The 54,021-nt window shown below is 66.7% G+C and carries 61 protein-coding genes and 1 pseudogene (2 of these 62 cut by a window edge); 32 read left to right on the top strand and 30 right to left on the bottom strand.

The window, feature by feature from the left end; translation table 11 throughout:
* Window positions 1-208, top strand: the end of a protein-coding gene (locus NNX35_RS07860) for a hypothetical protein (protein ID WP_255867439.1). It extends 812 nt beyond the left edge of the window; the window shows 208 of its 1,020 coding nt (coding positions 813-1,020); its start codon lies off the left edge, out of view; it ends in the stop codon at window positions 206-208.
* Between the two features lie 137 nt (window positions 209-345).
* On the opposite strand, the gene NNX35_RS07855 is transcribed toward NNX35_RS07860, so the two are convergent.
* The gene (locus tag NNX35_RS07855; protein ID WP_255867438.1) at window positions 346-1,860 is read right to left on the bottom strand and encodes an HNH endonuclease signature motif containing protein; all 1,515 of its coding nucleotides are present in this window, start codon (window positions 1,858-1,860) and stop codon (window positions 346-348) included.
* 361 nt (window positions 1,861-2,221) lie between these two features.
* Here NNX35_RS07855 and NNX35_RS07850 point away from each other — a divergent pair, with 361 nt between their 5' ends.
* Together NNX35_RS07850 and NNX35_RS07845 are read left to right on the top strand one after the other, a co-directional pair.
* Complete coding sequence (locus tag NNX35_RS07850) at window positions 2,222-2,941, top strand: class I SAM-dependent methyltransferase (protein ID WP_255867437.1); 720 nt, start codon at window positions 2,222-2,224, stop codon at window positions 2,939-2,941.
* A 200-nt stretch (window positions 2,942-3,141) separates the two neighbouring features.
* Window positions 3,142-5,166: a M3 family metallopeptidase gene (locus tag NNX35_RS07845; RefSeq protein ID WP_255867436.1), complete on the top strand. Its 2,025-nt coding sequence runs from the start codon at window positions 3,142-3,144 to the stop codon at window positions 5,164-5,166.
* Between the two features lie 101 nt (window positions 5,167-5,267).
* On the opposite strand, the gene pgsA is transcribed toward NNX35_RS07845, so the two are convergent.
* From pgsA to NNX35_RS07820, 5 genes are all read right to left on the bottom strand, one after another.
* Entirely contained in the window at window positions 5,268-5,885 is a 618-nt protein-coding gene (gene pgsA / locus NNX35_RS07840) for a phosphatidylinositol phosphate synthase (RefSeq protein WP_255766356.1), read from the bottom strand.
* 3 nt (window positions 5,886-5,888) lie between these two features.
* Window positions 5,889-6,473, bottom strand: a complete 585-nt coding sequence (locus NNX35_RS07835; protein WP_227921255.1) for an HIT domain-containing protein — start codon at window positions 6,471-6,473, stop codon at window positions 5,889-5,891.
* 15 nt (window positions 6,474-6,488) lie between these two features.
* Complete coding sequence (gene thrS, locus NNX35_RS07830) at window positions 6,489-8,501, bottom strand: threonine--tRNA ligase (RefSeq protein WP_255766358.1); 2,013 nt, start codon at window positions 8,499-8,501, stop codon at window positions 6,489-6,491.
* A gap of 75 nt (window positions 8,502-8,576) precedes the next feature.
* A complete protein-coding gene (locus NNX35_RS07825) occupies window positions 8,577-12,002 on the bottom strand; it encodes a DNA polymerase III subunit alpha (protein ID WP_255867435.1) in 3,426 nt (1,141 codons plus the stop codon).
* Between the two features lie 20 nt (window positions 12,003-12,022).
* Complete coding sequence (locus tag NNX35_RS07820; RefSeq protein WP_255766361.1) at window positions 12,023-12,334, bottom strand: DUF6504 family protein; 312 nt, start codon at window positions 12,332-12,334, stop codon at window positions 12,023-12,025.
* Window positions 12,335-12,825: 491 nt separating this feature from the next.
* Between NNX35_RS07820 and NNX35_RS07815 the strand changes: the two genes are divergently transcribed.
* Window positions 12,826-13,095: a hypothetical protein gene (locus NNX35_RS07815; RefSeq protein ID WP_255862920.1), complete on the top strand. Its 270-nt coding sequence runs from the start codon at window positions 12,826-12,828 to the stop codon at window positions 13,093-13,095.
* A gap of 10 nt (window positions 13,096-13,105) precedes the next feature.
* Here NNX35_RS07815 and NNX35_RS07810 read toward each other — a convergent pair whose 3' ends face one another.
* From NNX35_RS07810 to NNX35_RS07800, 3 genes are read right to left on the bottom strand one after another with little or no spacing between them, the layout of a single operon-like run.
* Window positions 13,106-14,182 (bottom strand): MFS transporter, encoded by a 1,077-nt coding sequence (locus tag NNX35_RS07810; protein WP_255867434.1) that lies wholly within the window; start codon window positions 14,180-14,182, stop codon window positions 13,106-13,108.
* Window positions 14,148-14,711, bottom strand: coding sequence for an MFS transporter (locus tag NNX35_RS07805; protein WP_255867433.1), 564 nt, complete (start codon window positions 14,709-14,711; stop codon window positions 14,148-14,150). Before NNX35_RS07805 ends, NNX35_RS07810 begins: the two co-directional genes overlap by 35 nt.
* 30 nt (window positions 14,712-14,741) lie before the next feature.
* The gene (locus NNX35_RS07800) at window positions 14,742-16,424 is read right to left on the bottom strand and encodes an MDR family MFS transporter (RefSeq protein ID WP_255862918.1); all 1,683 of its coding nucleotides are present in this window, start codon (window positions 16,422-16,424) and stop codon (window positions 14,742-14,744) included.
* On the opposite strand from NNX35_RS07800, the gene NNX35_RS07795 reads away from it, so the two are divergent.
* Complete coding sequence (locus NNX35_RS07795) at window positions 16,320-17,738, top strand: DUF2776 family protein (RefSeq protein ID WP_370646993.1); 1,419 nt, start codon at window positions 16,320-16,322, stop codon at window positions 17,736-17,738. The genes NNX35_RS07800 and NNX35_RS07795 overlap by 105 nt on opposite strands.
* A 10-nt stretch (window positions 17,739-17,748) precedes the next feature.
* On the opposite strand, the gene NNX35_RS07790 is transcribed toward NNX35_RS07795, so the two are convergent.
* The 4 genes from NNX35_RS07790 to NNX35_RS07775 all read right to left on the bottom strand — a co-directional run bounded on the left by NNX35_RS07790 (window position 17,749) and on the right by NNX35_RS07775 (window position 20,361).
* Window positions 17,749-18,522 (bottom strand): tyrosine-protein phosphatase, encoded by a 774-nt coding sequence (locus NNX35_RS07790; protein WP_255867431.1) that lies wholly within the window; start codon window positions 18,520-18,522, stop codon window positions 17,749-17,751.
* Entirely contained in the window at window positions 18,515-19,087 is a 573-nt protein-coding gene (locus tag NNX35_RS07785) for a DUF2087 domain-containing protein (protein ID WP_255867430.1), read from the bottom strand. Before NNX35_RS07785 ends, NNX35_RS07790 begins: the two co-directional genes overlap by 8 nt.
* A gap of 9 nt (window positions 19,088-19,096) precedes the next feature.
* A complete protein-coding gene (locus tag NNX35_RS07780) occupies window positions 19,097-19,933 on the bottom strand; it encodes a hypothetical protein (RefSeq protein ID WP_255867429.1) in 837 nt (278 codons plus the stop codon).
* A gap of 89 nt (window positions 19,934-20,022) precedes the next feature.
* Window positions 20,023-20,361: a chorismate mutase gene (locus tag NNX35_RS07775; protein ID WP_227921230.1), complete on the bottom strand. Its 339-nt coding sequence runs from the start codon at window positions 20,359-20,361 to the stop codon at window positions 20,023-20,025.
* Window positions 20,362-20,457: 96 nt separating this feature from the next.
* On the opposite strand from NNX35_RS07775, the gene NNX35_RS07770 reads away from it, so the two are divergent.
* Window positions 20,458-20,895 carry a VOC family protein gene (locus NNX35_RS07770; RefSeq protein ID WP_255867428.1) on the top strand — a complete coding sequence of 146 codons (438 nt, stop codon included), beginning with the start codon at window positions 20,458-20,460 and terminating at the stop codon, window positions 20,893-20,895.
* 7 nt (window positions 20,896-20,902) lie between these two features.
* Here NNX35_RS07770 and NNX35_RS07765 read toward each other — a convergent pair whose 3' ends face one another.
* Window positions 20,903-21,691: an SOS response-associated peptidase gene (locus NNX35_RS07765; protein WP_255867427.1), complete on the bottom strand. Its 789-nt coding sequence runs from the start codon at window positions 21,689-21,691 to the stop codon at window positions 20,903-20,905.
* A 134-nt stretch (window positions 21,692-21,825) separates the two neighbouring features.
* Here NNX35_RS07765 and NNX35_RS07760 point away from each other — a divergent pair, with 134 nt between their 5' ends.
* On the top strand, window positions 21,826-22,050 hold the full coding sequence (locus tag NNX35_RS07760) for a mycoredoxin (protein WP_227933722.1): 225 nt from the start codon (window positions 21,826-21,828) through the stop codon (window positions 22,048-22,050).
* A gap of 118 nt (window positions 22,051-22,168) precedes the next feature.
* The gene (locus NNX35_RS07755) at window positions 22,169-22,678 is read left to right on the top strand and encodes a hypothetical protein (protein ID WP_255867426.1); all 510 of its coding nucleotides are present in this window, start codon (window positions 22,169-22,171) and stop codon (window positions 22,676-22,678) included.
* Window positions 22,679-22,709: 31 nt separating this feature from the next.
* Here NNX35_RS07755 and NNX35_RS07750 read toward each other — a convergent pair whose 3' ends face one another.
* Entirely contained in the window at window positions 22,710-23,726 is a 1,017-nt protein-coding gene (locus tag NNX35_RS07750) for a zinc-dependent alcohol dehydrogenase family protein (protein WP_255867425.1), read from the bottom strand.
* Between the two features lie 214 nt (window positions 23,727-23,940).
* On the opposite strand from NNX35_RS07750, the gene NNX35_RS07745 reads away from it, so the two are divergent.
* The 4 genes from NNX35_RS07745 (at window position 23,941) to NNX35_RS07730 (ending at window position 27,192) form a co-directional block, all read left to right on the top strand.
* The gene (locus NNX35_RS07745) at window positions 23,941-25,026 is read left to right on the top strand and encodes an S-(hydroxymethyl)mycothiol dehydrogenase (protein ID WP_255766373.1); all 1,086 of its coding nucleotides are present in this window, start codon (window positions 23,941-23,943) and stop codon (window positions 25,024-25,026) included.
* Window positions 25,026-25,667 (top strand): MBL fold metallo-hydrolase, encoded by a 642-nt coding sequence (locus NNX35_RS07740; RefSeq protein WP_255766374.1) that lies wholly within the window; start codon window positions 25,026-25,028, stop codon window positions 25,665-25,667. The genes NNX35_RS07745 and NNX35_RS07740 overlap by 1 nt, the downstream gene beginning before the upstream one ends.
* Window positions 25,668-25,728: 61 nt before the next feature.
* Window positions 25,729-26,274 carry a hypothetical protein gene (locus tag NNX35_RS07735; RefSeq protein ID WP_255867424.1) on the top strand — a complete coding sequence of 182 codons (546 nt, stop codon included), beginning with the start codon at window positions 25,729-25,731 and terminating at the stop codon, window positions 26,272-26,274.
* Between the two features lie 99 nt (window positions 26,275-26,373).
* Window positions 26,374-27,192, top strand: a complete 819-nt coding sequence (locus tag NNX35_RS07730) for a DUF427 domain-containing protein (protein ID WP_255867423.1) — start codon at window positions 26,374-26,376, stop codon at window positions 27,190-27,192.
* Between the two features lie 7 nt (window positions 27,193-27,199).
* On the opposite strand, the gene NNX35_RS07725 is transcribed toward NNX35_RS07730, so the two are convergent.
* Entirely contained in the window at window positions 27,200-27,523 is a 324-nt protein-coding gene (locus NNX35_RS07725) for a VOC family protein (RefSeq protein ID WP_370646991.1), read from the bottom strand.
* 244 nt (window positions 27,524-27,767) lie between these two features.
* Here NNX35_RS07725 and NNX35_RS07720 point away from each other — a divergent pair, with 244 nt between their 5' ends.
* The 3 genes from NNX35_RS07720 to NNX35_RS07710 are packed head-to-tail and all read left to right on the top strand — an operon-like array spanning window position 27,768 to window position 29,209.
* On the top strand, window positions 27,768-28,043 hold the full coding sequence (locus NNX35_RS07720; protein WP_255766378.1) for a hypothetical protein: 276 nt from the start codon (window positions 27,768-27,770) through the stop codon (window positions 28,041-28,043).
* Window positions 28,044-28,064: 21 nt separating this feature from the next.
* Window positions 28,065-28,484, top strand: a complete 420-nt coding sequence (locus NNX35_RS07715) for a hypothetical protein (protein WP_255867422.1) — start codon at window positions 28,065-28,067, stop codon at window positions 28,482-28,484.
* A 2-nt stretch (window positions 28,485-28,486) separates the two neighbouring features.
* Window positions 28,487-29,209: an SDR family oxidoreductase gene (locus NNX35_RS07710; protein WP_255867421.1), complete on the top strand. Its 723-nt coding sequence runs from the start codon at window positions 28,487-28,489 to the stop codon at window positions 29,207-29,209.
* Here the strand turns inward: NNX35_RS07710 and NNX35_RS07705 are convergent.
* Together NNX35_RS07705 and NNX35_RS07700 are read right to left on the bottom strand one after the other, a co-directional pair.
* Window positions 29,182-29,916 carry an NADPH-dependent F420 reductase gene (locus NNX35_RS07705; protein ID WP_255766381.1) on the bottom strand — a complete coding sequence of 245 codons (735 nt, stop codon included), beginning with the start codon at window positions 29,914-29,916 and terminating at the stop codon, window positions 29,182-29,184. The two genes, NNX35_RS07710 and NNX35_RS07705, sit on opposite strands and share 28 nt — an antisense overlap.
* A 4-nt stretch (window positions 29,917-29,920) precedes the next feature.
* Entirely contained in the window at window positions 29,921-30,793 is an 873-nt protein-coding gene (locus tag NNX35_RS07700; protein ID WP_255766382.1) for a helix-turn-helix domain-containing protein, read from the bottom strand.
* Between the two features lie 148 nt (window positions 30,794-30,941).
* Here NNX35_RS07700 and NNX35_RS07695 point away from each other — a divergent pair, with 148 nt between their 5' ends.
* Together NNX35_RS07695 and NNX35_RS07690 are read left to right on the top strand one after the other, a co-directional pair.
* Window positions 30,942-31,625 (top strand): SDR family NAD(P)-dependent oxidoreductase, encoded by a 684-nt coding sequence (locus NNX35_RS07695; RefSeq protein WP_255867420.1) that lies wholly within the window; start codon window positions 30,942-30,944, stop codon window positions 31,623-31,625.
* Between the two features lie 16 nt (window positions 31,626-31,641).
* A complete protein-coding gene (locus tag NNX35_RS07690; protein WP_255867419.1) occupies window positions 31,642-32,841 on the top strand; it encodes an MFS transporter in 1,200 nt (399 codons plus the stop codon).
* Between the two features lie 239 nt (window positions 32,842-33,080).
* Here NNX35_RS07690 and NNX35_RS07685 read toward each other — a convergent pair whose 3' ends face one another.
* Together NNX35_RS07685 and NNX35_RS07680 are read right to left on the bottom strand one after the other, a co-directional pair.
* Window positions 33,081-33,830 (bottom strand): phosphotransferase, encoded by a 750-nt coding sequence (locus NNX35_RS07685; protein WP_255766385.1) that lies wholly within the window; start codon window positions 33,828-33,830, stop codon window positions 33,081-33,083.
* Between the two features lie 127 nt (window positions 33,831-33,957).
* On the bottom strand, window positions 33,958-34,764 hold the full coding sequence (locus tag NNX35_RS07680; protein WP_255766386.1) for a PIG-L deacetylase family protein: 807 nt from the start codon (window positions 34,762-34,764) through the stop codon (window positions 33,958-33,960).
* Between the two features lie 118 nt (window positions 34,765-34,882).
* Between NNX35_RS07680 and NNX35_RS07675 the strand changes: the two genes are divergently transcribed.
* Together NNX35_RS07675 and NNX35_RS07670 are read left to right on the top strand one after the other, a co-directional pair.
* Window positions 34,883-35,425: a hypothetical protein gene (locus tag NNX35_RS07675; protein ID WP_255766387.1), complete on the top strand. Its 543-nt coding sequence runs from the start codon at window positions 34,883-34,885 to the stop codon at window positions 35,423-35,425.
* 55 nt (window positions 35,426-35,480) lie between these two features.
* Window positions 35,481-36,923: a lipase maturation factor family protein gene (locus NNX35_RS07670; protein ID WP_255766388.1), complete on the top strand. Its 1,443-nt coding sequence runs from the start codon at window positions 35,481-35,483 to the stop codon at window positions 36,921-36,923.
* Here NNX35_RS07670 and NNX35_RS07665 read toward each other — a convergent pair.
* The 3 genes from NNX35_RS07665 to NNX35_RS07655 all read right to left on the bottom strand — a co-directional run bounded on the left by NNX35_RS07665 (window position 36,920) and on the right by NNX35_RS07655 (window position 39,324).
* Entirely contained in the window at window positions 36,920-37,693 is a 774-nt protein-coding gene (locus NNX35_RS07665) for a winged helix-turn-helix domain-containing protein (RefSeq protein WP_255766389.1), read from the bottom strand. The two genes, NNX35_RS07670 and NNX35_RS07665, sit on opposite strands and share 4 nt — an antisense overlap.
* A gap of 101 nt (window positions 37,694-37,794) precedes the next feature.
* Entirely contained in the window at window positions 37,795-38,523 is a 729-nt protein-coding gene (locus NNX35_RS07660) for a lipoate--protein ligase family protein (protein ID WP_255766390.1), read from the bottom strand.
* 15 nt (window positions 38,524-38,538) lie between these two features.
* Window positions 38,539-39,324 carry a thioesterase family protein gene (locus tag NNX35_RS07655; protein WP_255766391.1) on the bottom strand — a complete coding sequence of 262 codons (786 nt, stop codon included), beginning with the start codon at window positions 39,322-39,324 and terminating at the stop codon, window positions 38,539-38,541.
* A 98-nt stretch (window positions 39,325-39,422) separates the two neighbouring features.
* Between NNX35_RS07655 and NNX35_RS07650 the strand changes: the two genes are divergently transcribed.
* Complete coding sequence (locus NNX35_RS07650) at window positions 39,423-40,397, top strand: aldo/keto reductase (protein ID WP_255867418.1); 975 nt, start codon at window positions 39,423-39,425, stop codon at window positions 40,395-40,397.
* A gap of 21 nt (window positions 40,398-40,418) precedes the next feature.
* Here NNX35_RS07650 and NNX35_RS07645 read toward each other — a convergent pair whose 3' ends face one another.
* Window positions 40,419-41,123, bottom strand: a complete 705-nt coding sequence (locus NNX35_RS07645; protein ID WP_255862909.1) for an SOS response-associated peptidase — start codon at window positions 41,121-41,123, stop codon at window positions 40,419-40,421.
* A 91-nt stretch (window positions 41,124-41,214) separates the two neighbouring features.
* On the opposite strand from NNX35_RS07645, the gene NNX35_RS07640 reads away from it, so the two are divergent.
* Window positions 41,215-41,544: a hypothetical protein gene (locus tag NNX35_RS07640; RefSeq protein WP_255766394.1), complete on the top strand. Its 330-nt coding sequence runs from the start codon at window positions 41,215-41,217 to the stop codon at window positions 41,542-41,544.
* 6 nt (window positions 41,545-41,550) lie between these two features.
* On the opposite strand, the gene NNX35_RS07635 is transcribed toward NNX35_RS07640, so the two are convergent.
* Complete coding sequence (locus tag NNX35_RS07635; protein ID WP_255867417.1) at window positions 41,551-41,892, bottom strand: hypothetical protein; 342 nt, start codon at window positions 41,890-41,892, stop codon at window positions 41,551-41,553.
* A gap of 26 nt (window positions 41,893-41,918) precedes the next feature.
* A complete protein-coding gene (locus NNX35_RS07630) occupies window positions 41,919-42,764 on the bottom strand; it encodes an aldo/keto reductase (RefSeq protein WP_255766396.1) in 846 nt (281 codons plus the stop codon).
* A 113-nt stretch (window positions 42,765-42,877) separates the two neighbouring features.
* On the opposite strand from NNX35_RS07630, the gene NNX35_RS07625 reads away from it, so the two are divergent.
* The 4 genes from NNX35_RS07625 (at window position 42,878) to NNX35_RS07610 (ending at window position 46,391) form a co-directional block, all read left to right on the top strand.
* Complete coding sequence (locus tag NNX35_RS07625) at window positions 42,878-43,885, top strand: NAD-dependent epimerase/dehydratase family protein (RefSeq protein WP_255766397.1); 1,008 nt, start codon at window positions 42,878-42,880, stop codon at window positions 43,883-43,885.
* A 162-nt stretch (window positions 43,886-44,047) separates the two neighbouring features.
* Window positions 44,048-44,599, top strand: coding sequence for a TM2 domain-containing protein (locus tag NNX35_RS07620; protein ID WP_255766398.1), 552 nt, complete (start codon window positions 44,048-44,050; stop codon window positions 44,597-44,599).
* Window positions 44,600-44,671: 72 nt separating this feature from the next.
* Complete coding sequence (locus NNX35_RS07615) at window positions 44,672-45,091, top strand: LexA family transcriptional regulator (RefSeq protein ID WP_227921169.1); 420 nt, start codon at window positions 44,672-44,674, stop codon at window positions 45,089-45,091.
* Window positions 45,084-46,391, top strand: coding sequence for a Y-family DNA polymerase (locus NNX35_RS07610; protein WP_255766399.1), 1,308 nt, complete (start codon window positions 45,084-45,086; stop codon window positions 46,389-46,391). Before NNX35_RS07615 ends, NNX35_RS07610 begins: the two co-directional genes overlap by 8 nt.
* A gap of 10 nt (window positions 46,392-46,401) precedes the next feature.
* On the opposite strand, the gene NNX35_RS07605 is transcribed toward NNX35_RS07610, so the two are convergent.
* Window positions 46,402-47,031, bottom strand: a complete 630-nt coding sequence (locus tag NNX35_RS07605; protein ID WP_255867416.1) for a D-alanyl-D-alanine carboxypeptidase family protein — start codon at window positions 47,029-47,031, stop codon at window positions 46,402-46,404.
* Between the two features lie 211 nt (window positions 47,032-47,242).
* Between NNX35_RS07605 and NNX35_RS07600 the strand changes: the two genes are divergently transcribed.
* Window positions 47,243-47,809: an MOSC domain-containing protein gene (locus NNX35_RS07600; protein ID WP_255867415.1), complete on the top strand. Its 567-nt coding sequence runs from the start codon at window positions 47,243-47,245 to the stop codon at window positions 47,807-47,809.
* A 19-nt stretch (window positions 47,810-47,828) separates the two neighbouring features.
* Here NNX35_RS07600 and NNX35_RS07595 read toward each other — a convergent pair whose 3' ends face one another.
* Window positions 47,829-49,220 (bottom strand): CoA transferase, encoded by a 1,392-nt coding sequence (locus NNX35_RS07595; RefSeq protein WP_255867414.1) that lies wholly within the window; start codon window positions 49,218-49,220, stop codon window positions 47,829-47,831.
* A 69-nt stretch (window positions 49,221-49,289) separates the two neighbouring features.
* Window positions 49,290-50,288, bottom strand: coding sequence for a YafY family protein (locus NNX35_RS07590; protein ID WP_255867413.1), 999 nt, complete (start codon window positions 50,286-50,288; stop codon window positions 49,290-49,292).
* A 100-nt stretch (window positions 50,289-50,388) separates the two neighbouring features.
* Here NNX35_RS07590 and NNX35_RS07585 point away from each other — a divergent pair, with 100 nt between their 5' ends.
* From NNX35_RS07585 to arfB, 6 genes are all read left to right on the top strand, one after another.
* Window positions 50,389-50,817, top strand: coding sequence for a VOC family protein (locus NNX35_RS07585; protein ID WP_255867412.1), 429 nt, complete (start codon window positions 50,389-50,391; stop codon window positions 50,815-50,817).
* A 105-nt stretch (window positions 50,818-50,922) separates the two neighbouring features.
* Entirely contained in the window at window positions 50,923-51,756 is an 834-nt protein-coding gene (locus tag NNX35_RS07580) for an SDR family oxidoreductase (RefSeq protein ID WP_255766405.1), read from the top strand.
* Between the two features lie 118 nt (window positions 51,757-51,874).
* Window positions 51,875-52,657: an alpha/beta fold hydrolase gene (locus NNX35_RS07575; RefSeq protein WP_255867411.1), complete on the top strand. Its 783-nt coding sequence runs from the start codon at window positions 51,875-51,877 to the stop codon at window positions 52,655-52,657.
* An 87-nt stretch (window positions 52,658-52,744) separates the two neighbouring features.
* Complete coding sequence (locus NNX35_RS07570; protein WP_255867410.1) at window positions 52,745-53,056, top strand: hypothetical protein; 312 nt, start codon at window positions 52,745-52,747, stop codon at window positions 53,054-53,056.
* 100 nt (window positions 53,057-53,156) lie between these two features.
* Window positions 53,157-53,444, top strand: coding sequence for a serine/threonine protein phosphatase (locus NNX35_RS07565; RefSeq protein WP_255867409.1), 288 nt, complete (start codon window positions 53,157-53,159; stop codon window positions 53,442-53,444).
* 33 nt (window positions 53,445-53,477) lie between these two features.
* Window positions 53,478-53,900, top strand: a complete 423-nt coding sequence (gene arfB / locus NNX35_RS07560) for an alternative ribosome rescue aminoacyl-tRNA hydrolase ArfB (protein ID WP_255867408.1) — start codon at window positions 53,478-53,480, stop codon at window positions 53,898-53,900.
* 58 nt (window positions 53,901-53,958) lie between these two features.
* On the opposite strand, the pseudogene NNX35_RS07555 reads toward arfB, so the two are convergent.
* Window positions 53,959-54,021: pseudogene (locus NNX35_RS07555) on the bottom strand (DivIVA domain-containing protein); its annotated part runs 114 nt beyond the window's last position; the annotation flags it as partial.

The following is a 54,021-nucleotide window of genomic DNA, read 5'->3' as shown; positions in this document are numbered from 1 at the left end:
ACTCGGTTATACCTCCGGCCCGCAGCGTCTGGAGCTGTTGCGTGCTGCCGCCGCTGACCCCACTACGCCTGCGCTGGAGCCAGTTCGAGCCGCACTCGGCGCCGGCGCCGACCGAATCGCGCAATATGCGGGTGTCGCTGTCCATATGACCGAGATGTTCCGTGCCCTCACGGGAGATGCCCTCGCAGCGCGATACCGACAGCGATAGGTGCTCAATACTGGGCCCGGATCGGAACCACCCGCCAGCTCGGCGTCCCGGTCAGGGATCGGCTACGGGGACATCCATAATCGACGGTGCAATCAAAGCGCTGCACGCACCTGCCGTTTAGCGTGCGGCTCAAATGATCAATCGTCCGGCAGCGGCGGCGCCGTGGATTGATAGGAGTATCCAGTCGGCGTGGTGATTTCGACCGTGTGCCGGCCCGAACTTCCAACACTCCTTGCCCTCCAGCCTGGTGCTTCCTTGGCCTGGTTGCAGGCTTCGCACAGGCCCTGCAGGTTTTCGGCGTTTGTACTCCCGCCGATGCGGTGCGGACGGATATGGTCGCGGTGCCGTATTGGGGCGTTGCACCACGGTGTCCGGCAGGTTTGATCCCTCGCGGAGATGAACCTGGCCAGGGAATCGGGGACGTACCGCGCCTTGGAATCCATGGCGATCAGCTCTCCGGAGGTCGGCGCCGTATAGAGGCGGCGGAGCCAGAGATCCGGTGACGCTGATTCTTCGTGTCGGCTCGCGGGGTCCTTACGTCCGGCTTTGGGTGTCGAGGCGCTGCCGCTTGCGGCCAGGCCACCACCAGCCCTGCCAGTTGCAGCTTTCCGCACCGCGTCCCGCGCCCACGTGGCCGGCACCGCGCCGTATCCGCTGAGATAGGCCGGTTCGTTCGAACCCGCCAGCAGCGTACGGTCGGTCATAACAAGCTGGACCTCCAACGGCACCCGGTCCGCCTGGGTAAGCCCTGTGATTCTTTCCACCATCGTGTCCGCCATGATCTGGCCGCGTCCGCGTGAATCGCCCCGTGCCCGGAGGGAATCTGCTTCACGGCTGAGGGCTGCAAAGACTGCGACTCCCTGTGCCACCGGCAGCAGGCCGGTCAGGTAGGTCATGGTGTCCGGTGCGGGTCGGCAGGAAACATAGCGGTCCGCCTGCGCCTTGGCTGCCCGGCGGACCAGCGCTTCCTGATCGATCCGGTAAGTCAGTTTCCGGATCCGGCCGATCAGGCGTCCGTCGCCCAAACCCTCCAGCCCTGCGGGGTCTCCAGCTACCTCGCGGTCCACCAAACGACGGTCGGATACTGAAAGGCACGCCGTCTCGCGGACCAGCAGCGTGGCCCGCCATTCGTTGAGTCTGCCCTCGGACAGCGCCCGGAGCGTGCACGGCATTTCATGCGCAAGTGCTTTGGAGAAGCCAAGAATCCGCCCGCCGCGGGCAGGCGATTCGCGCCGGGCGAGGGCAATTTGAGCAGCTACTCCTCTCCCCTGCTGCTCCAGGGGAACCCCGGAGCGGGCATGCGCCGCACGGACGGAAGCATCGAAAGCGGCGGCGACCCGGACCTGGGCTGCTGCAGCAGCGGCCTTGAGCTCTTCGAGTACGCGCAGCCGGCTTATCAGACAGGCATCTGTATCGGAGGCGATTTCCTCCAGGACCCGCCCGGAAGACAGCTCGGTGATCCACGTGGCGACCTGCGGGGATGACGGTTCGTTGCCGCAATACGCCTCGCTGAGGGTTGCCGGACCAGGGCGCTCACGGCTGGGTGGCGCGGACGCCGGACCGTTACTGCCACAGTGCTGCCCAGCGGGTGTACCGAAGCAGGGCTCAGCACCATGAACAGATGGTGGATAGTCCCGATTTGATTCGAACATGTGTTCGATGCTATGGACTTCCGATCAACGCTGCAATAGGAGTTTTCGTCCTTGTGGAAAACTACCCGCACCCTTGGGTACCCCCGCCCTGACTTGGGAAAACACGTGAAAGGGTCGGTCAGGATCCTGCCGCGCTCTGCCGGTTCGCGGTGCTAGTTGGAGGCGTGCCCTCGTCGGCGCGGAGGCTGGTCTGGATCCGCCGACGTCGGCCGGGCGGCCCGCCGCCGGCGAGTCCCGGGCCCGCCTGTCGCCGCCGCCGGCCCCGAACCGGGGTCCGGGACGCGTGCTACCGTTCAGGCGCGTACCCAGACCGAAGCTGCCCTGCTCCCCTAGTGAAAAGCCCCCGACTGAAACGAACCGCATGAGCACATCGAAGCCCGCTAACTACTATGCCGTCCCTGAACTTGCGGCCGCATATGATGCGGACAGCAAAGCCCGGCAGGACCTGCAGTTCTACCTGGCACTGGCCGCCGAGACGGGAGCCCGGCGCGTTGCGGACCTCGGAGCGGGAACCGGCCTGCTGTGCAGCCTGCTGGCCGGGCAGGGGTATGAGGTCACCGGAGTCGAGCCTGAACAAACCATGCTTTCGCTCGCGGCCGCCCAGCCGCATGCCGACGCCGTCACCTGGATTCGAGGAACCGCGGAAAACCTGCCGGAAGCCTGGGCAGATCTGGTGTTGATGACCGGACATGTCGCGCAGTACTTCCTTGATGACACCGCATGGGTGCAGGTGCTCACCCATGCCGGACGAGCGCTCAGGCCCGGAGGCAGGCTCGCGTTCGAAGTACGCAACCCGGATGTTGAAGCCTGGCGCCGGTGGGAGGGCACGCACAGCACCAGCCGGGGAACAGTCACCCAGACCGTCCGGCGGCAAGACGACCTGGTCACGCACACCGATACCTGGACCGACGGTTCCGGAACGCGGACGACGATCGAGACCCTCCGCTTCCCTTCCTGGGACACGGTTACCGCCGGTTTGGAAGCCGCAGGACTTACGGTCGACCAGTGCTGGGGCCACTGGGACCGAAGCCCGGTGCGACGGGATTCACCGGAGTGGATCTTTCTCACCGAAGCGGTTTAACCCGTCCGCACGCCACACGCCTACCCTCCCCCGCCGTCCTGCGTCACCAGCACCGCCGCAGGACGAATACCCAAGTTGCGTTTCATGAACTTCCCCACGCATCTCCCCAGGTCCGCGGGCTGCGGCAGCGGGGAATCGGACCGGTCCTACTGCAGTGCCAGGTTGGAGCGGGATGCCCCGCTGTGCCAGTCTTGGGCCTTATGGACAACCCTTTCCTTTACCCGAGTAGCCTGCCGTACCAGCTGCCCCCGTTCGAGCAGATCAACGAAGACGTTTTCCTGCCCGCCTTTGACTCCGGAATTTCCGGGCATGCCGCCGAGATTGACCGTATTGCCGCGAACCCGCAGGCACCGGACTTCGAAAACACGATCGAAGCCCTGGAATTATCGGGCCAGGAGCTGGGGCGCACCGCCGTCGTCTTCTTCACCCTCTGTGCCGCTCACGCCACGGACGGCGTGCAGCGGATCCAGCAGCAGATCGGCCCGCGGCTCGCCGCGCACGAGGACACGATTTACCTCAACCGGCAGCTCTTTGCCCGGGTCGAAGCCGTCGCGGAGAACCTCGCCGGCTTGGACGATGAACAGGCACGCCTCGTGTCCGAGTACCGCCGCCGCTTTATCCGCGCCGGAGCGCAGCTCGATGACGCCGGGCAGGCCCGCATGCGGGAGCTGAACGCCCGGCTTTCGGAACTGGGCACGGACTTTTCCCAGCGCCTGCTGAAGGACACCAACGATTCGGCCCTGGTGGTGGACGACGCCGCCGAACTGGACGGCCTGCCCGACGACGACATCGCCGCAGCAGCGACCGCTGCGGCGGAAGCGGGACACGACGGTAAGTTCCTGCTGTCCCTCGTGCTGCCCACCCCGCAGCCGGCCCTGGCGTCGCTGACCAACCGTGAGAGCCGCCGTCGGCTGCATGAGGCAGCCCGAAACCGCGGTTTCCGGAACAATGACGGGAACACGCTTGCAATCGCGGCGGAAATGGCCGCGCTTCGGGCGGAAAAGGCCGCACTGCTCGGGTTCGCCAACCATGCCGAGTACGGCACCGATGACCAGACCGCACCGTCCCTAGACGCGATCCACGCCATGCTGGACAAGCTCGCCCCTGCAGCCGTCCGCAACGCCAAGGCCGAGGCTGAAGAGCTGCGCGAAGCGGCCCGGCGGGACGGACACGAGCTGGCCGCCTGGGACTGGGCGTACTACTCCGAACAGGTCCGCCGGGAGAAGTTCAACGTCGACTCCTCCGCCCTGCGCCCGTACTTCGAACTGGAACGCGTCCTCACTGACGGCGTCTTCTACGCCGCGAACCGGCTCTACGGACTGACCTTCACCGAACGGACGGACCTCACTGGCTATCACCCGGATGTCCGCGTCTGGGAAGTGAAGGACGACGACGGCACCGGGTTGGGACTGTTCCTGGGCGACTATTACACCCGGGACACCAAGAACGGCGGCGCCTGGATGAATTCCCTGGTCCACCAGTCCCGGCTGCTGGAAGCCCCGCCCGTGGTCATTAACAACCTGAACATTTCCAAGCCCGCGGCCGGTGAGCCGACGCTGCTCACCTTCGGCGAAGTGGTTACGGCATTCCACGAGTTCGGCCATGCGCTGCACGGATTGTTCTCCGACGTCACGTATCCCCAGTTCTCCGGCACCGCCGTACCGCGCGACTTCGTTGAATACCCGTCACAGGTCAACGAGATGTGGATGCTGTGGCCGGAGGTGGTCAGCAACTTCGCCAAGCACCACGTCACCGGGGAGCCGCTGCCGCAGGAGGAAATCGACAAGGTGAATGCGGCGGCCGTCTGGGGCGAAGGGTTCTCCACCACCGAGTACCTGGGTGCCGCCCTGCTGGATCTGGCCTGGCACGAACTCGCACCAGGCGAAACGGTGCAGGATCCGGAAGCCTTCGAGGCCGCGGCCCTGGCGGCGGCCGGCGTCGACCTGGACCTGGTTCCCCCGCGATACCGCACCGGATACTTCAAGCACATCTTTGCCGGCGGCTACGCGGCCTCGTACTACGCGTATATCTGGAGCGAAGTGCTCGACGCCGACACGGTCGAGTGGTTCCGGGAAAACGGCGGCCTGACCCGGGAGAACGGGGAGCGTTTCCGGACGGAACTGCTGTCCCGCGGCAACAGCATCGACCCGCTGCAGGCGTTCCGGAACTTCCGTGGACGCGATGCGCAGATCCAGCCGCTGCTGGACCGGCGCGGTCTGGCCTAGGCCCCCGCTCCCGCAGCCGCAGCCGCAGCCGCAGGGACCATAAACAGAAGGCGGGAACCGGATAACCGGTTCCCGCCTTCTGTTGCGCCTAATAAGCCTGCCTAGGCAGGGTTGGCCATCCGCGCCTGCTTCCGCACGGTGTGCATCCGCTGCCCGATGGTCACGCAGCTGGCCAGGGTCAGCAGGATCAGGACCACCAGCAGCAGGACCTCGGGGACGCCCAGGCCCACCAGCCCGGTAGCGACCAGCAGGGAGACCAGCCGCTCGGCCCGCTCGGCAATGCCGACGTTGGCGGAGAAGCCCAGCGACTCGGCCTTGGCCCGGATGTAGGAAACCAGCATGCCGACTACCAGGCAGAGGATGGCCGCGATGCCGATCGCGTCGTTGCCGCCGCCGGTGAAGAACCAGATGGCGACGCCGGCAAACAGGGCGCCGTCGGCGAAGCGGTCGAGGGTGGAATCCAGGAACCCGCCCCAGCTGCCCTTGCGCTGCTGCTGCCGGGCCATGATCCCGTCCACCACGTCGGAGAAGATGAAAACGGTGATGAAGATGGTGCCCCAGAACAGCTCACCCAGCGGATAAAAGACCAGTCCGCCGATCATCACACCGAGCGTGCCGGCAATGGTGACCATGTCCGGGGTTACGCCGCGGCGGAGCAGCCAGGTGGCCAGCGGGGTGAAAACGGCAGTGAAGAATCCCCGTGCGTATTTGTTGAGCACGCGTCAGTCCTCGCTGTCCGGGCCGGAGCCCTCTTCGGGCCAGGCATCGGCCACTTGCCGGCGCACGTCGCCCAGGGTCTGGGTGATGGCCTTGGTCTGCGCGATGATCGGCAGGAAGTTTCCATCACCGCCCCACCGCGGAACGATGTGCTGGTGCAGGTGGGCGGCGATCCCGGCCCCGCCGGTTTCCCCCTGGTTCATGCCCAGGTTGAAACCGGTGGGGCTGGACACCTTCCGCAGCACGCGCATGGCGGTCTGGGTGAGAGCCGCGATCTCCGCCGTCTCCTCCGGGTCGATGTCCGTGTAGTCCGGCACATGCCGGTACGGGCAGACCAGCAGGTGGCCGGCGTTGTACGGGAAGAGGTTCAGGATCACGAAGGCGTGCCGGCCGCGGTGGACAATCAACGATTCCTCGTCCGACCGCTCCGGAGCGGCGCAGAACGGGCAGGTCTCCTTCGAGGAGACCTGCTTCTGCCCGCCCTTGATGTAGGCAAGCCGGTGCGGGGTCCAGAGCCGCTGGAATGCGTCGGGGACACCGGCGAGTTCGAACGTGTCCGTCACCGCGGCGTCGTCAGGCTGTTCTCCCATTGCGTCCCCGCCGCCCTACTTGTCCCGGTTACGGACGGCTTCGACAATCCGCTTGACGGCCTCTTCAACGGGTACGCCGTTGTCCTGGCTGCCGTCCCGGAAGCGGAAGGAGACGGCGCCGGCCTCGGCGTCGTCGCCGCCGGCGATCAGGACAAACGGGATCTTGTCCTTGGACGCGGTGCGGATCTTCTTCGGGAAGCGGTCGGTACCGGTGTCCACCTGGGCGCGGATGCCGTGCGCCTTGAGCTTGTCGACGACGTCGAACATGTAGTCGTTGAAGGCTTCGGCCACGGGGATGCCGACCACCTGCACCGGTGCCAGCCAGGCCGGGAACGCGCCGGCGTAATGCTCGGTGAGCACGGCCATGAAGCGTTCCACGGAACCGAACAGGGCGCGGTGGATCATGACGGGGCGCTGGCGGGTGCCGTCGGCGGCCTGGTACTCGAGCTCGAAGCGCTCGGGCAGGTTGAAGTCCAGCTGGATGGTGGACATCTGCCAGGTGCGGCCGATGGCGTCGCGGGCCTGGACGGAGATCTTCGGGCCGTAGAAGGCTGCTCCGCCCGGATCCGGGACCAGGTCCAGGCCGGAGGCTTCGGCAACCTCGGCGAGGGTGCGGGTGGCTTCCTCCCACACATCGTCGGAGCCGACGTACTTCTCCGGGTCCTTGGTGGACAGCTCCAGGTAGAAGTCATCCAGGCCGTAATCCTTGAGCAGGTCCAGCACGAACTTCAGCGTGGTGGTCAGCTCGTCCTTCATCTGCTCACGGGTGCAGTAGATGTGGGCGTCGTCCTGGGTCATGCCCCGCACGCGCGTCAGGCCGTGGATCACGCCGGACTTTTCGTAGCGGTACACGGAACCGAATTCGAACAGCCGCAGCGGCAGCTCGCGGTAGGACCGTCCGCGGGAGCGGAAGATCAGGTTGTGCATGGGGCAGTTCATCGGCTTCAGGTAGTAGTCCTGGCCGGGCTTGGTGACCTCGCCGGTCTCCGGATCGGTAACCTCATCCACGTGCATGGGAGGGAACATCCCGTCGCGGTACCAGTCCAGGTGGCCGGAAACCTCGTACAGGTGGCCCTTGGTGATGTGCGGGGTGTAAACGAACTCGTAACCGGCCTCGGTGTGGCGCTGCCGGGAGTAGTCCTCCATAGCCTTGCGGATGATGCCGCCCTTGGGATGGAACACCGGCAGGCCCGAACCCAGCTCATCCGGGAAGGAGAACAGATCCAGTTCGGTGCCCAGCTTGCGGTGGTCGCGGCGCTCGGCTTCGGCCAGGCGCTCCTGGTAGGCCTTCAGTGCGTCCTTGGTGGGCCAGGCGGTGCCGTAGATGCGCTGAAGCTGCTGGTTCTTCTGGTTGCCCAGCCAGTAGGCGGCGGCGGAGCGGGTCAGGGCGAAGGCGTTGGAGATCAGTTTGGTGTTGGGCAGGTGCGGGCCGCGGCACAGATCGCACCAGACGACGTCGCCGGACTTGCGGTCCACGTTGTCGTAAATGGTGATCTCGCCGGCGCCGACCTCGATGCTGGCACCTTCGCCGGCTTCCTCGGCGCCGTCCTTCTTGCCCAGCAGTTCAAGCTTGTACGGCTCGTTCTTCATGGCTTCGCGGGCTTCGTCTTCGCTGACCACGCGTCGGGCAAATTTCTGGTTCGAGTTGATGATCTTCTGCATCATCTTCTCGAGGGTCTTCAGGTCCTCCGGCGTGAACGGCTCGGCAACGTCGAAGTCGAAGTAGAAACCGTCCTTGATGTACGGGCCGATGCCCAGCTTGGCGTCCGGACGCAGCTGCTGCACGGCCTGGGCCATGACGTGCGCGGTGGAATGGCGCAGGACATTCAGTCCGTCTTCGGACTCAATGGTGACGGATTCCACGATGTCGCCCTGCTCCAGCGGCGTATCCAGGTCCTTGAGGACGGAGTGCACGCGCATCACGACGACGTCGCGGCGTTCGAAGAAGAGCTGAGCACCAGTGGTGCCAGTATCCACCGTGGTCTCTTCGCCGTCGACGATGAGGGTGAACTTCTCTGGCACTGACACGGTTGTCTCCTAGATTTCGTTGTACGGCGTCTGCTGCACGGCCTGGACACGGCCGCACTTCCGCCCGTACCGATGTTATCCGCTGCGCTTGGACCCCACCAACATGCCGCGCTGGCGGCCGGGTTTCGGAAGCGAGTCCGTGTCCGCCAGGTTCCATGCTTCGAGCGCCTGGAGGCTGATGCCCCGCGGGCCGGTGCGGCGGGTCAGCCCGCGGACCAGCAGCAGTTCCGTGCCGAAAAGCAGCGGACCGGATTTCTCCTGCGCCTCGTGGAAGAACGTGCAGTCGATGCAGCCCGTGCCGTCGTCGAGGCTGATGAACACCACCCGGCGTCCCCCGCGCATGGGAGGCGTCTGCGTGGCCACCCGGATCCCGGCGACCAGCACCTCGGTCCCGTTGCGCAGGTCCAACAGTGCTTCCGCGGGCGTGACGCCCAGCCCGCGCAGCAGCGGACCGTAGCTTTCCATCAGGTGCGCACTGACGTCCACGGACAATAGGTCCAGTTCGGTGCGGACCTTTTCCCGCAGCCCCGGCTCCGGCAGGTGGCGGTGCAGGTTCGCCAGCTCGGTATCCCCCAGCGGCAGGGCCAGCTGCCCGGGAATCGGATCGTGCTTCCGGGACGCGGACTTTGCCGGCGCGGCGTCGAGGTACTGGATCAGGTCCGCACGGCTGCCCTCGGAGCCGGTCTGCTTGCTGAGCGAATCGAAGGCACCGAGCTGCGCCAGCCGGCGCAGGGTGGGCCGGGAGACCTTCGCGCGTGCCCTCAGGTCCGCCAGGGAGTCATAGGGCTGCCCGGCGGCAATGCGCTTTAGCTCGACGGCGGACAGCCCGTAGATCCCGGCCAGGGACAGCCGGATCCCCAGCCGGCCGTCGTCGAGCCGTTCCACCCGGTAGGTTTCGCCGCTGCGGTTGATGTCCAGGGGCAGGATGGGGATGCCCATCCGCCGGGCCTCGGCGACGAGCAGCCGGCGTGGGTACATTCCGGGATCGTGTTCGAAGATGCCTGCGAGGAACGCCGCCGGGTGGTGTGCCTTCAGCCATGCCGACTGGTAGGTGGGCACGGCGAAGGCCGCGCCGTGGGCCTTGCAGAAGCCGAAGCTGCCGAAGGCCTTGAGTGTGTCCCAGACCTTGTCGATGGTCTCCTGCGTGTAGCCGCGGGCGGCGGACTTGCTGCGGAAGTATTCCTCTACTCCGGGCTCAGCGGATTCGTTGCCCAGCAGGCGGCGCAGTTCATCCGCCTTCGCCAGCCCGCAGCCGGTAAAGACGTTCAGCGTCCGCAGCACCTGCTCGTGGAAAACCGTGACGCCGTGGGTTTCGGCCAGCACCGGGCGCAGTGCCTCGTGCGGATAGACCTCCGGGGAGAAACCGTGCCGGTGTTCCAGGAACGGCCGGACCATGTCGGATTTCATCGGCCCGGGCCGGAACAGGGAAATGTCGATGATCAGGTCGTTGAACTCGCGCGGCGCCAGCTTGCCCACCAGCTCGCGCTGTCCCGGGGATTCGATCTGGAAGCAACCCAGGGTGTGCGTGCTGCGGATGAGTTCGTAGGTGGGTTCGTCGTCGAACGGCACGGCGTCGAGGTTGATCCGTCCGTCGGGTTCAACGAACTCCGGGTCCGGCTTCTCCGGCCCGTCCCGATGCTTCCCGGCGGCAATGACCTCTTCACGGGAGGAGTGCACACGCACTACTTCGCGGACGGCAAAGGCCATGGCGCTCTGCATCCGGACACCCAGCACGTCGAGTTTGAGCATGCCCATGGGGTCCATGTCGTGCTTGTCGAACTGGGACATGGGCAGGCCCAGGCCGCTGGGCTGCACGGGGGTTCGGTCCAGCAGGGAGGTGTCCCCCAGGATCACTCCGCACGGATGCATGGAAATGTGCCGGGGCAGCCGGTCCAGGCGTTCGGTGAGGTCCACCAGCAGGTCCAGCTGCTGGTTCTTTTCCACCTGGCCGGAGAATTCGCGCAGTTCGGGCTTTTCCGCGAGCGCCTCGCGGAAGTTGCGGGCCGAGAAACGCCATAGCTGTTTAGCCACAGCGCCGATTTCCTCCTCGGGCATGCCCAGCGCCAGTCCGGCGTCGCGCACCGCTCCGCGCGCCCGGTAGCCGTTCTGCATGCTCATCAGCGTGACCCGTTCGGAGCCGAAGCGTTCGAAGATGCGGTGATAGACGTTGTGCCGCTCGGCGCTTTCCACGTCTATGTCGATGTCCGGCAGCGTGGAGCGGTCCCGGGAGAGGAAGCGTTCAAAGATCAGGTCGTGGTCCAGCGGGTTCACGTGGCTGACGCCCAGCAGGTAGTTCACCAGTGAGGAGGCCCCCGACCCCCGGGCTGCGGCGCGTACCCCCATTCCGGTGATCATGGCGGAGACTTCCGCAACGGTGAGGAAGTACGAGGCGAAGCCCAGCCGCTCGATGATGCCCAGCTCGTGTTCGAGCCGGTTGCGCAGTTCCACCTCGGCAATCGAGTCCCGGGCGCGCAGCCTGCGGGTGATCCCCGCCTCGCAGCGCTGGCGCAGTTCGATCATGGGTTCGGCCTCGATGCCGATCACCGAGGCCTCGGGTACCACGGGCTGCTTCCATCCCATATCTGCCACGGGGTCTATCCGGCAGCTATCCGTGAGCGCCGCAGTGTCGGCCAGCATCCGTGCCGCTCCCGAGGAACCGTAGCCTGCCTCGGAGCTGATCTCGCGGGCCAGCGCAGTCATCTCCCGTGCCCCCTTGAGCCAGCCCTGCCCGTTGGGCTGCCGGTCCGGAAGGTGGGAGAGGGAAGTCAGCGAGCGCGCGGCGTCGAGCACGTCAGCGGTGGCGGCTCCATCCTCGTCCACGTAGCGCACGGCGTTGGTGAGGATGCCTGGCACGCGCATCTCATCGGCCAGCCGGAACATGCGTACGGCGTGGGCAAGGCTGAGGTTCTCCCCCGGGGCGGACAGATGGGTAACCACCTCGACGGCGAGCGCCCGGGCAGGGATCAGCGAGCGCCAGCGGCCGAACAGGGTGCGGGCAACGGCGTAGCTGCGGCTGCGCATGGCCTGGCCGACGTCGGACTGCGGGCCGACGAGGACGGTCAGGACCGGTTCGGCCTCCACATCGGAGACACCTTCCCCTGCTCCTGCGCCGCGGACGTACCCTGCGAGCTGCTCCATGGTGACGCCTACCGGTTTGCCGGCGCGTGCCCGGGAGGCGGAGGTGGCGGCGTGCGCGGCGGAGATCAGCCGGCACAGGGCACGGTAGCCCGCTCCCCCGGTATGCCCGTGGGCGAGAATGACCACCCGTCCCGTGACGGCGTTGCTGCCATCCAGCACGGCCAGGTCCACGCCCACGATGGGATCGATGCCCGCCTCCATGCACGCACGCAGATGCTTGACCGTTCCATAGAGCCCGTCCCGGTCGGTGCAGGCGAGCGCATCCGCACCGTCGGCCGCTGCGGCCTGCGCCATCTCCTCCGGCCAGGACACCCCGTAGTGGGCGCTGAACGCAGTGGCTGCGTGCAGGTGGGTAAAGCTCATTGCTTAGGCACTGTCTTCCATTAGGCACTGTCCCTCAGGGCATCGTGGATGCGGATCAGGCGCCAGCGGTTGCTGCGGACATGGTGCGAGAGGTCGAGGGTGCGCAGGTCGGAGCGGTCATTGATCCGGGCCTGGACCCGCCAGATTTCGGTATCCACCAGCCCGGCACCGTGCCCGCGTTCGGCGCGGGTTTCCTCTTCCCACCAGTTGCGGCGTTCATACCAGCGCACAGGATCGGCCCCCACCTTGTAGGTACGCCCGCCCCAGATAAGCCGGAGAGGCTGGCCCGCGGGCGAGCACACCACCTCGATTGCTTCGCTGAAGGTACCCATTCAGCTTCCTCCCCGCCCGGTAGACAGGCACTCCGCCTACGTCTCTCACCACTGGTTATCAGTTAGCAACTAATTCGAACATATGTTCGAACCGCTCCGCCACCAGTGTACGACCAGCCGGGGACAAACGGCACCACTCGGGGATGGATCAGAAGGCGATGCCCGCTCTGGCACTGCGGAAGCCAGGTGCGCCGCTGCCGGCGTCGGTGCCCACATGGGGCACACTGTTCCCAGACAACTGGATTCGGCGCAGAAGCCGGGGTCCGGGCAGTTTTATCGAATGGGGGCCTAACATGACGGCAGACAGCAACACACCACCTAATGGACGGCAGCAGCCGGAACCGTGGAATCCGTTCGGGCAGGAGCCTGAACCGCCGCACTTTAATCCATATGCGCAGGACGTCCTGCCTGCGGATCAGGGCCCGTTTCCTCCCGCAGCCGGCCCCAAGCCGACACGGTTCAGCGCAGCGGCAATCACTGGAATGGTCCTCGTGACGATCGTTTGGGCGATCCTCATCCGCCCTCTTGTCAACTTCGCTACCTGGAACTTCCCCGATTTGGGGGACTCAGTGTTTGACCTGTTCATCTATTCCGGGTTGGCCATACTGCTCGGAGGAGTGGTGGGATTCAGCGTGGCGCTCGCCAAGGGGAACAAGAAGCTTGCAGCCCGCCTCTACATCATCCCCTCCCTGATTTGGCAGGGAGGCATCCTGGCTGCACTTCTCCTGCTGGTGATCGCCTTTCTCAGTTATGACGGCTGACACAGCCCGCTTAGCGGTCCGCTTCTCCGCTTACCCGCGCCGTGGTGGACAACGGCGTTTCCCGGATGAACAGGCACAGCACCAGGGCAACGGCCACGATGGGCACACTGAGAAGGAAAATGGGAGGCAGGGCCTGCCCGAAGGCCGCAGCGATGAAGTCCTGCGCCGGTGCGGGGAGTCCGCGGAGCATGGCCGGGCTCAGCGAATTGATGTCCCCGCCGAGGGCAGTCCCGGCCCCCGGCGGCGCCGCTGCAATCTCATTGCCCAACCGGTGGATGAAGATCGACCCGAACAGCGCGATCCCGAACGAGGCGCCGATCTGGCGGAAATAATTCGCTGCGGAGATGGCCGCGCCCATATCCCTGCCCGGCACGCTGTTCTGCACAATCAGCACCAGGTTCTGCATCAGCATTCCCAGCCCGAGTCCCATCACCAGCATGCCAAGAGCGGTGAAACTGTATGCGGTGGTGTCTGAGATCCGGGAGAGCAGCACCAACCCGGCGATGATCACCGCACAGCCCAGCACCGGGTAGATCTTGTACCGGCCGGTGCGCGAAATCAGCTGCCCGGTGCCGATGGAGGTCAGCAGCAGCCCGCCCATCATGGGCAGCATCATCAGGCCCGACTGCGTGGCGGTGGCCCGGTTGACCATCTGCAGGAAGGTGGGCAGGTAGGAGATGGTGGAGAACATCGCGATGCCCACGGCGATGCCCACCAGCACCGGCAGCAGGAAATTCCGGCTGCGGAACAGGTCCAGCGGAAGGATGGGTTCCGCTGCCCGCCTCTCCACCAGGACAAATGACGTGCCGGCCGCCAGCGTCACCACGGCCAGGGCAAGAATCTGCGGACTTGACCAGGCGTAGGTGGTGCCGGCCCAGGTGGTGAGCATCACCAGGGCGGCGCTCGCGAGCGCAAGCAGTCCGGCGCCTGCGTAATCCAGTTTCGGGCGCCTGCCGCGGGGTTTGGGCAGATGCAGCGAAGAGACGACGACGGCGAGCGCCACCGCGCCGATGGGCAGGTTGATGTAGAACACCCACCGCCAGGACCAGGCATCAGTGATCCAGCCGCCCAGCAGCGGACCGCCCACGGACGCCAGCCCGAAGGCCGCCCCCGATCAGGCCCATGTACTTCCCGCGCTCCCGCGGGGAAACCAGGTCTCCGAGGATGGCCTGCGCCCCGATCATCAGCCCGCCGCCGCCTACCCCCTGCAGCGCACGGAACCCGATCAGCTGGCCCATGTTCTGCGCCAGTCCGGACAGGACCGAGCCGGCGAGGAACACTACGATAGCGAAAATGAAAATGCTCTTGCGGCCGAACAGATCGCCGAGCTTGCCGTAGATCGGCAGGCCGATGGTTGCCGCCAGGATATACGCGGTGACCACCCAGGACAGATGCTCCAACCCGTTCAGGTCCCCCACGATGGTGGGCAGGGCCGTAGCGACGATGGTTTGGTCCAGGGCTGCCAGCAGCACCGAGAGCACCAGACCCGTGAAAACCGGCACGAGGTTCCGCTTCGGTTCCTCGCCCGGGGCAGCCGCCACCCGGTGCTTCGGCAGGCCGGTCCCGGAGCGGGCCGCGGGCGCCGCGGTGCGCGGCGTTATTGCTCTGTGGGACATGGCGGGTTTCTTCTCTTCTCGGTTGGCGGCCTACGTTGCGTCCACGTCCACCCGCGCCGTCCTGGACAACGGCTGCTGCACCAGGAACAGCGTCAGGACAAAGGCCGCCCCCAGGATCGGCACCCCGAGCAGGAAGATCGGCGGCAGCGCCTCGCCGAACGCGGATTTGATGAAGTCCTGCGCCGGTGCGGGCAGCGCCCGGATCTTGTCCGGGCTGATCGAATTGGCACCGCCCGACGCCGCATCGCCGGCTCCGGGCGGTGCCGAGGCCAGCTGGTCGTTCAGCCGGCGGATGAACAGGGAACCGAAAAGGGCAATCCCCAGGGAACCGCCCATCTGCCGGAAGTAGTTGGCGGTGGAAACCCCGGTACCCATGTCCTTGGCCGGGACGCTGTTCTGCACAATCAGCACCACGTTCTGCATCAGCGCCCCGATCCCCAGTCCCAGCACGAACATGCCCAGCGCGGTGAGGGAATACGGCGTCGTGCTGGAGATGCGTGAGAGCAGCAGCAGGCCGCCGACCATGGTGAGGGACCCGAGTATCGGATAGATCTTGTACTTGCCCGTGCGGGAGATCAGCTGCCCCGTCCCGATCGAGGTGGTGAGCAGCCCCGCGGTCATCGGGAGCATCATCAGCCCGGACATAGTGGGACTGGCTCCGTTGACGATCTGCAGGAAGGTCGGCAGGTAGGCAATGGACCCGAACATGGCCAGCCCCACCGCCAGCCCCACCAGTGTGCAGATCAGGAAGTTGCGGATCCCGAACAGGCGCAGCGGAAGTATCGGTTCGGACGCGCGCAGTTCCACCGGAATGAAGATGGCAACGGCGACGGCGGCCACCGCTCCCAGCGTAAGGATCGTGGGCGAGGTCCAGGCGTAGTTGTTGCCGCCCCAGCTGGTCAGCAGCACCAGGGCCGCGCTGCCGACCGCAAGCAGTGCGGCACCGGCATAGTCCAGCCGGATCCCCTTGCGTTCGGACCGCGGCAGGTGCAGGGCGGTGATGATGACCGCGAGCGCCACCGCACCGATGGGCAGGTTGATGTAGAACACCCACCGCCAGGACCAGTAATCGGTAAGGTAGCCGCCCAGCAGCGGTCCGCTGACGGAAGCGATGCCGAACGCCGCCCCGATCATTCCCATGTACTTGCCGCGCTCGCGGGCGGGCACAATGTCGCCGATGATGGCCTGCGCACCGATGATCAGCCCGCCGCCGCCTACGCCCTGGATGGCCCGGTAGGTGATGAGTTCGGCCATGCTGTGCGCCTGCCCGGACAGGGCGGACCCGCCCAGGAACACCACGATGGCGAAAATGAAGATGTTCTTGCGCCCCAGCAGGTCCCCGAGTTTCCCGTATATCGGCAGCCCGATCGTGGAGGTCAGCAGGTAGGCGGTGATCACCCAGGACAGGTGGTCCATGCCCTGCAGGTCCCCCACGATGGTGGGCAGCGCGGTGGCGACGATGGTCTGGTCCAGGGCCGCAACGAGCACCGCCAGCATCAGCCCGGCGAATACGAAGGCGATCCGGCGCCGCGAGTGCCCGCCTCCCGCCTCGGCGCTGCCCTGCGCTCCGGCACCGCCCGGCGGAGGCGTTGACCGCGCCTGCGGGGAATGGGCCACCAGGGGGACGGCGTTGACCGGCGCTCCCATGGCTCCGGCCATACCTGCTATCGGATGGGTGGCTGCGGTTCCGTGGGGCGTAAACCGGTCGGCCATGCACTCCTCCTTGGAAATTTCGGCCGGATGATGGCAGTCCGGTTGGAACTTCCATTCGACGCCCGCCGTCCTGCCAAGTCAACGGTCGGCGGCGGCCATCCCTGCCGCCGGTGCCAGCCGGCGTCGTGGCTGTGGAGGGCGCTAACTTCCATAGTCCGGGAGCGGCTCCCTGCCCCGGCGTTGTTCCGCGGTCAGGACAGGCGCAAACTGGCACTAAACGCGGACCGGCCAAGATGTCGAAGCCGCACGGGCTCACCTTCGGGGTACGCCATGAACCGTACGATAAGTGTCATTTTCCGCGTCATACCGCTAATCATGGGCGCTGTCTGTCTGTCCTTTGGCCTCTACATCCTGGCCGGGCCTGACGATGCCAATCGGTTTGTCGCCGGACACGTCAACGTCGGGCTGACCGCAATCTGTTATGCACTGTTCACTACGGCGGCCACCATCATCAGGCAGCTCATCAACCGCTATGGGCGTGTTTGGGCGATCATCCTGCCGCTCTCCGGCTACGTGGCTGCTGCCGCCGCCATCCTCTGGGGCATCGTTCTGGTCAACCGGGACAACACCGCGGAGAACCTCACGGCGGGCTTCGTTGTGATCGGCATCGGCTTCGTCGCCGCGTGCGTCAGCACCGTCGCGGCCGCGTCCACAAAATTCACGCTCATCCAGTCAGCACAGTTACTCGAGCCCCAGGGCGGCCCGCCGGAAGGTGCTCACTCCCGCGCCGTCGGCGCCGTGCTGCTCGCAGTTCCGGTGGTGTCCGCCGTCGTCGGTTTCTCCCTTGCGATCGGCCTGTTGGTGCGCGGAGATACTCCCGGATTCGTTGCCGGCCACGTCCTGATCGGACTGTCGGCAATCTGCACGGCGCTGATCGCCCTGGTCGCGAGCATCGTGCGCCAGGTGCGCAACGAATTCAGCGACGGCGAACGTTCCGCCTGGCCCTGGCTTGTCGCTGCCGCCGGCACGATCAATGTGCTGCTCGGACTATTCGTGCTGTTCAGCTCACACGAACCCTATCGGCTGGCCCCGGGATGTGTGCTGATCGGCCTCGGGCTGATCTGCTTCAGCATCCTGTCGAAGGTGCTGTTGCTCGCCCTCGTCTGGCGTCGCACGTTTGTCCTGGCCAACCGCATCCCGCTGATGCCCATCGGAACAGCGCTCACCTGTCTGTTCTTCGCAGCGTTCCTCTTTGAAGCCGCAGGCACAGACCCGGCGTTCTTTGTCCCCGCGCACGTGCTGGTTGGGCTCGGAGCTGTCTGCTTTACGCTCTTCTCAATCGTGTCGATCCTCGAAGCGGGAACGTCGGAGTAGCAGAGCAGCGTTAAGGCCCGGCGGTAACTGCTCCCCGCCAGGTGCGGATGCCGGTGCGGACTGCTTCCGGCAGCCCGGCGTCGTCAAAGAGCCGCTGCAGCGAAAAACCGTCCACCGCCGCACGGAAGGCACCGTCCATGCTGGTTCCGTGCCCGGCGCACAGTTTTTCGCTCTCTGCCTCCGGATTGGGCCGTCCCGTTGCTGCTGCGAAGGCGTCCGCGTTGCGGACGGTTTCGAAGTAGTCCTCCCGGATCTCCTCCGGCTCCGCGTCCACTGCCGCGAGCAGGACCATTGCGGTCATTCCGGTGCGGTCGCGTCCCGCCATGCAGTGGAAAAGCACCCCGCCGGGCGGGGCATCGGCGAGCGCCTGCAGGACGGCGCCCATCCGGTCCGGCAGCCGCGTGAGGTGCGGCAGGTAGTACAGCGGCGTGCCCATCAGCCCGTTGTTCCAGTACCCTTCCCAAAACTCCGGGTTCTCGGCCAGGCCGTCCAGGTCCACGTGAACCGTGGTGAGCCAGTCCGGGCGGGCGGTGGTGTCCCGCGCACGTTCGGGCGGCTGGCGGAGGTCGACGACGGTACGCACCCCCAGCGCATGCAGGGCGTCCCAGCCGCGGGGGCGGACCAGGTCCACCGTTTCGGAGCGGAAGAAGACCCCGTGCGGCGTAAGCGTGCCGTCGCGCCGTCGTCGTCCGCCCAGGTCGCGGAAGTTCACCAGCCCCTCCACGGGGCGAAGAACCCGCGCGTCGACTGCAGTGAGGTTGGCCGTATCCGGGGAACTAGGCAAATTCCATTCCTTCAGCCGGGCGGGGATGGGTGAGCCAGTACTGGGTGCCTGCCGCATCCCGGGCCACGATGCCTTCATCCACCAGATAGCGGCGGATGGCAGCGGGGTCTGCGGTGAAGGCCGCCAGCCGGGTGGTGAGTTCCTTCTCCGACAGCACCGGCCGCAGCCCCGGCTCCGGCGGCCGGGCATGTTCAAAGACCTCCCCGGCCAGGAAGTGCAGCAGCTCCAGCCGGTCGGAGCGTTTGCGCGGGTAGGACTCGAGCCTGCCGTTGACCAGGAAGCGGCGGGCCGACGTGTCGGGTGGCCGCACCCCGGCGGCCAGCAGATCGGCGAAGGCGGTCGCCACGGGTTCCACCCCGCACTCGCCGACGCGGACCAGGCCGGCGTTCTGCAGCACGGCCAGCGACTTGGCCTCGGCGGAGGTGAGATCCTCCGGGTCCAGGTGTGCGCCGTCGTCGGCTGCCAGCACGGCGCGGGCGTACAGGTGCAGGCGCCGGCGGTCTGCGAGCGCCGCCGCCACGGGACGCCAGCGGTTCGCCTCCGGCGTCGAACTAGTTTCCCCCATGGCTCTCCTTCATTCCGATGACCTGCAGGTCCCGTATCCACCGACCGGCTCATCGAGAAGCTGTACATCAGGGATCTTATGCAGCATCCCCATGGTCTCAAGCTCGGCGTACAGGTCAGCCACCGCAGCGGCGTTCCATTCCCTTACGGCGATCAGCGTCCCGTCCGGGCATTCCCGGGTTGCCGCGTCCAGGGGGAAGGGAAGCCTGCCGTACCCGGTGCGCGAAAACCAGTTCAGATAGCCGACGGACGGGGCATATATGGAGCGCTGTCCGACACCCAGCTGCTTTCCCCTCTCTGTGCAGCGGGTCATGGTTTCCGGAGTCGTCAGGCACGCAGTCTCGGGCTGCCAGATATGGACCAGCTCACCGAACCAGCGGCGGGCATCCTCAGGGAAACCGATGACGAACTCCGCGGGCGGCAGCATGGTGATCTCATTGGCCGGGTTCCCCCAGACACCGCTGCGGCCGGCAGAAATTTCGAACGAAAACAGTCCGTTTTCCGGATCGCCGGTGCCGGTCAGTGAGAACTTTGCCTTGAGGGTTCCGGTATCCACCTTGGAATAGGGAACATCGCGCTGGCGGGGACTTTGAATCAGCGCTCCCAGAGACTCGGGGTCCTTCGGGATGTCGATCCACTTCTGCCCGGACACCAGGAGGATCTGCGCCGACATCTGCCATTGGGCGTCCGGATCGGGGAATCTCTTCCGAATCAGGGGCAGCGTCAGCAGGATGCGCTCGGCAACCCGCACCGGGGTCTCCTTGCGTGATCCCCACTCCAGGGACAGCCAGGCGTGGACCCGTTCGCCATCGGGGATAGGGAAGAGGCCACCGACTGTTCGTGTCATGCAGCACAACCTACCCGATGCGGGCAACCCCGCGGTTGAGGCGCCGACGGCGTGTGGCTCGGCTCGACATGCCCGGAACCGGGCTCCCGCTAGCTGCGGCTGAAGGCGTCCAGCTTGCGCTGGGTCTCCATCTCGTGGCGGACCTTCAGCTCGTAGTCGATGAAGGCCTCGATCATGGCCGTGTACGTGCGTTCCACCACATTGCAGTCGCCGTCCTGCTCCTGGGCGGCGTGGCGGACATGGGCAATGACTTCCTCCATGCGCTTGGGCGAGCGGACGGCGTCGTCGTTGTCTTTAAGCCCCCCGGCGAGCCGGACCAACCGCTGCCGCCGCCAGATCAGCGCGACAATTTCCTCATCGATTTCGTCAATTGCTGTCCGGACATTATCGAGCTGTCCCGAAACGGATTTCTGCTCAGCTGGTTCCATGCCTTAAGAGTAACCATTCCCGGGCAGCAGGCACCGCACCGGGCCTCCGCTACCCGGGTAACGGCCGTTGGGCGTCTTCATGGCAGGATCATAGGCGTGAACCCCCACGTTTCCGTGGTCACCGTAGGCGTACGGGACCTCGAAGTAACACACGCGTTCTACGTTTCGCGGCTCGGCTGGGAAACCGTCCAATACGTCCCCGACGAGGTGATCTTCTTCCAGATCAACCACGGGCTGCTCCTGGCCTTTTTCCGGGCAGACCATCTGGCGGCTGAAGCCGGCGCGGTCGGCGAGCTCCACAACGCCCCGGTCACCCTCGGGCACAACGTGGACTCGGCAGCAGAGGTAGACGCCGTGCTGGCCAACGCCGCCGGTGCCGGCGGGGTCATCACCGCCCCCGGAACCCAGATGAGCTGGGGCGGCTATTCCGGCTATTTCACGGATCCCGACGGGCTGCGCTGGGAAGTCTGCTTCAACCCCGGCCTCAGGGTGGACGACACCGGCCGGGTCACCCTGGCAGTGATTTCCGAATAAGTTCCCGCTAGAACAGCACGTTCTCCGTCGGCACCGTCTCCGCCGGGTCCGGATGCAGCAGGTACTCGCCGTCGTTGCGCACGTTGCCTACGGCCGGATGGGCTTCGGACAACACCCAGTCCGCCGCCGTCGTGTAGGCCTGCGCCGCGGCCAGGGCTACCAGCGTGCCCGCATCGCGCCGCGCCGGGTCAAGCCAGGCAGCCATTGCGTCCGGGGACAGCGGCAGCGGCAGCCGGTCATGCAGGCCGACCAGTTCGCGCAGCACGGGTTCGGCGCTGTCCTCCGGGGGCGAGGCGACGGTGAGGATCGATGTCGAGAGCAGCCACTTCTCCGCGTCGTCTTCGGCCTTGGCCGGATCCCGCCACCACTCATAGAGACCGGCAAAGTAGATCGGGGCGCCGTCGGCCCGGGACACGTGGAACGGGCGGCGTGCCTTGCCGGGGCCGGCCTTCCATTCGTAGTAACCGTCCACCGGCACCGCACAGCGACGCGAGAGAACCGCGTCGCGGAACGTGGGCTTTTCCAGGACGGTCTCGCTGCGGGCATTGAACGCACGTACGCCTACCGACGCATCGGCTGCCCACCCCGGAACCAGGCCCCAGCGGGCAACGTGGATCTGGCGCACCTGCATCCGCCCCCGGCCCGGCACCTCCACGAACCGTTCGAGGACAACAGGGACGTCCGACGTCGGGGCCACGTTCCAGGACGCGCGCAGTTCCAGCCGGGCGTCAGCCTCCGCTTCAGCGTCGGCCACGAGGTCCCCCACGGAGCGGGCCATGACGTATCTTCCGCACATGCCTCCAGTCTGCCACCGGGAATGCCGCCGGCCGGAATATTGTTGGATCGGGCAACAATCCATTTCGACGAAGAGGAGCAACCATCGTGGCTGCCACTGCTGAAGCTTTCACCCCCGCAACCGGAACCATCACCATGTTCTCCACCTCATGGTGCGGATACTGCCGGCGCCTGAAGTCCCAGCTGGATGCCCAGGGCATCGGCTACACCGAGGTCAACATCGAGGACGTGGAAGGTACTGCGGAGCTGGTGGCCTCGCTCAACGGCGGCAACCAGACCGTCCCGACCGTGATTTTCCCGGACGGTTCCGCGGCCACCAACCCTTCCGCTTCCGAGGTGAAGTCCCGCCTCGGCCTCTAGGCGGTAGGCCCCTCGGGCCCGGCGGACGGCGGAACCGCGTGCTTGACTCACGGTTACTGAGTAGTAGTGTGGGGGCTCTTCCAGAGGGAACGGTACTACCGGGACACGAAGGAGCGAGATGAAGACCACGACGACGCGGACCGCCGTCCTTTTGTCGACAGCCGGACTGATCGCCGGTTCCGCGGTTTTTGCGGCACCGGCCTCAGCGGCTGTCACCGAATGTGAACCCGGGTCCACATCAACCACCTTCACCGGGTCCACCACAAGCCGGGAAACAGTCGGCACGGCAACGCTCACGAACAGTTCCACGGTCACTGCACCTGTCGCGCTCACCAGTGAACGTTCCGTGACCAGCCAGGCGTCTTCCAAGGGGACGATACCGCTCAGCGCGATCCTCCCCGCAGTGCGGACCGAGGTCACCCCGCTGGCGTTCGAAACCGTCAGCTGGCGTGCCGGACAGTCGGTATTCCAACTAACCTTGCCGGCGGGCCAGTCACACGATGTGACATACGGGTTCAACCTGATGTCGTTTTCCGGTTCACAGCAGGAATGTGGACTCGACGGACGCTTCGGTCCCGCAACGGACTTCAGCGGAACCGTTCCAACCGGGACCTACGTAGACTTCTAGCGCCGCGGGTGGGAACCTGCCGGGCGGTGGGTCAGGGACGCAGCAGGGCCTTTATGGTGCGCCGTTCATCCATGGCCCGGTAGCCTTCCGCGGCCTCGCTTAGCGGCAGCTCCAGGGTAAAGACCTTCCCCGGGTTGATCTTGCGCTGCAGGATCAACCCCATGAGCTCGGGCAGGAACCGGCGCACCGGTGCCGGGCCGCCCAGCAGGTGAATCTCCGCGAAAAAGAGCTGTTCCCCGGGCAGCTGCACGCCGTGCGGCACCCCCACGTAGCCCATATGGCCGCCGGGGCGGGTGCAGCCGATACCCTGCAGCATCGAGGCCTGGGTCCCCACTGCCTCCACGACGCTGTGGGCGCCCAGCCCGCCGGTCAGTTCGCGCACCGCTGCTACGCCGTCGTCGCCGCGTTCCTGGACGATGTCCGTGGCTCCGAACTCCCGCGCCAGTTCCTGACGGTCCGCGTGGCCGCTCATGGCGATGATCCGTTCGGCGCCCATCTGCCGGGCGGCCAGCACGGCCAGGAGACCCACCGCGCCGTCGCCCACAACCGCAACTGTCTTGCCGGGCCCGGCTTCGGCCGCCGCCGCACCGAACCAGCCCGTCCCGAGCACGTCCGAAGCGGCGAGCAGTGAGGGGATCACGTCTGCATCCGGCGGGTCCGCCGTCGCCACGAGTGTGCCGTCCGCGAGGGGAACACGCAGATACTCGGCCTGCGCTCCGCCGACGCCGGCGGCGTGGACACACCGGCTCTGATACCCCGCGGCGCAGATTTCGCAGGTGTTGTCGGAGGCGAAAAACGAGCCCACCACAAACTGGCCCGGCCGGATCAGCGAAACCGCTGCCCCGGTTTCTTCGACTATGCCCACGTATTCATGCCCCATCGGGCGCGGGCGGCGCACCGGGTCGATGCCCCGGTACGGCCACAGGTCCGATCCGCAGACGCAGGCCGCCACCACTCGCAGGATGGCGTCAGTGGGTTCCTGGAGTGCCGGCCGGGGGACATCCTCCACCCGGACATCCCGTTCTCCGTACAACAGGGTTCCTAGCATGGGGGCACTTCCTGGTGTTGGCGGCTGGCAGACTCCGGACCCGTTCCTGCCTTCCATGCTAGGACGGTACCCGGTCCGGCGGCAGGCCCTGACGGTTGAGCCGGGAGCGGAAGGGTAATTCCCGCTTCGCTCCCGGCGCCCCGGGTCCATAGGATGGGAAGCGGGATGCTGGACTCAGGCGTCCCGCCCGGACATCGAAAGAGGCAGCACACTCATGGTTCATAAGGTTCAGGCCGTAGTCGTCAAGGAAAAGAACGCCCCCGTCTCCCTGGAGACCATCCTGGTTCCGGATCCCGGGCCCGGCGAAGCGCTGGTGGACATCCTCACCTGCGGCGTCTGCCATACCGACCTGCACTACAAGCAGGGCGCCATCAACGATGACTATCCGTTCCTGCTCGGGCACGAAGCCACCGGCGTTGTTTCCGCCGTCGGTCCCGACGTGACCGAGGTAGCCCCCGGGGACCGCGTGGTGCTGAACTGGCGCGCTGTCTGCGGCGAATGCCGTGCCTGCCGCAAGGGTGAGCCGCAGTACTGCTTCAACACCGCCAACGCCACGCAGAAGATGACGCTGGAGGACGGCACCGAGCTGACGCCCGCGCTGGGCATCGGTGCCTTCGCCGAGAAGACCCTCGTCGCCGCCGGCCAGTGCACCAAGGTGGACGACGACGTCGACGCCGCCGCGGTGGGCCTGCTCGGCTGCGGCGTGATGGCCGGCATCGGCGCCGCCATTAACACCGGCGCCGTGCAGCGCGGAGAATCCGTGGCCGTCATCGGCTGCGGCGGCGTAGGCATTGCCGCCGTCGCCGGCGCGAAGCTGGCCGGCGCCACCACCATCATCGCCGTGGACATCGACCCGGCCAAGGTCGAACTGGCCATGGCCCAGGGCGCTACGCACGGCATCAACTCCAAGGACGAAGATCCGGTGGAAGCCATCCGCGCCCTCACCGGCGGCTTCGGCGCCGACGTCGTGATTGACGCGGTGGGACGCCCGGAAACGTATAAGCAGGCCTTCTACGCCCGCGACCTCGCCGGCCGCGTGGTGCTGGTGGGTGTGCCGAACCCGGAGATGAAGATCGAACTGCCGCTGGCGGATGTGTTCGGCCGCGGCGGCTCCCTGAAGTCCTCCTGGTACGGCGACTGCCTGCCCTCCCGGGACTTCCCCATGCTGGTGGAGCAGTACAAGCTCGGCCGGCTGGACCTGGATGCCTTCGTCACCGAGCGCATCGGCCTGGGCGACATCGAGGAAGCCTTCACCAAGATGCATGACGGCAAGGTCCTGCGTTCGGTGGTGGAACTGTAATGTTCCGCATCGACAACGTGGTCACCTCGGGAACCTTCTCCCTGGACGGCGGCACCTGGGACGTGGACAACAACGTCTGGATTGTCGGCGACGACGCCCAGGTGATCGTCATCGACCCCGCCCACAACATCAACGCGGTTGCCGAAGCCGTGGGTGACCGGGAGGTCATGGCCATCCTGCTCACCCACGGGCACGACGACCACATCCGCGCCGTCGGCGAAGCCCGGGACCGCTTCAGCGCCCCGGTGTTCCTGCACGCCGCGGACCGGATGCTGTGGGACGCCGTGTTCCCCGACGAGGGACCGGACGATGTGATCGAGGACGGCGACACGTTCGAGATCGCCGGCCATACCCTGCGCGCCCTGCACACACCGGGCCACTCCCCCGGATCGGTCTGCTTCTCGCTGGCCGCCGGCGAGGACGTTCCGGAGCCGGTGGTCTTCAGCGGCGACACACTGTTTAGCGGCGGCCCCGGCGCCACCGGCCGTTCCTACAGCGATTTCCCGACCATCATCGAGTCCATCCGGGAACGGCTGCTGACGCTGCCGGCGGAGACGAAGGTGCTCACCGGGCACGGGGATTCGACGTCGATCGCCGCCGAAGGTCCGCACCTGCAGGAATGGATCGACCGGGGGCACTAAGGCCCGCCGCGCCCATCCGAACGCAGGCCGCGGGCGCCGCGGCCTGCGTTAGGGTGTGCGCATGGGAGTTCACTGGGAACAGCTGCTGGACCTGTCCGTGGATGAGGCCGGCGCGGAAAAGCGCCTGCAGGAAGTCCGAAACTGGCTTAGAGCCTACGGCTGGAGCAAGGCCGATCCGGACATGTTCTTCACGTATTACGACAAGCACCCTGCTGACGCCTTCGGTCCCCGGAGCCACCTCACCGCCGGCCCCGGGTTCGACACCAGTTATGCCTTCGTCGCAGGCCGGGATTTCTACCACGCCGGGGACGGTGCAGGAGGACCGGAGTGCCGCAAATGCGGCACGGAACTCCCGCTGATGCCCATCATCCCGCAGATACGGGAATGGGATGAAGGCGGGCCTGAACCCTTCCTCATCTGCCCGGAATGCTCCTGGGCGGGCCTGCTCGGGAACTGGGACATCGGCGGATGCATGGCGGTGTCGTCATTTGCGCTCGTTATCGATACCTCCAGCAGCGGGACATCAGTCCCGCTCATTGACGCCCTGATCGAAAACCTGCAGACAGAGCTCGGCGGCCGCTGGGCCTACGTTCACCACCATCTGTAGCACCCGGGATCCCCGTCCGCGTTCGTCCCCGGATTAGGACTTTGCCCGCCGAATCCGCAGGCCCTTGTTTCGGGTGGCGCCCCGCCAGAGACTTGTTCCATGGCCCTGCAAATCAGTCCCGCTTTCTGGAAGCTCCTGCCGGAGCTGCGCTATGAACCCACGCCTCGGCGTATCCGTGCGCAGCTCGGCGGCAACACCGTGGTGGATTCCACCAATGCGGTGCTGGCCTACGAGCCGCGGCGGGTCACCCCCATCTACGCCGTACCCGCCGGGGATATCTCAGCGGAGGTGACGGCTGCTTCGGAGCCCGACGGCGATCCGCTGGCCGATGTGCCGCCCGGCGCCCTGATGGACCCGCGCTACCCGTTCTCCGCGCACACTGCCGCCGGCCAGCCGCTGGACCTGCGCGCGGGAGCGCATGAGCTGCCCGGTGCCGGGTTCCGTCCGGATGATGCAGATCTTGGCGGGTATGTGCTGCTGGACTTCAATGCGTTCGACCGGTGGCTGGAGGAAGACCAGGTGGTCGAGGGGCACCCCCGGGATCCCTTCCACCGGGTCGACGCCGTGGACTCCTCGCGTGCGGTGCGGGTGCATTTGGGCGGACAACTGCTGGCCGAGACCCGGCAGCCGCTGCTCGTGTACGAAACCATGCTTCCGCCGCGGACCTATTTTCCGCGCAGGGACGTGGACTGGGATGTCCTCAACGCATCGACCTTCCGGTCCGTCTGCCCGTACAAGGGGACGGCGAATTACTGGTCGGTGACCGGGCATCCGGCGGGAACGGACCTGGCCTGGTCGTATGAACGGGTGCTTCCCGATTCGGCGCAGCTCAAGGACCGGGTCTCGTTCTTCGACGAGCGCACCGAGGTCTACGTGGACGACGCCAAGCAGGAGATCAATTCCCTGTTCCGCTTCTAAGGCTGCTTCAGTCCGCCGTATCGGCGATCTGGATAAGGTTGCCCACGGTGTCGGAGAAAACCGCCGTCGTTATTGGTCCCATCCGGGTAGGCGGCTGAGTGAAAGCCACGCCCAGGTCCAATAGCCGGTGATATTCGTCCTCCACGCTGTCCACAGCGAAGGAGGTGAACGGGATCCCGTCCGCTACCAGCGCCTCCGTGAACGGCGCAACGGCGGGATGCCCGGCCGGCTCGAGCAGCAGTTCCACCCCGGCGTCCTCCCCCGGCACCCCCACGGTCAGCCAGCGCGCCCCGCCCGCCGGCACATCCTGCCGCTGTTCGAATCCCAGCACCCGCGTGTAGAAATAGTGCCTTATCTTGGTCGTCCACAAAAATACTGGTCACCACAATCCTCATGGTTGCTCCCTATCTGTTCGGGTTTTCACGGGCCGGCTATCCGGGAGTTCCGTCGGCACACGGCCAAATGCGGGAGAGGTAGTCCTGTCAAACCCCCGGCTGTGCAGGGCACTGGCCGCTGATAACCGGGATTTGTAGCGTTGTTGCCCCAACGCCGACACCAGAACGGAAGACCACACCATGTCAACGCCTAATGAATCGTACGAACTTGCCCGCCGCCGCGTCATCGCGAAAACCATCTACAAGGGGGTGGTCGGTCTGTGGCTGCTGCTCGCGGTCCTTCAGGTCGCTATCTGGTACTTCACGACGCCGGACGGCTACTTCTGGCCGGTCTGGCCGATCCTGGGAACTCTTGTCGCCGCAGTCATTGCGGGGATCCCTGTCTACGCAGGCCGTCCCGCCATATCGGATCGCCGTATTGAAGCCGAAGTGGCTCGGATGCGGCGAAACGGCTGACCCGTACCAGGAGAGGACATCATGCTCGACAGCACTCACCAGGTCATCGCCGGCGTCGTTCTCCTCACCGTCCTCGGCGTCGCATACGGCGGCCGGTTCGTCTTCACAGCGGTAACCGGACGATTCCCGGCGAACGATCTCCAAAAGAGCTTCTTCCGTGCCGGCCATGCCCACGCGGGAGTGCTCATCATCCTCGGCCTCCTGATCATGGTGATCGTGCAGGCGAACCGCGTACCCGAGCCGTTCGCCACGATTTCCCTCGGCGTCCTCGTGGCTGCAATCCTGATGCCCTCCGGTTTTTTCGTCTCTGTGATCGGCCAGGATCCCGCACGGCCCAACCGGGCCATTATGCTTCTCTGGATTGGAGCGGCTGTGCTGGGCGTCGGCGTGCTGGCCGCCGGCGTCGGCCTCATCGTTCAGGGAGTCATGTCAGCGCCATGAACATGACTGAGACAGTTGCACTGGTAACCGGAGCGAACAGGGGGCTGGGACGGGAGTTCGTGATCCAGCTAGTTGAGCGGGGCGCACCGAAGATCTACGCGACAACCCGTCAGCGCGGGAACGTCGGCCTCCTTGAGCAGCTTGGAGCACCCGGCCAGGTCGAAGCCCTCGTGGTGGACATCACCGATCCGGCTACCGTTGAGGCGGCGGCTGCTGCGGCGACGGATGTGGACCTGCTGATCAACAATGCGGGTATTGCCACGGCCACGAATCTGCTGACCGGGGACTTGGATCGTATCCGGGCGGAAATGGACACCCATTTCTGGGGCACCTTGGAAATGACACGCGCCTTCGCGCCGATTCTTGGTTCCAACGGGGGCGGCGCAATCATGAATGTGATGTCCCTGCTGTCCTTCCGCTCGTATCCGGGAAACGGTGCCTACGCTGCCGCGAAGGCCGCCGAGTGGCAGCTCACCAACAGCACGCGCCTGGAGCTTGCCGGCCAGGGCACACACGTGATGAGCGTGCACCTCTCTTCCACCGATACCGACATGATGAAGGGCTGGGACATTCCCAAGAACGACCCCCGCGTGATCATCTCGGATGTGCTCGATGCCCTGGTGAAGGGGTCGCACGAGTTTTTGGATGCAGACACGCAAGCCGTCAAGGACCAGCTGAGCCTGCCTCCCGAAGCTTTTTACGCAGGCGTGGGTCCCTTCGCCTGAGCCGCTGCCGGGGTTGAGATGACGGACCGTTGAGCGCGCTGCAGATTGCGGATGAGTTCCTCGCGGCTTTGTCCATCGACGTGGTGGTGCCACATCGGCGTACCGGGGCTGCTGCGCCAGGATTCGCTCAGGGGACTGTTATCAACTGCGTCGAATCCGAGATCGTCATAGAACCGGGTCACCAGTTCGACGGCCTCCGGATAGTCGCTGGAGACGACCAGCGCCTTACGGTCAGGTGCTCCGGCCGGTCGCGCCAGCCGCATGATGGCCGGCAGCGCGTCGCTGGGGACACGGAGGTGGAAGCGCTCATGGAACTGGACGTGAGTGAACGCCTTGACGACCTTCGAAGCGGGCAGCTGTTCCTGACGTAACTCATGGACTGTCTTGAGCCCGGAGTCGACGTCGGGGAAGTTCCCGTCGCGCCAGACCATGTAATTGTTGTTATCGATCACGACCTTTCCTGCGAGTTCCCGCACCGGCAGCCGGTCACCGGGCGCGTACGGGAACGCGGTGACGGCGAAGTCAGCTGCAGCCGCAGCCTCTGCCGCGTAGGCTGCGCGTGCCCGCGGTCCCAAGTCCTTGACCAGCCGCTGCAAGGTTTCAGGTCCCCGCGAATTCGCGATAACGACGTCGTAGCCCGCCGCGGTTGCCACGCGGGCAAGCGTTGCTCCGGCCTGGCCCGCGCCGAGGATGCCGACAGTAGTCACGGTTTCACTCCCTGGTTAACCCGGCGCCGGTTTGCGGATGTTCCTGGCTCGTGTTCGTTGAGAAGGCCGCGGAGGCAAGGAGCGCAAGTTTCTCAGCATTGTCGGAGCCGGCGTCGGGGTGGTAAATGACGAGCATCAGTCCGTCCGCTCCGTTGATGCCCAGGCGCTCCCGGTTAAGGGTCATTTCCCCGACCTGCGGGTGGTTGAGGCGCATCGGTGTGCCTCTCTGGGCCCGCACTTCATGCCGTGCCCACATTCGGCGGAAGTAGGGGCTCGCCAGCGAAAGCTCTCCGACGAGTTCGATGAAACGGGGATTGTCGACATCCTTGCCCACGGACTGCCGAAGGTTCGCAATGAAGCACTCCGTCACCACTTCCCACTCCGGATAAAGGGCCTGCTCGGCCGGGTCGAGGAACATGTCCCTCAGCTGGTTCCCCCCGAGATCAAGACGCGGTGAGAGCGCTTTCGCCAGGCTGTTTGCGGCCAGGATGTCAAAGTACCGGCCCTCGATGAAGGCGGGCTGGGCGAGCGAATCCAGCAGCTTGAGTGCACCAGCGGGAACGGTTTCCTTGGACGGCCGGCGAACGCGCTGCCGGGGAACGTCCGCGACCAGCGTGAGCAGGTACGCGAGGTGCTCGTCGTCAAGTTGGAGCACGCGGGCGATGGACTCGAGGACCTGCACGGAGGGGTGCCGGTCCCGTCCACGCTCCAACCGCAGGTAGTAATCGGCGCTGATGCCGGCGAGCATGGCCACTTCCTCGCGCCGCAGTCCGGGCACGCGACGCACACCTATGTCCGGGATGCCGGCCTGCTTCGGTGTTACCAGCTCGCGCCTGGCCCGCAGATAGTCGCCAAGGGCGTTCGATGTCTTACTCATGGGAGCCAGCCTAGGACCTGGCAGGGCGGTTGGGACAGCGGCAGAGGGGGTCCTGTCACTCCCCCGGCTGGACAGGGCTCTGGCCGGTGAAAGCAGGCATTCGTAGCGTTGCAGTGGCTCAGCTGGAGCCTACCGAGAGGACAGAAAATTGACCATCACATTAATCACCGGGGCGAACAAGGGCATCGGATTCGAAACGGCCAGGCAACTGCTGGAGTTGGGGCATGTCGTTTACATAGGTGCCCGTGATGCCGAGCGGGGTGAGAAAGCCGCAGCAGGGCTGGGCGCTCGATTCGTGCAGCTCGATGTAACGAACGACGCCTCAGTCAGCAGCGCACTCGCGAGCATTGATGCCGCCGAGGGGCGGCTCGATGTCCTGGTCCACAACGCAGGCATCCTGGAAACGGAGATGGACGGCCCTTCCGCCCTCCGGGCCTTCGATACCAATGCAGTAGGTATTGTCCGCGTCACGCAGGCGGCACTCCCCCTGCTGCGCAAATCCGCCAACGCCCATGTGGTCACCATCTCGAGCAGCGCCGGGTCCTTCTGGGCGGTAACCAACCCCGATCGACCGGAGTTCGACCTGCCGCTTGCCCTCTACTCGGCATCCAAGACGGCGGCGACCATGCTCACCGTGCAGTACGCCAAGTCCCACCCCGGCATCAAGTTCAACGCACTCGAACCCGGCACCACTGCCACGGATATGACGGCCCGCTTCGGTATCGGGAGGTCACCGGAAGAAAGCGCACGAGTCGTTGTGCGCCTCGCCACCCACGGCTCGGAGGGCCCAACCGGAACCCTCCGGGACGAAAACGGCGAGCTGCACTTCTAGGAGAAGGATCACCACAATGACCGCCACCCCCTTACACCTCACCAAAGCAGGCCACACAGCCTCCTGGGGCGGTGTTGTCTCGCTCGGCCTTGGAATCTTCGCGATCGTTATGTCTGAGTTCCTGCCCGCGAGCCTCCTTCCGCGTATCGCCGGAACCCTGGACGTATCGGTCGGTGCTGCAGGACAGAGCGTGACAATGACCGCCGTCGCTGCTGTTTTCTCGGCCCTCTTTATCGCCGTGGTCCTCCCCCGCACCGATCGCCGGCGGGTCATGATCGGCCTTACCGCCCTGGCCATCCTCTCCAACATCCTCGTTGCCCTGGCACCCGGCCTTTTCGTTCTTCTGTCGGCGCGGCTCCTGCTCGGCGTTGCCCTTGGCGGCTTCTGGGCAATGGCCACCGCCATGGCCGCGCACCTGGTACCCGCCGACCATCTCGGCCGCGCGCTGACCGTCATCAACGCCGGTGTAGCGGTTGCAACCATCGTTGCCGTACCTCTCGGTGCCTGGCTCGGGGAAATCTGGGGATGGCGGGCCGTCTTCTTCATCGCCGCAGTCGTCGCCGCTCTGGCCCTGCTCGTGCAGGCGGCGACGCTGCCGGCCATCAGACCTACAGGGGTTAGCGGGCTCCGCGCCCTCGGATCGACCCTTCGCTCCGGAGTGGTCGTGGTGGGATTGGTTGCGGTCCTGCTGGTCTTCGGCGGCCACTTCGGCGGATTCACGTATATCCGCCCGGCGGCAGAAACCGTGTCCGGAATCGATGCCGGCGGTCTGGCCGTGCTGCTGCTCGTGTTCGGAGCCGCCAGCGTCCTGGGCACCGTTCTCAGCGGCCCCCTGGCCGACCGTGCGCTTCGGGCCGCCGTGTTCCTCTTCCCTGCGGTATTGGGGCTCGGAATGCTCGTTATGCTCCTCGCCGGCGGATCAATCACCGGCCTCTTCATCGCCGCCGCACTCTGGGGGTTTGGTTTCGGCGGACTCCCGACCGCAGTGCTCAGCTGGGGCGCCAGGACTGCACCGACACGGCTTGAACAAATCGGCGGGCTCATCGTGACGGTCTGCAATATCGCGATCGCCGTCGGAGCCGGCTTGGGCGGACTCCTCGTCGACGGCGCCGGTGCGACCTACGCCCTGACCGTAGGTGGAATTGCGGCGATCGTCGGCGCGTTGGTACTGACGAGTCTTCCCCGAACAAAAACGACGGTGGTGTCAGCCGGTTAACGCACCGCAGTCAAACCAATTCTATTGACGGGGCTGTGGCATGGCCGCGATTGCTCGTCGCTGCACTTCTCGGTAGATCGTCGTTCGAGAGACTGGGAATAGTCCAGCGAGATCGGCCTGGGTGTACTCGCCATGCTCACACCAGCCTTTAGCTACCTCAACTGTCGTTATTCCCCCGCCTGGCAAGGGACGTGCCCGCTGAAGGATCCTGCATCGGGTCTCTGTAGGCCAACAGCAATCTAAGCCAGGGCCCGTTTCCAGGCATCTTTATTGCGTAGGACATAGTCAGCCGCCCCGCGCCAGTGATCGCCGTGTCCGCTGACATACATTTCTGCCCAAGGCTGGAATCCGGTTTCATGTGAGGACTTCAACAGCTCATGCATGGCCGCCGTCCTCTTTCCTAGGGCTTCGGGCAACGCTTCCCGTAAGACCTCGTCAGCTTCATATCCGTCGATAACAGCACGCAGCCTCGCGGCTGCCTCTGGAACGGGTTGGCCTTCAAAGAGCATTCCAAAGGACTGCACTGCATATGCAAGGTCCCAGAGGCGCGTACTCGGGCCCGCGGCGTCCCAATCGATGAATACCCACCGTTCACCCATGATGAGGTTCCATGGCGCCAGGTCGTTGTGGCACATTAGGTTCGCGTTGTCGGCAGGAAGCAGAAGGTTCCATCCGGTCGTATCCGGGAGGCCAAATCCTTCGCTGGCATCGTGAATTTGGCGAATCAAACGACCGATCCGCAGGAGGTCATTCTGCCCTAGGGGCAACTGGTCCATCGCAGATTTACCATCGACGTACTCGATGACATGCCGCTCATCGTGATCCTTGCCCAGGGGTTCGGGCACGTCAACGCCAGCCGCTTGGAGAGCTTTCAGGTATTTCTGAACCGTGGCAGAGTTTTCCTGCCACGGTTTGCGGACAGTATCGCCAATACGAACGACACTCTCTGAGGCGTTTCCGCCTTCAAGTTCTTCAGCTTCCTCATTCACCCGAAGAACGCTACTGCGTGCAAACAATCTGACCAAGCCATCTCACGGGCGGGCGGAACCAATACACGCCCGCTAAGGGACCCTCCGCCGGGCACCGCAAGGAACCGAAGACGGATACGACGCCCGTCTAGTCCAGCCCCTCGAAGACATCGCCCAGCACCGCACCCCCTGGCTGCCACGGGGGCCACGCGATGGCCAGCATCTCGGAGCTGACGGTGCGTCCCCAGCGGACGTCTTCCTCCACGTCCGGCGGCACCCCCGGGGAGACCACATGGCGCTGGGTCCGGTGCTCCATCAGGCCCGCCACCACCCGGTGAACCACGCTGCCGACATCAACCTCGATCCCGATCAGCTCATCCGGGATCGGATGCACGTCATACACCCTCCCCTCGATCCACGGCTGGAGTCCGTGCCGGATCCGGCTGCGGTTCCACCGGTCCCAGGTGGAGCGGCACACTCCGCCGTGCAGCAGGCGCTGCAGTCCCGGTCCGCCGTCGGCCTTCAGATGCCCGAAGGCCGCGTCCGTAGCCGCACCGACCGCGATGTGGTCCGGATGCCCGGTGAGCCCGTCGGGACCAAAGGTGGCGACGACGTCGGGCCGCTCCTGCGCCAGGATGCCGCCGATCCGTTCCTCGAGTTCCGCGAAGGGAACCTCGGCCACCGCGCCGTCGTCGTAGTCCAGCCACTCGTGGCGGTCCGGCGGCCGGCCGTGAGCCGTCCAGGCCGCGTCCGTTTCCCGCCGGCGGATCCGCCCGAGCGGCTCGTTGACCGGCGGATAGGACGGATCGATCTGCCCGGCGCCGCCGTCGGTCGCGTGGACCAGGACGAAGCGGAACTGCGGATCATCTTCGTGCAGTGCCACTGTTCCCGCCAGCCCGTAGGCATCGTCGTCGGGATGGGCGACAACGAGGGCAAGGACATGCGATCCGGTCATTTTCCGGCACCTCCCGCGGCAGAGGGTTCTGCCACCGTTCCAGCGTAGGACGAGGGGCAGGCAAGAGGAACCTGTTGCTCTTCCGGGTATTTTCCGGCGGCATTCGTTACCGTGTGGCATGAGCGATAACCGGGAACAACTGCTGGACCTTTCCGTAGACGCGCAAGGAAGCGAGGCACGATTCAGCCAGGTACGGAGCTGGTTCCGCAGCACCGGCTGGAGCATGGCCGACCCTACGGTCTACGACCCCTACTACGACAAGCACCCCGCCGACGCCTTCGGACCGCGCACCTTGGCGGCATCCGCAGACGCCAACGGAAGCTACAGTTTTGTCGCCGAACGGGAGTACTACTTTGCCGGTGAGGGTACCGAGGGTCCCGTTTGCCGGCGCTGCCCCTTCCAGTTTCCGCTCGAGCTGATTGTTCCGCTGGTCAGTGAATGGTACGACGGCGGCCCCGAGCCTCGGCTTGCCTGTCCCGACTGCTCATGGACGGGACTATTCGGTGACTGGGACCTGGGGAGTTGCATGGCAATGGCGTCCTTCGCGGTCATTATTGATACCGGCACCGGCGGGTATTCACCCGAACTCGTCACGACCCTGCTCGAAGCCCTCCGTGCAGACCTCGGGGGACGCTGGGTGTACATCAATAAGTACATTTAAGCCGGGCCCCCGGACGGGCGGCGCCGGCCCGCCGCTGGAGCTAGGCTGACATGCCATGGAGTGGTTCAGCGCCGAAGGATACGAGTTCGCCCGACAGGTGCTGCAGCGCGGCATCGGCGCCGTCTACCTGATCGCGTTCCTCTCCGCGGCCGCCCAGTTTCCGGCGCTGCTCGGCGAAAACGGCCTGCTCCCGGCCCCGCAGTTCCTGGCCCGGATCAAGGGCAGGGGAATCCCCACCCTCTTCCACTGGCACTATTCGGACCGGTTCCTGCTCGCAGTGGTCTGGGCCGGCGCCGTCGTCGCCGCCCTGTTGGTGGCCGGAGTGCCGCAGTCCGGGCCGTGGTGGCTGCCGATGGCAGCTTTCCTGTTTATCTGGGGGCTGTACCTGTCCGTGGTGAACATCGGGCAGACGTTCTACGGGTTCGGCTGGGAATCGCTGCTGCTGGAGGCGGGGTTCCTGGCCGCGTTCCTCGGCTCGGACGACGTCGCGGTTCCGGTCGCGGTGCTGTGGGCCTTCCGCTGGCTGGTGTTCCGGCTCGAATTCGGTGCCGGCCTGATCAAGATGCGCGGCGACAAGGTGTGGCGGGACCTCACCGCCCTGTACTACCACCACGAAACCCAGCCGATGCCGAACCCGGCCAGCTGGTTCTTCCACCACCTGCCAAAGCCGCTGCACCGGATGGAGGTGCTGGGCAACCACTTCGCCCAGCTGGTGGTGCCGTTCTTCCTGTTCTTCCCGCAGCCGGTGGCGTCGATTGCCGCGGCGGTGGTGATTGTGACCCAGTTCTGGCTGGTCCTTTCGGGGAACTTCGCCTGGCTGAACGTGCTGACCATCCTGCTCGCGTGCACGGCGATCAGCGATTCGGCGGTGCAGGCGGTGCTCCCGGAGGCACAGTTCGCCGCACCGGATCCGGCGGCAACCCCGGCGGCGTTCGCCGTCGTCGTCGGCGCCGTGACCCTGGCGGTGCTGTACTGGGCGTGGGCACCGCTGAAGAATCTGGTCCGCCGCGACCAGCTGATGAATGCCAGCTTCAACCGCTGGCACCTCTCCAATGCCTACGGGGCGTTCGGCAGCATCACGCGGCACCGGAACGAGGTGGTCATCGAGGGCACCAACGATCCGCCGGGGCCGGACGCCCGCTGGCTGGAGTACGAGTTCAAGGGCAAGCCCGGGGACCCGCACCGGATGCCGCGCCAGTTTGCGCCCTATCATCTGCGGCTGGACTGGCTGATGTGGTTCCTGGGCCTGGGCGCCTCGGGTGCCTGGTTCCCGGTGCTGCTGCGGAAGCTGCTCACCGCCGACCGGCGGACCCTGCGCCTGCTGCGCAGGGACCCGTTCGACGGCGAGCCGCCCCGCTGGATCCGTGCCCGTGTCTACCGCTACCGCTTTTCCACGCCCGCGGAGCTGCGCCGCGAACGGGTCTGGTGGGTGCGGGAACCCCGCGGATTCCTGGTGGACCCCGTTGAGGGTCCGGGCACGACGCCGCGTCGGTCCTAGGCGGTTGCCTTGGTGACCACGTTGTGCGTGGCGTGGTCATACAGGAACGTCAGCGGACCGCCGGCATGCCACAGCTCGATGTTGCCGCCGTCGCGGTGTGCGTCGAACCCGTAGTTCTCTTCCCACGAACCGTTCAAGGCCACCTTGTAGGTGTACGTGCCTTCGGGCAGGTCCACCGTGAGCTTCCACAGTTCGTCATGGCGGTCGAAGGCGAACTGTGCCCCGGCCGGATTCCAGTCCTCGGTGCCGAGCGCTGCACCGAAATCGCCGGCGAGGGCCACGGACTCCGGCTGCGGGAAGGACGGCTCCGGGATATCGGTCTCCGGGTGCGAGCCGTGCTGCTCGGCCGGAGCGGAGGGGACGGCGACGGCGTCGCGCAGGACCTCTTCCACTACTTCCTCTGCCGGGGAAGCGGCTTCGGCCGCAGCCACCGGCTTTCCGCTGAGGGCGGCCGACAGGTGCGCCGGTTCCGGGAAGTCCTTCAGGGCCCGGCGGCCCTCGTTGGTGATGCTCCAGCCCGAGCGGGCTTCCTTGAGGATCCAGCCCGCCTTGACGAGCTTGGTGGTGGCATTCACCAGGGCACGCTCACCGCGGGAGGTGCCGCTGGCCAGGGCCTCCGCTTCGCGTCCTGCGAGCGGCACACGGTCCAGGGCGGCACCGAGTACCTTTGCCCTGCTGACCTTGCCGGTAGCTGACGGGTCCTCTGCTGCGAGGATCTCAAGGACCGCCTGCAGCCGCAGCGCAGTATTTTCAACGGTGTCTGAGCCCAATGGAATTCCTTTGTTACGAGATGTTGATGGCCGCTCCGGTTATGCCGGCTCACCGGCATCAACACTATCGCCGGGAACCGCCGGGACGAAGCGACGCGGCCCTAGTGTTGCGCAACTCTCCCCTGCAGTGCGGCGAAGTCCTCGTCGACGACGGGTGCGTAGCCGGCGTAGGCGGCCAGCACGGCATCCAGGACCTGGGCCATGTCCAGTCCCGGTGCCAGGTCCCGGGCGGCTCCGGCGGTGCGCGGGTCCCAGCCCAGCCCGAGCTCGGCATAACAGTCGGTCAACACCCGGCGCAGCGGGCCGGCGTTGTCCACCACCAGCACCGAGGAAAACAGCCAGCCGCCGGCAATCACCCGTTGGGCCGTGCCCACCAGTTTGATCCGCTCCCCGCCGGATGCCTGGCCGGAGACGGTGAATTCCCCGGGACAGTACTCCCCCGGGATTTCGCCTACACCTGCGGTCAGCCCGACCTTGCGGAACGCGCCGGCCAGCAGCTCGCCGAAGTCCGCGAACCGGCGTCTCGAGCCGGCGAGGGCATCCGCGTCCGGCTCTACATGGTCCAGGACCAGGCAGCCGTCATGGTAGGCGGCTGCCCGGCCGCCGGCCTTGCGGACCAGGGGCTCGAATCCGTGCCGGCGGCAGGCCTCCTGCGCCGCGGCGAAGCCGGGCAGCTTGGCGTCGCGCTGCCCCAGGGCCACCGTGGGGCGGGGACGGTAAATCCGCAGGGCCGGGCCGAGCCCACCGCTGCGGACGGCGTCGAGCATGGCGAGCGCGAAGTCGAGGTCGGCGGCGGCGCCCAGGGATTCCTCCTGCCGGAATACTTCCAAGGCGGCGGGCACCGCCTACGCTCCGCCGAGCGGCCGGACGGTCAGGATCTGCTCGCTGCGTCCAAACGGGCCCTGCAGGTCATGCAGGACCGTCGAAGTCAGGCCGATGCCGTCGGCACCGAACGTCACCCGGGTGTCCAGGCCCAGCCATTCCCCGCGGGGTTCGCGGTGCAGGTGCAGCTGCAGGTCAACGTTCGGGAACATGTAGCTGTCCCCGCCCGGAGGCACGCGGGTGGAAATACCGTTGGCGGTGTCTGCCATGCCCACGAGGCGGACCAGGTCCGACGTCGGCGTACCCTCCACCATTTCGTGCGGGGTGCGCAGCCACGCCCGGCCGCGGCCCGGGCGCAGCCCCGGCAGCGCCCGCTTCTCCAGGGATTCGATAAACGCCCCGGGCCACTCGGTCATGCCCTCATGGGTGCCCGCCTCTGCCGGACCGGGCATGGCATCGTCTTCCACGGCAGCCACCTCGGCCGTCGAGCCGCGGGCCAGGCGCCAGGCGGTGGCGCGGACGGCGGTGCGCCCGTCAACCACCATCTCGGCCTGCACCAGTTCAATGGTCCGTCCGGGGCGCAGGACGGAGGTTTTCACCTCGAAGGCGGTGCGCGGGATCAACCCGAAAATGTCGTAGCTGATCCGGGCCATGCGCAGCTCGGGGCGTGGACGGAACTGCTCCAGGCAGTGGGCCAGCAGGCCGGAAATGGGGGCCATGTGCTGCTCCTGCGGATTCCAGGCGCCCTGGGTATGGATGGTTGCCTCATAGGCGTCGTTGCCCAGCGAGCGGTAATACGATTCAGCCACGTGCTTGCTTCTCCCTGCCGTTCCGGAATTGGCTTTCAGGCTACCCCAGCGCCGCCCGACGGCTGGCCCCGCAACGTAACGGGGAGCACACTGGCCCGATGGAATATACGCATCTTGGCCGCTCCGGCCTGTCCGTGTCCCGCCTGTGCCTGGGCACCATGAACTTCGGACCCAAAACCGACGAGGCGGACGCCCACGCCATCATGGACTCCGCCCGGGAAACCGGCATCAATTTCTTCGACACCGCCAATGTGTACGGCTGGGGCGAGCGTAAGGGCTGGACCGAGCAGATCATCGGACGCTGGTTCGCCAAAGGCGGCGGGCGGCGCGAGGACACCGTCCTGGCCACCAAGCTCTACGGCTCCATGAGCGAGCGCCCCAATGACACGTACCTCTCCGCGCTGAACATCCGCCGCGCCCTCGACGCCAGCCTGAAGCGGCTGCAGACGGATTACATCGACCTGTACCAGTTCCACCACGTGGACCGGAATACGCCGTGGGAGGAGATCTGGCAGGCCATGGAGGTGGCGGTGGCGCAGGGCAAGATCATTTACAACGGCAGCAGCAACTTCGCCGGCTGGCACATTGCCCGGGCACAGGAGAACGCCAACCGGCGGAACTTCGCGGGGCTGGTGAGCGAGCAGAGCATCTACAACCTGATCAACCGGTCCGTGGAGCTGGAAGTCCTCCCCGCCGCGCAGCAGTATGGGCTCGGCATCCTCCCGTGGTCACCGCTGCAGGGCGGGCTGCTCGGCGGGATCCTGGCGAAGGAGGCCGACGGCGGCGGGCGGCGCGCCGAGGGCAGGGTGCGGGACCTGCTCGAGAAACACGGGGACCAGATCCGGCAGTACGAGGACCTGGCCGCGGAACTGGACATCCTGCCCGGCGTCCTGGCACTGGCCTGGCTGCTGCACCAGCCCGCGGTGACGGCGCCTTTGGTGGGCCCGCGGACCCAGGAGCAGCTGGACGAGGCGCTGCTGGCCCTGGACGTTCCCCTAGATACACGGACGCTGGCCCGCCTGGATGAGATCTTCCCGGGCCACTCCCCGGCGCCGGAGGACTACGCCTGGTGATCCACCGGGGTTCACCGGGGTTCAGGCGCTCGCAGGCTCGATCAGTTCCGGCCCGTTGTTGCGCACCGAGTTGACCTCGCGCGACACCACCCGCGGGGTCAGCGTGGGTTCGGGCACGGCGTCCAGCAGTTGGGCGACGTCGGCACCGTCGGTCAGCTTCGGGTCCAGCCAGTCCGCGTACAGGTCCGGCGGGATGATCAGCGGGGTGCGGTCGTGGATGTGACCCAGGGCGTCGGTGGCTTTCGTGGTGATGATGGTGACGCTCAACAGCCATTTGTGCTCGTGGTCCTCCGGCAGCGCCGGGTCCGGCCAGAACTCGTACAGGCCGGCGAACGCCAGCGGGTCCTGTTTCCCGGAGTAGAGGTAGGTGGGGATCTTGCCGTCCGCGGACTTTTCCCACTCGTAGTAGCCGTCCGCCGGCACCAGGGCACGGCGCTTCACGGCCGCCTTGCGGAACGCCGGTTTCTCCAGGATGGTTTCCCGCCGGGCGTTGATCATTCGGGAGCCGATCTTGGGGTCCTTGGCCCAGACCGGAACCAGCCCCCATTTCGCCGTCGCCAGCCGCCGCACCGGTGCTTCGTTGGCGAACCGCTCGGTGACGATCCGCACGTCGTCCGTGGGGGCGACGTTCCAGGACGGCAGCACATCCGGTCCCACCGTTTGCTCGACGGCGAACGCCGAGACCAGATCCGACGTCGCCCTTGCCATTACGTACCGTCCGCACATGGCACCTATTGTGCACCATGGACCGGCCGCCCGCAGGAGCAGGGAAGGGACCCGGGCCGGTTACCCGCATTCGAACATATATTCTATTTGTATGAACCAGGACGCCGCCGAGCGGTTGGCGGCCCGCTATGCGCGGCGGGCCGAGCCGATCAGCCTTACCCCGGAAGAGCTGGACTTCGAGCACAATCCGGTCACCACGTCGGTGCCCGGCGTGCCCGTCTGGGCCTGGATCCGGTTCCCCGGCGCTGCCGAGCGGGTTAAGGGCGAAGCCTGCAGCTGGTCCTCCCGGGCGGTGCAGGTGCTTTGGGAGGATGCCGGACTGCGCCGGGCCACCTGGGTCTGGGCCTCGGCCGTCACCCGCCGCACGAACAACTCACGCAAGGAAACCCTGGGTGACCGCACCGCCCGGGATACCAGATGAGGTCAGCTAACCCGGAAGGCTGCGGACATATGCCAGCGCCTCCCGGGTGAGTGCCGTCCATTGACGTGCCGTGGACTCCGGGTCCGCGGCGGACGGCACCTCGACCCATTCCCGCATGGTGCGCTTACCCATGGTGACCGGCCCTGCCGCGCCTGCAGCAATGAGCTCCTGGGCCCGGGCTTTCGGCAGCTTCACGATCAGGTAATCGCCGGAACCGAGGAAGGCCACGATCTTAGATCCGGTACGCAGCCCCGGGCTGCGGAACATGGTGCCCACGGTCAGCGGACCGTCCTGCAGTACGTCGGCGATGGCGTGCAGGAGATCCAGTGCTTCCTGAGACGGCCGCATCCATCCTCCCCAGACTGTCCGGCGGGTCAGAACTGGCTGAAGTCCGCCGTCGCCGGATCGGCACCGATCCGGCGACCTCCCTCCAGCGTGTCCAGGAGGTCCAGTTCCTCCTGCGTCAGTTCGAGCCCGGCGGCAGCCAGGTTCTCCCGCATCCGTGCCGAGTCGGAGGATTTGGGAATGACGATCCGTCCCGACCCCAGGTGCCAGGCCAGCACCACCTGAGCTGCCGTGGCTGCGTATTTCTCTGCGAGCGCGGCCACCTCCGCTCCGGCCAGTTCCCGGCCCTGCCCCAGCGGGCTGTAGGCCTCGACCGCGATGCCGCGGGAAATGGTGTCGGCCGCGAGCGCCGCCTGCTGATATCCGGGATGCAGCTCTATCTGGTTTACGGCCGGCAGGACCTGGCTCTGCTCATACAGGGCATCCAGGTGGTCCGCGAGGAAGTTGGAGACCCCGATGGCGCGCATATAGCCGTCCCGGTACAGGGCCTCGAGTTCCTTCCAGGCCTGCACGAACGTCCCCTGCGAGGGCACCGGCCAATGGATCAGGTAGAGGTCGACGACGTCGAGGTTCAGCGCTCGCCGGCTGTCCAGGAACGCTGCCCTCGCCCTCCCCTGGTCTCCGTTGCGCAGCTTGGTGGTCACGAAGATCTCGGACCGCGGAATGCCGGACGCTGCGATGGCCGCTCCCACTCCGGCCTCGTTGCCGTACGCTGCAGCGGTGTCGATATGCCGGTATCCGGCAGCCAGGGCGTCCTCCACCACTTCCTGCGTCCGGTCCGCCGGAACCTGGAAGACGCCGAACCCCAGTTGCGGAATCCGTACGGAGTTGCCGAGCGTCAGTTCCGGGACAACGGTGCGGGGACTCTCTGTCATGGCGGTGCCTTCCTGCCGTGCGTTCATCTAGGCTTGGTGCAGTTCGGAGCCGGGCACCTCCACCTAAGCCCGGCTCCTGCCCCCAGTCAAGGAAACCCGTAAGGAAACCCGCAATGACGCATCCCGCGGCTCTTGATCTGCTTTTCATCGGCGGCACCGGCGTAATCAGCGCCGCGGCCGTCGCGCACGCTTCCAGCCTCGGGCATCGGGTGACCGTGCTGAACCGGGGCGTGTCTGCGCTGCGTCCGGTGCCGGCCGGCGTCGAGGTCCTGGCCGCGGATGTCCGGGATGCAGGTGCCGTGCGGGACGCCCTGGGCCGCCGGACGTTCGACGCCGTGGCGGACTTCCTGTCCTTCACCGCCGAGCATGTGGCAGCGGCGGTGGAGCTGTACCGCGGCCGGACCGGGCAGTACGTGTTCATCAGCTCGGCCTCCGCCTACCAGAAACCGCCCGCGCGGCTGCCGGTGCGGGAGTCGACGCCGCTGCGCAACCCGTTCTGGCAGTACTCCCGGGACAAGATCGCCGGGGAGGACATCCTGGTGCAGGCCTACCGGAGCGAGGGCTTTCCGGGGACGGTGGTGCGCCCGTCGCATACCTATGACGCCACCATGGTCCCGCTGTCCGGACACTGGACGGATATCCACCGGATGCGCTCCGGGCTACCGGTGGTGGTGCACGGTGACGGCACGTCCTTGTGGACGCTGACGCACAGCCGGGATTTCGCGAAGGCCTTCGTGGGCCTTCTGGGCCGGCCCGCCGCCGTCGGCGAAAGCTACACCATCACCTCCGATGAGTTCCTGCCCTGGGATGCCGTCTACCGTTCCCTGGCCGCTGCCGCCGGCGTCCCCGAGCCGCTCCTGGTCCACGTGGCCTCCGAGACCATTGCAGCGCTGGATCCGGGGCGGGGCCCGGGCCTGCTGGGCGACAAGAGCCATTCGGTCATCTTCGACAACAGCAAGATCAAATCCCTGGTGCCGGATTACCGTGCAGTCATTCCGTTTTCCGAGGGTGCCCGCGAAATCGTCCAGTGGTACGACGCCCATCCCCGCGAACAGGTACTGGAAACCGGATGGATGGAAGTCAGCGACCGGCTCGCGGGCTGGGCACGGGCGGGCGCCTAGGGGTAATTCCCTCCGGGGCGGCGGGTCCGAAGCTTCTGTTTCCGGCGGCTGTTAGAGTGCAGGCAGCAGGTATATCCGGACGGTTGCGGCGCTCGCCGCCGGAGTGGAAGCGCAGTCTCGACACCCGGTCCGGATGGCTTCGAATAAACGTTGGAGGAAACCATGTCAGGTAACGGTCCCGGCCAGGGAAACAACCACGGAAACCGGTGGTCCGACGAGTGGGACGAGCAATACGCCTCCCCCAAGAAACCCGAGCCCACCCCGCCGCCGGCGGCCCAGGCTCAGCAGCCGCAGCAGCAGGCACCTCACTATCCCTCACCCGGATATCCGAACCAGGCCCAGGGGTATCCCGTCCAGGGCTACCCGAACCCTGGCTACCCGAACCAGCCCGCCCCGGGGTATCCCGGCCAGGGTTATCCGGCTGCCGGCCACCAGCAGGCCCAGGGCTACGGTCATGCCCAGTTCGGCCATGCGCCGCAGGGGTCCGGTTACCGGCCCCAGAAATCCCGCGTCGCCGCCGGGCTCCTCGGGATTTTCCTCGGCGGCTTCGGCGTCCACCGCTTCTACCTGGGCAACAACAGCGTGGGCATCGCGCAAGTTGTCCTCACCTGTTTCACGGGCATGGGAGCTGTCTGGGGATTCGTCGAAGGCCTGATGATTCTCTGCAACGCCAAGTCCTTCCGCACCGATGCGCACGGGGTTCCGCTCAAGTAACGTACAGCGGTCCGGTGCTAGGCTGAGGGTTCGAAAGTATGTTCTAGAATTTTCCCCTCAGGAGGCCTCGGCATGGCGGTGTTCTCAGCGGACCGGTCGCGCCGCCCCGCGCCGCCGACGGAGTCCGACGCAGCCACCGCAGCGGGCTTTCCCAGTCCGGCCCGGGACTACTTCGACGGCCGGATCGACCTCAACCGGCACCTGATCCGCGATCCCACCTCCACCTACGTGGTGCGGGTGGAAGGCGATTCCATGGCGGGCACCGGCATCTGCAACGGGGATGAACTAATTGTGGACCGTTCACTCACTCCGCGCGACGGCGCCGTCGTCGTCGCCGTGGTGGACGGCGAGCTCACGGTCCGCCGGCTGCTGCTGGGCGGGCAGCGGATCGTGCTGCGGGCCGAAAGCCCCGGGTATCCGGACATCCTCGTGGCGGAGCCGTCGGAACTGTCCGTCTGGGGTGTTGTGACCCGCTGCCTGCACCATGTCTGAGCAGTCCGTGTCGCCGAACGCCGCCCAGCGGATCGCCCTGGTGGACGTCAACAGCTTCTACGTTTCCTGCGAGCGCGCCTTCGACCCGAAACTGGCCGGGGTGCCGGTGGTGGTGCTGTCCAATAACGACGGCTGCGTGGTGGCGCGCTCGGACGAGGCGAAGGCGCTGGGCATCAAGACCGGCACGCCGTGGTTCAAGCTCGCCGAATCCGCGCCGCGCGTGGGCCTGATCCAGCGCTCGAGCAACTATGAGCTCTACGGAGACCTCAGTTCCCGCGTGATGGAACTGCTGGGGCGCTACGCGCTGTGGCAGGAGGTGTACTCGATCGATGAGTCCTTCCTCGGACTCGCCGGGACGCCGCGCGACCTGGAGGCGCAGGGCGCAACCATCCGCACCGCCGTCGCCCGCCACACCGGCCTGCCGGTCTGCGTGGGCATCGGCACCACCAAGACCCTGGCGAAGTTCGCCAATCGGATCGCCAAACAGAACCGGCATCTGCAGGGCGTCTGCAACCTCGAGACCATGGACCCGGCCGCCGTGGAAACCATCATGTCCCGGGTGCCGGTCACCGGCCTGTGGGGCGTGGGGTCCCGGCTGGGCACGAAGCTCGAAGCCATGGGAATCTCCACCGTCGCGGACCTGCGCGCCGCTGATCCCGCGCTGATCCGCCGGAAATTCTCGGTCATCCTGCAGCGCACCGTGCTGGAGCTCAACGGCACCGCCTGCATTCCGCACGAGGACGAGCGGGCGGACCGCAAGCAGCTGATCTTCTCCCGGAGCTTCTCAACCCCGGTCACCACCGGCGCGGAAATGCGCCAGGTCATGAGCATCTACGCCCAGCAGGCTGCCGCCCGGCTGGAGCGCGAAGGACAGCAGGCCAGCATTCTCACCGCTTATGCCGGCACGTCGCACTTCAGCGAGCGGGCGGCGTCGTTCCCCTCGGCCACGGTGCGCCTGCCCAGCCCGACGTCGGATCCCGTGGTCCTCAGCCGGGCCGCCGTCGGTGCCCTGGAGTCCCAGGTGGTCGAGGGGGTGCCCTACACCAAGGCCGGGGTGATGCTCAGCGGGCTGGAATCCGCCGGAGCGCAGCCCCTGTTCGAGGAGTTCGTCTCCGCACAGGAACGGCGGAACCTGGGCGAACTGCTGGGGAAAGTCACGGACAAATACGGGGCGGCGAGCATCGGGCTCGGGTTGGCGGGGATGTCGACGGCGACGCCGGAGTGGACCATGTCGCGTAAGTATTCCTCGCCGCGGTACACCACCGAGTGGAGCGAACTGCCGGTGGTAAAGGCGGTTTAGCTACACCCGATCAGTAATCCGGGGCGGCCGGAAAGCCGAGGAACTCCTCCAGGGTCACCCCGGCGTCGTAGACGGCCGCCGCAACCTCCGGCCCCACGTAGCGCAGGTGCCAGGGCTCGTAGGCATACCCGGTGATGTGTTCCGCCCCCGCCGGATAGCGGATCAGGAAGCCGTACCGGTGCGCGTTCGCCGCCGTCCAGGCACCGGCCGCCGTTCCCTCGAAACAGGTTTCCAGCGCACACAGGCCATCCGGGTTGCCGACATCCACGGCCAGCCCGGTCTCATGCTCGCTGTAGCCGGGCCGGGCGGAGAGCGAATCGGCTCCCTCCTGCCCGTACCTCTCGGTGTAGGAGGAGTGCAGCCGGGACTGTTCTTCGCTCGACCGATAGCCGCTGACGGGAGAAATGGCGACACCCTCCGCGGCGGCGTCCCCAACCATATGGACATAGGCTTCAGCCGCTTCGGCGCGGAGCAGCAGCCCGCCCGCGTCGACCAGGTCCGGCGGCACATAGTCCGCCGCCAGGGGACGGTGCTTGTTGACCACGAGTATGACGCTGTCCGGTGCCTCGGCTTCAGGGACAGCTACTGCGCCGGCCGGCTCATTGGAAAGGTTCAGGAACACGGCAAGGGAGACAACCAAGCATAAACACAGCAGGCCGGCCATTGACGCGCAGGTCCGCAGGTAGACGTACCGCATTGTCCCGTTACCCACCCCTTATCCGGCATGGCACCCTCGTCATTTCGCGCCATCCTCGCACGTGCGGCGCAACGCGCGCGGCACCGGCGCGCCCGTGCCGGGGACGGGATGAGCGGCTGCGGACCGTCCGCACCGGAAGGGTTAGCGTGGAGGCATGAGTTACGCGTACGACGTCGAGATCCTGCACCTGCTCGTCTCGCCCGCCCACGCCTACTTCGGGCGCGCCAAGGACGGGCCGGCCGACGTCGTCACCACTGATGCGGACCAGGCTGAGGTGGTGGCCGGCAAGGGGATTGTCGGGGACCGGTTCTTCGGCAAGGCCGCCCACATGGATGCAGCCGTGACCCTGTTCGCTGTGGAGTCGTTGGAGGCCATCGCCGCGGAGCTTGGTGCCGATCCTTTCGACCCGCTGCTGGCCCGCCGGAACGTGGTGCTCCGCGGTGCCGAGCTGATCCCGCTGTTGGGGCAGGACTTTGTTCTCGAATCGGCAGGTGGCCTGGTTGAGTTCCACGGCGGCAGGCAGGCCCACCCGTGCGCCTGGATGGATCAGGTCCTGGCGCCCGGCGCGCACAAGGCGATGCGGGGCCGGGGCGGGCTGCGCTGCCGGCCGTTGAGCAGCGGGACGCTTCACCGCGGACCGGCGGTGCTTATCAGCCCCGTGCCGCTGGACCCCGGCCGGGCTGCCGTCCCCTCGCTGCTGCGGCCCGGCAGGCTTCCCTGACGGACGGACTGGAGGCGCCTTATTCCCAGACAAGCGCAGAACTGCCGTAACGCTGCGGCGGCCGGCTGTACTCAAGATGCTTTCCGTCCACCAGCAGGGGCGGCGGCACAAACGTCAGTTCGCCGTAGGCGCTTGGCGAGGTGCGGAGCTCCGGTTCCAGTTCGTTCCGCTCCGTACCCGAGGGCGGAGCAGGCAGCCGCATCAGCTCCAGCGCGGTGCGCGCCAGCGACAGATGGGCCGATCCGCTGATCCCTCGATTCCGGGCACCCATGAGCGCCGCCGCAGCGGCGGCTGCCCCGAGGCCGGTGGCATAGTCCAGCGCCTGGACCGGCAGCGCCCCGGGCCGCCACGAGTCTCCCTCCCCGCCGCCGTAGATGGTGGCAATGCCGCTCGCGGCCTGCACAATGCTGTCGAAACCCCGCCGGGCCGCCCATGGCCCGGCATTCCCCCAGGCGTCGAAGCTGACCACGCCCAGTCCCGGGAAATCCGCCCGCAACGCTTCCGGATCCAGTCCGAAGCGGGCCAGGGAGCCGCCCCGGTACCCCAGCAGCACGACGTCGGCCTCCTCGAGGAGCTCGCGGAACCGCCGGTAGGCGGGCGGGTCGGTGAGGTCGGCCACCGCACTGCGCTTCGAGAAGCCGGTGTCAATGTGCTGCTCCACCAGCTCCGGTGTGGCGGGCGGGTCGATCCGCAGCACGTCGGCCCCCAGGGCGCCCAGGATCCGGCTGCCCGACGGACCGGCGATCACCCGCGTCAGGTCCAGAACACGCAGGCCGTCCAGAATCCCGCCGAACCCGCCGCGCAGGGCAGCCGGCACTGTACGGGAAGGCGCTGGTGCCGGGGCTGTGTTCAGCCGGATCCAGGGTTCCCCCTGCAGGGCCCTGCCTGCCGGGGAGCTCATCCACTCCGCTGGCGGCCGGACCGCGGCTGCCACTCCCCCGTATGCCGTCACCCGGTCCTCCACCTCCATGGCGGTCAACCGCAGTAGTGCGGCATCTACGGCGTCCGGTGAGGCAACGCCCAGCGCCGTGAGCAGGGCGCGTTCGTGATGCGGATAGTTGGCGTGCAGCCGGACCCATCCGTCGATGGTGCGGCGGAAACCCGACAGCGGGGCGAACCCGCCCACGGCCTGGCCGTTGACCCGCAGGTGGGTATAGGAGGCAAAGGACGCCGCGGCACCCCGGGAGGTCAGTCCGATGTCCCGGCTCCTGCCCGCGGCGCCGGTCCCGGCGGCGAGCGCCGTAGCCAGCGCCTGCAGGGATCCGAGGGCCAGTCCTTCCACGTCCAGTGCGCCCGCCCACCACCAGCGCGGCCCCGACCACGGCGCCGTGTCCGTGTCCGTCGGCAGCAGCGGGGCCAGGTCCTGCCAGAGTGCGGGAAGTGGATTCGTGTTCCGGTGATGGGCAGCCATAACGGCATTATGCAGTCCGATCCCGGTTCCCGCGGGCCCGCTCGACCGAGAAGCGGAGATATCACGCGCCTACCGTGCTGCCGCCGCGGTGAAGCGGGTAGCCAGCTTCCCGAAGGCGGCGGCCAGTTCAGGCGGGCCGACCACCTCGAGTCCGGCGTCGAACCGGCCAAAGGAGGCTGCCAGTGCCGCCCAGGACCAGGAGCCCGCCTCCAGCCGGCACCGGTCGGATCCCAGCGCTTCGACCGTGCCGTCCGCGGCGAACGGAACGACGGCGGCCGCCGGCAGGTGCAGGATCACGGCACCCCGGCAGGGCCAGTCGGACCCCTTACCGGGATTCTTTCCCGGCTCCGTTCCCCGGAACCGGGCGGAGACGAAGGCGTGCACGCTGCCGCCGGGCAGTTCCCGCTCCCGGAACCGGGCACCCGCCGGCGTCCGCGGCGTGATCCGGCCGGCACGGAAGATCCGCCAGTCGTTCCGGTCCAGGTCCCAGGCCACCAGGTACCAGCGTCCGCGGGAGGCCACCAGATGATGCGGCTCCGCCCGGCGCGGCGGTGAGAAGCCGACGTCGCCGTCTCCCGACTGGGCACCTGCATAGTCAAAGCGCAGCACCTGACGTGATCGGACGGCAGCGGCGAGGGTCAGCAGCAGTTCCGGCGAAACCGATCCGGCGTCACCGGGACCCACGGACAGCGCGGTGAACTGCAGCGCGTCAAGACGGTGGCGCAGCCGCGAGGGCATCACCTGCCGGACCGTGGCCAGCGCGCGGGCGGCGGCCTCATCGATACCGGCTCCCGTCATGGGCGCGGAGTGCAGCGCGACGGCGAGGGCCAACACCTGGTCGTCGTCAAAAAGCAGCGGCGGCAGCTCGGCACCGGCGTCCAGGCGGTAGCCCCCATCCGGCCCCTTCAGTGCGGAGATGCGGTAACCCATTTCCCGCAGGCGGTCGACGTCGCGGCGCACGGTCCGGGGGCTGATCTCCAGCCGGTCCGCGAGTACCTGCCCCGGCCAGTCCCGCGGAGTCTGCAGAAGTGAAAGCAGCGTCAGGAGCCGCGACGTCGTGGTGGGCATACGGAAAAGATAAACGAAATAGCGGCCAGAAACTGACCTCTACTAAGAGAACAGTGGGTGTTACCGGGAAACACCCGGGCTACCCCAGAAGGAGCAACCCATGTCTGTCACCACCACGCCCCACCTGAACTTCCGCGGCGATGCCCGGGCCGCCCTCGAGTTCTACCACTCGGTCTTCGGCGGGCAGCTTATCGTCGTCACCAATGAGGATGCCTACAGCGTCGAACTCCCGGAGGAGGCCGGCCAGGTCAAGTTCGGGCAGGTCATCGGCGGGAACGGCTTCTCGATCATGGCCTACGACGTTCCCGCCAGCGTGTCCTACGACCAGGGAGACAAATCCTCCTTTGTCTCGGTCCGCGGCGACTCGGCCGAGGAGATCACCGCTCTCTGGGACCGGCTTGCCGAGGGCTCCACCGTACTGCAGGACCTGGCGCCCTCGGCCTTCTCCCCCGCCTACGGAATGGTGCAGGACCGCTTCGGCGTCGTCTGGGTACTCGACGTCGCCGTCGCCTATGACCCTGCCGGCTAACTTCGATGCCCACCGCCGCGCCGTGCCGCGGGGAAACCGAGACCCGCTAGTCTCAGAGGCATACATCCGGCGGTTTCCCGCCGGCACTCTAAGCATCGGAGCATCATGGCCTCGGAAGTACTGGTAGTTATCGGCATGGGCGGCATGGGGCAGGCGGTTATGCGCCGGTCCGGCGCAGGACGCAAGATCCTGGTGGCGGACTTCAATGAAGAACTGCTGGAGAGCACCGTGGCCACCGCGCTCGGTGAGGGCTACGACGTCGTCTCCCAGCAGGTGGACGTCTCCTCACGTCAGTCCGTGGCCGCCCTGGCCGCAACTGCCCGTGAGCTGGGAGCGGTAACCGGCGTCGTCCACACCGCCGGGCTCTCCCCCGTCCAGGCACCGGTGGAGGCGATCTGGAAGGTCGACCTGTTCGGCGTGGCCGTGGTGCTGGAGGAGTTCGAGAAGGTCATCGCCCCGGGCGGTGCCGGCGTCGTCATTTCCAGCATGTCCGCCTACATGGCCGGCGGCCAGATGCCCGCCGACGTGCTGGCGAGCCTGGCCACCGTCCCTGCGGACGATCTGCTGCTGATCCCGTTTGTTGCCGGCATCGACCACCCCGGACACGCCTACAGTGTGGCCAAGCGCGCCAATCAGGTCCGCGTCCAGACCGCCAGCCTGCGCTGGGGTGCCCGCGGGGCACGCGTGAACAGCATCAGCCCCGGCGTCATTTCCACCCCGATGGGACAGCAGGAACTCGCCGGCGAATCGGGCGCGCAAATGCGTGCCATGATCGAGGCGTCCGGCACCAAGCGCCTCGGCACCGCCTTCGACATCGCCAATGCCACGGCCTTCCTGCTCAGCCAGGATGCCAGCTTCATGACCGGCGCGGACCTCCTGCTCGACGGCGGTGCGGTGGCCGCCGTCGATACCGGCCAGCGCAGCCAGGTCGCCGGCTAGGTCCACGGCCCGCGCGCGGCGGCGGGGTGCCGGAGGCGCGGAAGAAAGTTGGCCGCCGGAGCCGCGGATGCGGAGCCACTGATTGCCGGGGCCTCGTCGGCATGATCGAATCTGGGGCATGTTGTACGCAGACTCAGCAGACGGCACCCGGATCGCTTTCGACCAGACGGGCCATGGTCCGCCGGTGGTCATTGTCGGCGGTGCATTTTCGACCGCCGACGCCGGCGCCCCGTTGGCCGACGCGCTGAAAGCCGCCGGTTTCCAGGCGGTGACGATGGACCGCCGTGCCCGCGGGGAAAGCACGGACTCTTCCCCCTACTCTCCGCGGCGGGAGGTGGAGGACCTCACAGCGGTCCTCAACGCCGTCGGCGGCGACGCGGTGGTCCTCGGACATTCCTCCGGCGCCATGCTCGCCCTGCTGGCGGCGGCCGAGGGAGCACCGATCAGCCATCTGTTCCTGTCCGAGCCGCCGTTCCTCTTCGGCGAGGGGGAACCCTCGATGGACCTTCCGCAGCGGCTTCAGGCCCTTGTTGATTCAGGGAACCCGGCGGATGCCGTGACCACCTTCCAGCGGGAAGGAATCGGTCTGCCCGAACCGTTTATTGAACAGATCCAGGCCAGCCCCATGTTCGATTCCCTGGTTCCGCTGGCGCAGTCCGCCGTCTATGACGCGCTGCTTTCGCAGGCCGTGTCCACCCCGACGGCGGCGATGGCACAGGTTTCGGTCCCCGTCACCATCCTGCGGGGAACCACCACCTACCCGGTGATCATGGCCGCCACCGAGAAGCTGGCGCGGCGGATGCCGCAGGCCGTGCTGGTCACCGTGCCCGAGTCCCACGACCACTCCCCCGATCCGGCGGGCACGGTTCGCGAAATCCGCCGCCGCATCCCGGTGCAGTGACCGACAGCCCGGCCGCGGACTCGTTCCCTTATCTGGCCCTCCTGCGCGGACCACTTCGACCTCGACGACGAACTCATCAAGGTCCTGGTGCTGGGCCGCGCGCAGCTGCAGGCCGTCGTCGAGCATCGGCCGCAGCACTTTGGTGAGCGGCCGGACCTCTACCACTCGGACGCGATCTTCCTCATGGACATCGATGCCGACACCGCCCTGGAAGCTTTCCGGCCGAGGGAAGGCGTTGACGAGATCTGGGCCGGCGAAGGCGTCATCTATTCGCAGCGGCTCAGCGCCGAGCTGACCAAGAGCCGGCTGAGTGCCATCGCGGCCTCGCCGCTGTACAAGTCGATGACCATCCGCAGCTGGAACACCACCCGGAAACTGTGGGACCTGCTGCCCGAGTGATCCCAGGGTGCTAGGGTCCTGCCATGTCCGAACCCCTGCCGCCCGACAACACCTTTGACCATCTGCGGAGCCTCGACGGCGAGCACGTGGGTATATCCATATGACCGACGACGGCGGGTTTGTCCCGTATGACCTGCTGCACCGCCGCTGCGCTGAGGCCGGTGACCTCGATGCCGCCGAAGCCCTGCTCGACGAGCTCGGCCTTCGGATGTTCATCGAGCAGTGGTGGCTCGACGACGACGGCCGTCAGATTCCGGTGCTGATCCAGGAAGTCCACCGGGACCGGGTGGTGGTGGCTCCGACAGCGGAGGGTGCGATTGCCAAGGCCGCCGATATGACCGCTGCAATCGAGTTGCTGCTGCCCACCGACCGGCTGTACTCGCGTTAGCCGTACCGGATTCGTTCGTGCGACGCTGGAGGGATGGATTTGGTGGTGTCGCCCGCGCTCACAATTCCCGCGGCTGAACTCGAGTGGCGGTTCTCCCGTTCGTCCGGCCCCGGGGGCCAGCACGTCAACACCTCGGACAGCCGCGTCGCACTCTCCTGGAACGTAGCCGGTTCTGCGGTGCTGTCGGAACAGCAACGCCTGCTGCTGCTGCAGCGGCTGAAACGCAGTCTCGTGGCCGGAGTGCTGACCGTGACGGCCTCCGAGCAACGTTCCCAGCTTCGCAACCGGGAAACAGCCCTGGTCAAGCTCGCCGCACTCGTGGCAGACGGACTGGCGCCCGGACCTGCTCCGCGCCGGTCCACCAAACCTACCCGCGGCTCGAACTACCGCCGCCTCGATGCAAAGAAACAACGGGGTGCCACGAAGCGGCAACGGCAACGGCCGCCGGCTGATTAATTCCACCAGGGAATGGCATCGATTGAGGGCTACTGTCCGTCGAAGTGCCGTATCCAGGTCAGCTCGGCGTCGTCGGAGTTCCGTACTGGGACGGGCCTAACCGGCGCCGAAGCTGCTCATT

The sequence above is a fragment of the Arthrobacter sp. zg-Y844 genome (genome assembly GCF_024385465.1).
GTDB lineage: Bacteria > Actinomycetota > Actinomycetes > Actinomycetales > Micrococcaceae > Arthrobacter_B.
Note: the sequence above shows the minus strand (reverse complement) of the source record. Positions and strands in the feature narration are given on the sequence as shown.

Bases quoted from the DNA above. Each gene is read 5' to 3' on its own strand.
- NNX35_RS07820 (WP_255766361.1), bottom strand. From the start codon at position 12,334: ATGGGTACCTTCAGCGAAGCAATCGAGGTGGTGTGCTCGCCCGCGGGC.
- NNX35_RS07785 (WP_255867430.1), bottom strand. From the start codon at position 19,087: ATGGGGGAAACTAGTTCGACGCCGGAGGCGAACCGCTGGCGTCCCGTG.
- NNX35_RS07650 (WP_255867418.1), top strand. From the start codon at position 39,423: ATGGAATATACGCATCTTGGCCGCTCCGGCCTGTCCGTGTCCCGCCTG.
- NNX35_RS07755 (WP_255867426.1), top strand. From the start codon at position 22,169: ATGAAGACCACGACGACGCGGACCGCCGTCCTTTTGTCGACAGCCGGA.
- NNX35_RS07585 (WP_255867412.1), top strand. From the start codon at position 50,389: ATGTCTGTCACCACCACGCCCCACCTGAACTTCCGCGGCGATGCCCGG.
- NNX35_RS07825 (WP_255867435.1), bottom strand. From the start codon at position 12,002: ATGAGCTTTACCCACCTGCACGCAGCCACTGCGTTCAGCGCCCACTAC.
- NNX35_RS07750 (WP_255867425.1), bottom strand. From the start codon at position 23,726: ATGCTAGGAACCCTGTTGTACGGAGAACGGGATGTCCGGGTGGAGGAT.
- NNX35_RS07710 (WP_255867421.1), top strand. From the start codon at position 28,487: ATGACTGAGACAGTTGCACTGGTAACCGGAGCGAACAGGGGGCTGGGA.
- NNX35_RS07645 (WP_255862909.1), bottom strand. From the start codon at position 41,123: ATGTGCGGACGGTACGTAATGGCAAGGGCGACGTCGGATCTGGTCTCG.
- NNX35_RS07850 (WP_255867437.1), top strand. From the start codon at position 2,222: ATGAGCACATCGAAGCCCGCTAACTACTATGCCGTCCCTGAACTTGCG.
- arfB (WP_255867408.1), top strand. From the start codon at position 53,478: ATGGATTTGGTGGTGTCGCCCGCGCTCACAATTCCCGCGGCTGAACTC.
- NNX35_RS07690 (WP_255867419.1), top strand. From the start codon at position 31,642: ATGACCGCCACCCCCTTACACCTCACCAAAGCAGGCCACACAGCCTCC.
- NNX35_RS07610 (WP_255766399.1), top strand. From the start codon at position 45,084: ATGTCTGAGCAGTCCGTGTCGCCGAACGCCGCCCAGCGGATCGCCCTG.
- NNX35_RS07615 (WP_227921169.1), top strand. From the start codon at position 44,672: ATGGCGGTGTTCTCAGCGGACCGGTCGCGCCGCCCCGCGCCGCCGACG.
- NNX35_RS07715 (WP_255867422.1), top strand. From the start codon at position 28,065: ATGCTCGACAGCACTCACCAGGTCATCGCCGGCGTCGTTCTCCTCACC.
- NNX35_RS07835 (WP_227921255.1), bottom strand. From the start codon at position 6,473: ATGGGAGAACAGCCTGACGACGCCGCGGTGACGGACACGTTCGAACTC.
- NNX35_RS07670 (WP_255766388.1), top strand. From the start codon at position 35,481: ATGGAGTGGTTCAGCGCCGAAGGATACGAGTTCGCCCGACAGGTGCTG.
- NNX35_RS07675 (WP_255766387.1), top strand. From the start codon at position 34,883: ATGAGCGATAACCGGGAACAACTGCTGGACCTTTCCGTAGACGCGCAA.
- NNX35_RS07630 (WP_255766396.1), bottom strand. From the start codon at position 42,764: ATGACAGAGAGTCCCCGCACCGTTGTCCCGGAACTGACGCTCGGCAAC.
- NNX35_RS07640 (WP_255766394.1), top strand. From the start codon at position 41,215: ATGAACCAGGACGCCGCCGAGCGGTTGGCGGCCCGCTATGCGCGGCGG.
- NNX35_RS07620 (WP_255766398.1), top strand. From the start codon at position 44,048: ATGTCAGGTAACGGTCCCGGCCAGGGAAACAACCACGGAAACCGGTGG.
- NNX35_RS07855 (WP_255867438.1), bottom strand. From the start codon at position 1,860: ATGTTCGAATCAAATCGGGACTATCCACCATCTGTTCATGGTGCTGAG.
- NNX35_RS07730 (WP_255867423.1), top strand. From the start codon at position 26,374: ATGGCCCTGCAAATCAGTCCCGCTTTCTGGAAGCTCCTGCCGGAGCTG.
- NNX35_RS07600 (WP_255867415.1), top strand. From the start codon at position 47,243: ATGAGTTACGCGTACGACGTCGAGATCCTGCACCTGCTCGTCTCGCCC.
- NNX35_RS07795 (WP_370646993.1), top strand. From the start codon at position 16,320: ATGGGCCACCAGGGGGACGGCGTTGACCGGCGCTCCCATGGCTCCGGC.
- NNX35_RS07680 (WP_255766386.1), bottom strand. From the start codon at position 34,764: ATGACCGGATCGCATGTCCTTGCCCTCGTTGTCGCCCATCCCGACGAC.
- NNX35_RS07775 (WP_227921230.1), bottom strand. From the start codon at position 20,361: ATGGAACCAGCTGAGCAGAAATCCGTTTCGGGACAGCTCGATAATGTC.
- NNX35_RS07805 (WP_255867433.1), bottom strand. From the start codon at position 14,711: ATGTCCCACAGAGCAATAACGCCGCGCACCGCGGCGCCCGCGGCCCGC.
- NNX35_RS07700 (WP_255766382.1), bottom strand. From the start codon at position 30,793: ATGAGTAAGACATCGAACGCCCTTGGCGACTATCTGCGGGCCAGGCGC.
- NNX35_RS07575 (WP_255867411.1), top strand. From the start codon at position 51,875: ATGTTGTACGCAGACTCAGCAGACGGCACCCGGATCGCTTTCGACCAG.
- NNX35_RS07780 (WP_255867429.1), bottom strand. From the start codon at position 19,933: ATGACACGAACAGTCGGTGGCCTCTTCCCTATCCCCGATGGCGAACGG.
- NNX35_RS07625 (WP_255766397.1), top strand. From the start codon at position 42,878: ATGACGCATCCCGCGGCTCTTGATCTGCTTTTCATCGGCGGCACCGGC.
- NNX35_RS07590 (WP_255867413.1), bottom strand. From the start codon at position 50,288: ATGCCCACCACGACGTCGCGGCTCCTGACGCTGCTTTCACTTCTGCAG.
- NNX35_RS07635 (WP_255867417.1), bottom strand. From the start codon at position 41,892: ATGCGGCCGTCTCAGGAAGCACTGGATCTCCTGCACGCCATCGCCGAC.
- NNX35_RS07800 (WP_255862918.1), bottom strand. From the start codon at position 16,424: ATGGCCGACCGGTTTACGCCCCACGGAACCGCAGCCACCCATCCGATA.
- NNX35_RS07580 (WP_255766405.1), top strand. From the start codon at position 50,923: ATGGCCTCGGAAGTACTGGTAGTTATCGGCATGGGCGGCATGGGGCAG.
- NNX35_RS07740 (WP_255766374.1), top strand. From the start codon at position 25,026: ATGTTCCGCATCGACAACGTGGTCACCTCGGGAACCTTCTCCCTGGAC.
- NNX35_RS07765 (WP_255867427.1), bottom strand. From the start codon at position 21,691: ATGTGCGGAAGATACGTCATGGCCCGCTCCGTGGGGGACCTCGTGGCC.
- NNX35_RS07760 (WP_227933722.1), top strand. From the start codon at position 21,826: ATGTTCTCCACCTCATGGTGCGGATACTGCCGGCGCCTGAAGTCCCAG.
- NNX35_RS07720 (WP_255766378.1), top strand. From the start codon at position 27,768: ATGTCAACGCCTAATGAATCGTACGAACTTGCCCGCCGCCGCGTCATC.
- NNX35_RS07735 (WP_255867424.1), top strand. From the start codon at position 25,729: ATGGGAGTTCACTGGGAACAGCTGCTGGACCTGTCCGTGGATGAGGCC.
- NNX35_RS07845 (WP_255867436.1), top strand. From the start codon at position 3,142: ATGGACAACCCTTTCCTTTACCCGAGTAGCCTGCCGTACCAGCTGCCC.
- NNX35_RS07565 (WP_255867409.1), top strand. From the start codon at position 53,157: ATGACCGACGACGGCGGGTTTGTCCCGTATGACCTGCTGCACCGCCGC.
- NNX35_RS07745 (WP_255766373.1), top strand. From the start codon at position 23,941: ATGGTTCATAAGGTTCAGGCCGTAGTCGTCAAGGAAAAGAACGCCCCC.
- NNX35_RS07595 (WP_255867414.1), bottom strand. From the start codon at position 49,220: ATGGCTGCCCATCACCGGAACACGAATCCACTTCCCGCACTCTGGCAG.